This window comes from Bacillus sp. F19 (assembly GCA_023823795.1).
In the GTDB taxonomy this organism is placed as follows: domain Bacteria; phylum Bacillota; class Bacilli; order Bacillales; family Bacillaceae; genus Bacillus_P.
Map to the genome: position 1 here is coordinate 2,133,844 of CP085710.1, position 57,671 is coordinate 2,191,514.

The window sequence follows — 57,671 nt, forward strand, 5'->3', positions numbered from 1 at the left end:
TTACCCAAACATATCCAATGCCTGCAGATTGTGTAGGGAAAAATGATGTATTTGTCGGACGCATCCGCAAAGATCCTGATCGTGCAAATGGCTTCCATTTATGGATCGTGTCTGATAATCTTTTAAAAGGCGCAGCATGGAATTCCGTTCAAATTGCAGAAAGCCTTGTTAAATTGAAATTAGTATAAGCAGGATCGAAGAGAGCGAGGGTATATTTTACCTGCTCTCTTCTCTTACGTATAGAGTCGGGGTGTAAGGATGAAAATAATCGTTCAAAAGTTCGGCGGAACATCTGTTAAAGATGATCACGGCCGGAAGATGGCATTAAAACATATTAGAGATGCATTAAAAGAGCAGTATAAAGTGGTAGTAGTCGTCTCAGCAATGGGCAGAAACGGAGACCCGTACGCGACAGATTCCTTTTTAAATCTTCTATACGGCGGAACAGCTTCGATTTCAAAGCGGGAACAGGATTTGCTGTTATCCTGCGGAGAAACCATCTCTTCCGTAGTTTTCACAAGCATGCTGAAGTCAGAAGGAATTGAAGCATCTTCACTGAGCGGAGCGCAGGCAGGATTTTTAACAAATAACGATTATACAAATGCAAAAATCCTTGATATGAGGTGCGAACGTCTCAGAAGAGAGCTTGAACACAATGACGTAGTTGTAGTAGCAGGCTTCCAGGGAGCAACAAAGAGCGGAGATATAACAACCATCGGCAGGGGCGGAAGCGATACGTCGGCAGCAGCGCTTGGAGCGGCCCTTGAAGCACAGTTTATTGATATTTTCACAGATGTAGAAGGTGTCATGACCGCAGATCCAAGAATTGTTGAAAAAGCAAAGCCTCTTACAACTGTAACGTATACTGAGATTTGCAACTTGGCTTATCAGGGTGCAAAAGTTATTCACCCGAGAGCTGTTGAAATTGCCATGCAGGCAAAAGTTCCAATCAGAATCCGCTCAACCTATTCCGAAGGTCTTGGTACACTTGTTACATCCCATCATTCGGAAAATTTGGGCAGTGATATAAATGATAGGCTGATCACCGGCATCGCCAATGTGTCGAATGTCACACAGATCCATGTATCTGCCAAAGAAGGTCAATACGAGGTGCAGACTGAGGTATTTAAATCAATGGCTCGTGCAGGAATCAGCGTGGATTTCTTCAATATTACGCCAAGGTCAGTTATTTATACAGTTGCTGAAGAAGTAACGGACTATGCCATTGAAATTTTAAGAGGCATGGATTATGAACCATCCGTCAAAAGACATTGTGCAAAAGTTTCTACAGTTGGAGCGGGAATAGCCGGAGTGCCCGGTGTAACTGCAAAAATTGTAACGGCATTGTCTGAACAGGGAATTCAAATTCTTCAATCCGCAGATAGTCATACGACAATTTGGGTATTGGTAAAAGAAGAGGATATGATCAATGCAGTAAACGCTCTGCATGATGCGTTTGAACTCTCGAATTAGCAGAAAGTCTCAAGAGGATAAAAAAGGAGTGTCACAATGATTGACTTTGGTAAGATATCTACAGCCATGGTAACACCATTTGATAAAAATGGAAACATCGATTTTGCTAAAACATCACAGCTTGTAAATTTTTTAATTAAGAATGGGTCGGATTCATTAGTTGTGGCAGGAACAACTGGAGAATCTCCTACACTTACATCAGAAGAAAAGATTGCATTATTCAAGCATGTTGTCTCTGAAGTGAACGGCAGAGTACCTGTTATTGCCGGTACGGGAAGCAATAACACAAAAGCATCAATCGGCCTGACAAAAAAAGCAGAAGCTGCAGGAGTTGACGCAGTTATGCTTGTAGCACCTTACTACAATAAACCAAATCAAGAAGGGCTTTACCTGCATTTTAAAACCATTGCAGAGGCAACTGAGCTTCCGGTAATGATTTACAATGTCCCGGGACGCACTGCAATAAGCATTTCTCCTGATACCATCGCCCGCCTTGCTGAGCTTCCAAATGTGGTCGCTGTAAAAGAAGCGAGCGGTGATTTGGATGCAATGTCTGAAATTATCTCAAAAACTCCCGAGGATTTTGCTTTATATTCTGGAGATGACGGCTTAACACTTCCTGTTCTTTCAATCGGGGGTGCGGGGATTGTTTCTGTAGCATCACATGTAATCGGCAATGAAATGCAGGAAATGATCACAGCTTTTAACGCGGGTGAAAATATAAGAGCAGGCGCCATTCACCGTCAGCTGCTTCCCATTATGAAACAGCTTTTCAAAGCTCCTAATCCGGTACCGGTTAAAACGGCCCTTCAGTTTAAAGGGCTAGACGTCGGACCTGTAAGATTGCCGCTCGTCTCATTAACTGAAACGGAAAGAAATGAATTGACGAAAGTCATCACTTCCATCTAAAACCAGAGGACCAATCACAGGATTGGTCCTTTTTCACCTCAATATATGAAAATGTCCTCACTTTCTTTTCATTTCCTGCTTAGATTTCAGCCCCAAGAGATTATTTCCTTGTATTCCATTTCTTTCATCAGTTATAATAAGCATTAGTTGTATTGGACGGGTTCAGGGAGGATTACCAATTGAATAAACAGACAGAAAACATCAAGATTATTGCCCTAGGCGGAGTTGGAGAAATTGGCAAGAATTTGTATGTCATTGAAATCGATCATAACATCTTTATCGTTGATGCTGGATTAATGTATCCAGAAGCCGGGATGTTAGGGATTGATATGGTCATTCCTGACATTACATACTTGCGGGAGAATGCAGATCGGGTGAAGGGCATCTTTTTAACACATGGTCACGAAGAGAACATTGGCGGCGTTTTCTATGTGCTGAGACATCTGTCCATTCCGGTTTTTGGAACAAAACTGACTCTTGCTTTAGTGTCCCAAAAAGTAAAAGAACTAAATCCGAAACAAAAAGCAGATTATCAGGAAGTTGATTCTGCCACTGTTTTAGATTTTGATGGCGTGAATGTATCTTTCTTCAGAACGATTCACAGCATCCCTGATTCAGTCGGAGTATGCTTCCATACATCACTAGGAGCGATTGTGCACACAGGGGATTTTAAATTTGATACAACTCCTGTGCTCAATACGAGCTCTGATTTAGGCAAAATGGCCATGATCGGAGAGCGAGGTGTCCTTTGCCTTCTGTCTGACAGTACAAATGCCGAACGGCCAGGCTTTACAGCTTCTGAAACCGTTGTGGGGCATGAGATTTCAGATGCTATGTACAATGCAAATGGAAGAACGATTGTAGCGATTTATGCATCAAACATCAACCGCATCGTCCAGGTGATTGAAGCTGCATCTGATAATAAGAGAAAACTAGTCCTGCTTGGAAATTCAATAAAAAATGTTTATGAAATTGCAAAAAATTTAGGATACATCACTGAAAGTGAAAATTTAATCATACCCGTCCAAGATATCGATAAATATCCTAAAAATGAAGTAGCGATTCTGACAACAGGTCATCAGGGAGAACCACTCACTGTATTAACCCGTATGGCAAAAGGCGCACATAAACAAATCCGAATTGAAAAAGATGATACAGTTATTATCTCTGCGACACCTGTTCCAGGAAATGAGCTTCATTTTTCTAAGACAGTTGATTTACTCTACCGCGCTGGTGCCAATGTCATTTTCGGACAAAAGCAAATCCATGTATCAGGGCACGGCAGCCAGGAAGAATTAAAATTGATGCTGAATATGATGAAGCCAAAATACTTTATTCCGATTAACGGCGAGTACAAAATGCAAAAAGCTCATGCTAAACTTGCTAAATCCGCCGGAATAGAGACCGAGAATATTTTCGTTGTTGAAAAAGGCGACGTGATTGAGTTCTCTCAGAATAAAGTTAAATCGATATCTAAAGTGCCTTCAGGGAATGTTCTGATAGACGGTTTGGGCGTTGGCGATATTGGAAACATTGTGCTGAGAGACCGGAGACTTCTTTCTCAAGACGGCATTCTCATTGTCGTAGTTACACTGGATCGCTCTAAAAAAGTAATGATTTCCGGACCTGAGATCATATCTAGAGGATTTGTCTATGTCAGGGAATCGGAAGAACTTATTTTAAAAGCTTCTGAAATGGTAACTGATATTGTTGAAAAAAGCATGCAGGGTCATGGAATTGAATGGTCTGCATTAAAATTAAATATCCGCGAGGCGCTGAATCGTTTCTTATTTGAACAAACGAAACGCAGACCGATGATTTTACCGATCATCATGGAAATCTAAACAAAAGGAGCCTTTTTAATGGCTCCTTTTTTAACTTGAAAAGGACCTAATTTTTACCCCTTTCGAATGTTTTCAGGCAGACCTGCGAATAATAAAAACATTGATGAAAGGAAGGGTGAAGCAACATGAGCAAAGATTCCCGCTACCTGCAGGAAAATTCAGAACAGAATGGGGATAAACAAGAGGGGAAGGAACCTTCTCTAGTTGAAAAAATTCAGCAGCTTGGACAGACAAATGTTCCGCAATTATCCCAGGATGCAAGAATACATTGCCTGACAATCATCGGGCAAATAGAAGGACATATTCAGCTTCCTCCTCAAAATAAAACGACTAAATATGAGCATGTCATCCCGCAAATCGTTGCCATTGAGCAAAATCCAAAAATAGAAGGACTCCTTATTGTGCTGAATACTGTTGGCGGAGACGTTGAAGCAGGTCTTGCAATAGCTGAAATGCTTGCATCCTTATCAAAGCCTACTGTTTCAATTGTTTTAGGCGGAGGCCATTCAATTGGCGTGCCAATTGCGGTTTCTTGCGACTACTCTTTTATAGCAGAAACAGCAACTATGACGATACATCCAGTCAGATTAACTGGTTTAGTCATCGGAGTGCCGCAGACGTTTGAGTATTTGGACAAAATGCAGGATCGAGTTGTTAATTTTGTAACAAAACACTCAAATATTACGGAAGAAAAGTTTAAAGAACTCATGTTTTCAAAAGGCAATTTAACCCGGGATATTGGGACGAATGTTGTCGGCAATGACGCAGTAGATTACGGGCTGATTGACGGAGTCGGCGGTGTAGGGCAGGCGATCATGAAGTTAAATGAAATGATTGGCAAGAAAGACGAATCCGGTGAGGAGCAAATGCTGCAATGATTTTATACACATCCATGCCTGAAGAGCTCATATTCCCTGTACAAACAGCTGATTTTGAGAGTGTTTCAACCATCGAAATGAATGGACTGCAAATGGTTGTCCGACAGACCGAACAGAATCAATATGAAATTGTCCGGCTTTTAAGTACAGATCCGCAGGATTTTCTAAACGGGCAGTACTCTCCGGGACAAAAAATTTCTATGACATTCTCGTTTTCCTCATAATATGCTATACTAATTTTACACAAACATGTCCGCAGCCTGCATTTGGCTGCTTTCTTTGTTTATAAAGGCTTTTTTCGTGAAATTTTGCTGTTTTTAGTCTTATGTTAAAAACCGGCTTCTGGATTTTTTATAGTCATAATTATTTCTCTGCTATTTATGCAAAGAGCTCGACATTAACCGAAATGCTGGGACTGATTCACAGCAATTTATGCGAAATCAGCCATTAGCAAATTTAATACATAGGTGATAACTAATGGCAAAACAAAAACGGAGACAAAAGAAAAAAACGGATGATTGGCGGCATACTTTGAAGTTTGAATTAATAGGATTAGTTCTTCTGGCTATTTCCCTGATTGCGATTTCAAATTTAGGCTTTGTCGGAAAAACGTTCGTTTACTTGTTCAGATTTTTTATTGGTGAATGGTATATGGCAGCCTTAATTGGCATGCTTGTTCTTTCTGGTTATGTAATGTGGAACAGAAGATGGCCGTCTTTATTTTCAAGACAGATAGTCGGTTTGTATTGCATCCTTTCTGCAATCTTGCTTCTCAGTCATGTCACTCTGTTTCAGATGCTTACAAAAAAAGGGGCGCTGTCTTCACCGAGCGTCATAACCAACACGTGGGAACTATTTTTTATGGAGGTTAACGGGCAGATAAGAACGCCTGATCTTGGGGGCGGGATGATTGGAGCCATTCTTTTTGCAGCATCTTATTACTTATTTGCTGCAGCGGGATCACGAATCATTTCATTTATTCTGATCTTAATAGGAATTGTCCTTATTACTGGGAGATCTCTCGGTTCAACACTCGGCAAAATCATTGCGCCATTTCTGCGTTTTATGAAAACGCAGGCCATTGCCTTTTACGAAGATATGAAAAACCTCCCTCAATCGATAAAGAATGCAAAAAAAGCAGAAACCTCCAAACCTAAAAAAGCTAAAAAAGAGCGAAAGTATAAAGAGGAACCTGATGAAGAAGAAGCAGAAATCGTTCATATTGAGCCGATTATTTCAAGTTTTGCAGACCGGGATGACCTTGAAATTAAGGCATTTGATCAGGAACAGGATAAGCCTGAGCCCCCTGTCAGAACTCCAAAAAAGAAGGCTGAAACTGAAACTGCCGATGAGCCGGCAGTCCCGCCGATTACTTTCACTGAAGTAGAGAATAAATCGTATCTGCTGCCATCCCTTGATCTTTTATCACAGCCAAAGGTCAACAGTCAGCAAACGGATAAAAAGAACATTTATGAAAATGCACGCAAGCTTGAAAAAACGTTTCAGAGCTTTGGGGTAAAAGCGAAAGTGACACAGGTTCATCTAGGTCCCGCTGTAACGAAATATGAAGTTTATCCTGATGTGGGCGTAAAGGTAAGTAAAATTGTGAATCTTAGTGATGATTTAGCACTTGCACTTGCTGCCAAAGACATTCGGATAGAAGCGCCTATACCAGGAAAGTCAGCAATTGGAATTGAAGTTCCTAATTCTGAGATTGCTATGGTATCACTGCGCGAAGTGCTTGAATCGAAAGCAAATGACCGTCCGGAGGCTAAGCTTCTCATGGGACTCGGCAGAGATATATCGGGGGATGCAGTTCTTGCCGAAATGAACAAAATGCCTCATCTTCTTGTTGCCGGATCTACAGGAAGCGGGAAAAGTGTATGCATCAACGGCATCATTACGAGCATACTGATGAGAGCAAAGCCTCATGAAGTGAAAATGATGATGATTGATCCCAAGATGGTAGAACTGAATGTGTATAACGGAATCCCGCATTTATTAGCGCCAGTCGTTACAGATCCGAAAAAAGCATCTCAGGCATTAAAAAAGGTAGTAAATGAAATGGAGAGAAGATATGAACTTTTCTCTCATACAGGGACAAGAAATATTGAAGGCTACAATGAGTATATTAGAAGATCAAATTTAGAAGAAGGAACGAAAAATCCGGAGTTTCCCTATATCGTTGTGATTGTGGATGAGCTCGCAGACTTGATGATGGTAGCCTCTTCAGATGTGGAAGATTCCATCACGCGCCTGTCACAAATGGCGCGGGCAGCGGGCATTCATTTAATTATTGCCACGCAGCGTCCTTCTGTTGATGTTATCACGGGTGTGATTAAAGCAAATATTCCATCAAGAATTGCCTTCAGCGTTTCGTCCCAGACAGATTCCAGAACGATTCTTGACATGGGCGGGGCAGAGAAGCTGCTTGGACGCGGGGATATGCTGTTTCTTCCGGTAGGGGCATCAAAACCAGTAAGGGTACAGGGAGCATTTTTATCAGATGAAGAGGTCGAGCACGTTGTATCATATGTGATTTCTCAGCAAAGAGCTCAATATCAGGAGGAAATGATACCGAGCGAGACAGCTGAAGTAAAGGAAGAGGTCAATGATGATCTTTATGATGATGCTGTTCAGTTAGTTCTGGAGATGCAGACAGCTTCTGTATCGATGCTGCAAAGACGCTTCAGAGTAGGTTATACGAGAGCTGCAAGATTGATTGATGCAATGGAAGACCGGGGCGTAGTTGGTCCATACGAAGGAAGCAAGCCTAGAGAAGTTCTGCTTTCAAAAGATCATTATGATGAAGTAAGTTCGTAAAGAAAGGTGCTGCGTGCCTTTCTTTTTTTGTCCAATGAAGAATAAAAACTGAAAATAGTAAATATTGAATAGAATAAACCTGTTTTTTTTGTGAAGAATTCTCTATAAATAAATAAGCTCTAGTGAGAAAGGGCTATCAATTTTCGACAAATTTAATAAATTCCTATTTATTTATTTCAGAATACATGGTATATTATTTTCGATTAGAGAAAGGGTATAACATCAGATGTCTGATCTCTGGATTGAATCGATTAGACGGAGGAATAATATGACTATTAAAACAGATAACCGTCATTTATATTTGCAAGTCATTGATAGAATTAAAGAAGATATTGAAAACGGCACGTATGTTGAAAAAGAAAAACTTCCCTCAGAGTTTGAGCTTTCAAAGAAACTCGGAGTCAGCCGCGCGACGCTGAGAGAAGCACTTCGCATTCTTGAAGAAGAAAACGTTATCATTCGACGCCATGGCGTTGGCACGTTCATAAACTCAAAACCGCTGTTCACCTCTGGTATCGAACAATTAAATAGTGTGACAAAGATGATTGAACAGGCAAACATGGTTCCCGGAACGATCTTCCTATCTTCTCAAGTAAACAGTCCTACAGAAGAAGATGTTAAGCGCTTTAAATGCAGAACAAGTGATGATATCTTTCTCCTGGAACGCGTCAGAACGGCAAATGGAAAGCCTGTTGTGTATTGCCTTGACAAAATTCCAAGAAACATCCTTCCCCAGTCGTTCATTCACGAGCAGGAATCACTTTTTGAATTGCTTCATGAAGAGGCTGGGCGCTATATTTCTTATGCAATAACTCACATAGAACCAATTGGATACCACGAAAAGATTTCCCCAATTCTTGAATGTGATCCTGAAACCGCACTTTTATGTTTAAAACAAATGCATTTTGATGAAAACGATCAACCCGTTTTATTTTCACTGAATTACTTCCGCGCTGATCAATTTAGCTTCCATGTGGTAAGAAAGCGCTTATAATAATGCTTGCAGCTATAAGGAGGTGGTTCCAAGGACGAAGGTGTTTTGGACTTAGGCTCTTATTAAACAATTGTTTCAAACTAATATTTAGGGGGAAAATGAACGTGAAAAAACGATTAGGATTAACATTGTCACTTGTTCTTGCTGCGGGTACTTTGCTTAGCGCGTGCGGATCATCTGAAGATAAAGATAAAGCAGGTGGAGACAAAAAAGAAGGCTTCTCTGTTGCAATGGTTACAGATACAGGCGGAGTTGACGACAAATCATTTAACCAATCTGCATGGGAAGGCATTCAGTCTTTCGGTGAGGACAATGGCCTTGAAAAAGGGACAGGCGGATTTGATTACCTTCAATCTCAAAGTGACGCAGATTATGAAACAAACTTAAACAAATTAGTTCGTCAACAATTCGATTTAGTTTATGGAATCGGCTACTTAATGACAGATGCCGTTACAAAAATCGCTGATCAGCAAAAGGATGCTAACTTTGCAATCGTTGACAGCGTAGTAGACAAGCCTAACGTAGCAAGCATCACTTTTAAAGAGCATGAGGGCTCTTACCTTGTGGGTGTTGCTGCCGGACTTTCAACAAAATCAAACAAAGTAGGATTTGTTGGCGGAATGGAAGGCTCATTAATCAAAAAGTTTGAAGTTGGATTTGTAGAAGGCGTTAAAGCAGCTAATCCTGACGCAGAAGTAATCGTTCAGTATGCTGGTACGTTCAGTGATGCAGCTAAAGGGCAGCAAGTTGCTGAAATCATGTACGGACAAGGCGCAGACGTTATTTATCACGCAGCAGGCGGAGCTGGAAACGGCGTATTCACGGCAGCAGTTGATTTGAAAACGAAAAACCCTGACAAAGACGCGTGGGTTATTGGAGTTGACCGCGATCAGCATGAGCTTGGCCAAGGCGACGGCTTCAACGTAACTCTTACTTCCATGGTTAAAGGCGTTGACGTTGCTGTTAAAGACTTAGCTGAAAAATCTAAGAACGGCGACTTCCCTGGAGGAGAGATCATTGAATACGGTCTTAAAGAAAACGGTGTAGGAATTGCTCCGACACAGGATAACCTATCTGAAGAAGTTATTGCTAAAGTTGATGAATACAAGCAAAAAATCATTGACGGTGAAATTAAAGTTCCTTTTGAATAAGCATTAAACAATATTACTGATAAAAAGGCTAGGAACAAACTAGCCTTTTTATTAGCCTGAAAAGTCGCCTGACTAAAAGTCTATAATAAAAAAACAGTTCGATCTGCACAGCATTTATTGAGGGGATTATAGATTTTTAGTTGGTGATTTTAAAAGGGAGTCAATAAAACTATTAATACAAGGGTAAACATAAATTTCCTAACATCTATCATCTTAATCATCAATGAGCTTCAGGAAAAAGGAGTGATCATGTTGGAATATGTAATTGAAATGCTTGGAATTCGCAAAGAATTTCCGGGGATCGTCGCAAACGATAATATCAATTTACAGGTAAAAAAGGGCGAAATTCACGCGCTTTTGGGAGAAAACGGCGCAGGGAAATCTACTTTAATGAACGTTCTATTCGGTCTATATCAGCCTGAAAAAGGCGAGATAAGAGTAAAAGGCAAGACTGTCAATATTACCAACCCTAACATTGCAAATGATCTGGGAATAGGTATGGTACACCAACATTTCATGCTTGTCAATAATTTTTCAGTTACTGAAAATATTATTCTCGGAAATGAGCCTACTAAAACAGGAAAAATCAATTTGAAGGATGCAGAAAAGCAGGTAAAAGATATCTCAGAGAAATATGGACTTGCTGTTAATCCTTCTGCAAAAATAAGTGATATTTCTGTTGGAATGCAGCAGCGTGTGGAGATTTTAAAAACACTTTACCGCGGAGCTGAGATTTTAATTTTTGATGAGCCGACAGCAGTGCTTACTCCACAGGAAATCAAAGAATTGATCGGCATCATGAAAACACTCATCAAAGAAGGCAAATCAATCATATTGATTACTCATAAATTGAAAGAAATAATGGAAGTGTGTGACCGTGTTACCGTTATTCGAAAAGGTGAAGGAATCGGTACAGTGAATGTAGCCGAGACAAATCCGAACGAACTCGCAGCTCTGATGGTAGGAAGAGAGGTTCTCTTTACTACACAAAAAAAAGAAGCTGTTCCAGCAGAAGAAGTGCTGAAAATTGAAGACCTTGTCGTCAAAGACAGCCGGAATGTAACCGTTATCGATTCTTTGAATTTATCTGTAAAAGCCGGGGAAATTGTCGGAATCGCAGGAGTGGACGGCAACGGTCAATCAGAATTGATAGAAGCCATCACCGGATTAATGACGTCAGATTCTGGCTCCATCCTATTAAATGGAAAAGATATCCGAAATCAGCGTCCGCGTCAGGTAACTGAAGCAGGTGTTGGACATATCCCGCAGGATCGCCACAAGCATGGATTGGTGCTGGATTTTCCGGTCGGTGAAAATATGGTCCTGCAAACCTATTATCAGAAGCCTTATTCAAAAAAAGGCGTGCTGAATTTTAAAGCGATTTATGACAAAGCCGAAAAGCTGATCAAAGAGTTTGATGTCAGAACTCCAAGCAGTTCAACACTTGCACGTGCACTATCAGGAGGAAATCAGCAAAAAGCCATCATTGGCCGTGAAGTAGACAGAGATCCTGATTTGCTGATTGCAGCACAGCCAACAAGGGGACTTGATGTCGGTGCAATTGAATTCATTCATAGACGATTAATTGAGCAAAGAGATAAAGGAAAAGCTGTCCTTCTCATCTCCTTTGAACTTGAGGAAATCATGAATGTAAGCGACAGGATCGCTGTTATATATGAAGGGAAAATCGTTGCGATTGTAAATCCAAAGGAGACAACTGAGCAGGAGCTAGGTTTGCTCATGGCAGGAAGCAGCCGCAGGGAAGCAGGTGCATCATCATGAATATAGCACGCTATTTTAATATTCTTGTACCCGTTATTGCTGTTTTGCTTGGATTGATCTGCGGAGCGATTATCATGCTCGTTACCGGATATGACCCAGTAGCCGGCTACACAGCATTATGGAACGGAATCTTCGGAGATACCTACTATATCGGGGAAACCATTCGCCAGTTAACTCCATATATTTTTGCCGGACTTGCTGTAGCTTTTGCATTCCGCACAGGTTTATTCAATATCGGAGTTGAAGGACAGCTAATTGTAGGCTGGTTTGCAGCTGTATGGGTTGGGGTAGCATTTGAACTTCCAAAAATCATTCATTTGCCGCTTGCAATTATTGTTGCTGCCTTGGCTGGAGCGTTATGGGGATTCATACCCGGCCTATTGAAAGCGAAATTCAAAGTTCATGAAGTAATCGTGACGATCATGATGAACTATATTGCCTTATATTTAACAAACCATTTAATTCAGTATGTTTTATCTGATAAAGGGGATAAATCAGAAAATATTTTCCCTTCTGCTTCATTAAGCTCTGAATTCTTCCAGACAATGACAGACTATTCAAGAATGCACTATGGAATATTCCTTGCGTTAATTGGAGCTCTAGTCATGTGGTTCCTGCTTGAGAAGACAACTAAAGGATATGAACTCAGATCAGTAGGATTTAATCAGGATGCTGCACAATATGCAGGTATGAATGTAAGCCGCAACATTATCCTTTCAATGGTCATTTCAGGGGCATTTGCAGGAATTGCCGGTGCCATGGAAGGGCTTGGAACATTCCAGTATGTTTCAGTTAAAGGAGGATTTACAGGTGTCGGATTTGATGGAATCGCTGTAGCCCTTTTGGGAGGAAACACAGCCCTTGGCATCATCTTCGCAGCTGCTTTATTTGGCGGTTTAAAAGTAGGGGCACTTAACATGCCGTCTGAAGCCGGAGTACCTTATGAGCTTGTTGAAATTGTTATAGCCCTAATTATTCTTTTCGTTGCTTCAAGCTATTTCATACGTTGGATTTTACTGCGTTTCAAGAAGGAGGGGAAATAAGTGAGCATTCTGCAAATGCTAGAACTCATCATCCCTACAGCGTTATTCGTTGCCGCTCCGCTTATTTTCACTGCACTTGGAGGCATGTTCAGTGAGCGATCCGGAGTAGTTAATATAGGGCTTGAAGGATTAATGGTTATTGGAGCCTTCGTTGCCATCGTTTTTAACCTGACATACGCCGACGTATTCGGAGATGCAACCCCGTGGCTTTCCATATTAGTTGCGATGTGTGCAGGAGCGCTGCTCTCCATTCTTCATGCGGTAGCGTCGATTACATTCCGTGCCGACCAGGTTGTAAGCGGAGTAGCCATTAATTTTCTTGCCATTGGTTTATCGCTTTTCCTTGTAAAATTGTTTTACGGAAAAGGACAAACAGATCGCATTACAGAAAGTTTCAGCAAAATTGATATACCGCTGCTGAGCGATATACCTGTAATCGGACCGCTATTTTTCTCAAATGGATATATAACAACTTACATTGCGATTATTACAGCGTTTGCTGTTTGGTTTGTCATGTATAAAACACCATTTGGTCTTCGCTTGCGTTCAGTCGGAGAACATCCGATGGCAGCAGATACAATGGGTATTAATGTTGTAAAAATGCGTTATATCGGCGTTATTTTAAGCGGAGCTTTCGCTGGTGTCGGCGGTGCTGTTTATGCGACAATCATTGCTCGTGATTTCAGCCATGCAACAATCAGCGGACAGGGATTCATGGCTCTTGCTGCTCTTATCTTCGGTAAATGGCATCCTCTTGGTGCTATGGGAGCTGCCATTTTCTTTGGACTGGCCCAGGGTCTGAGCGTAATCGGCGGTCAGCTGCCATTGCTTGAAGGCATACCGACAATGTACTTGTTAATTACTCCTTACGTTTTAACAATCCTCGCATTAACTGGATTCATTGGACGTGCAGATGCACCAAAAGCGCTTGGAACTCCTTACGAAAAAGGAAAACGCTAAAAAGACAAAAGCGGCCTGGCCTCATTTATTGAGGCCAGGCCGCTTTATATTTTCTGAAATCCCTGAGGGCAGTTATTTCGGTGCCTTGAGTATAGTTTTTTCAATTAGAGGCAAAATCTAAACAATGCAATAAACTACGAAACAAAGGTGAAAAGAATGGGAGCGAAAAAGAAGCTTGATCTTATTGTCATCTGTTCCGCTTGTGATGACACTTGGCAATTCAATGTTAATTCCGGTTTTGCCCTTAATCGAGAAACAATTAGGCATCTCATCCTTCCAAGTGTCTCTCATAATAAAGGTCGATTTACAGTTCAATGAGGTTTACAGGAGTAGCAGCAGGACCTCCTATATATGCCTATATTATGTCTGTTGGAGATTTTGGGTTTATTACGTTTCTGCAAGTGTAAGCTTGTTTGCTGTTTTAATTGTCCTATTCTTTATCAAACCTTCAAAATAATCAAAACCTGCTTTAAAGCAGGTTTAGGACGCAAATTGGCTGCCTTGCGTCTTCTTTATTTATTGATTCATGGTTAACATTTCCTTAATTATCCTAAAGTTGATATAATTACTAGAATGAATCCATACGCTAATTTATAAAACAGGAAAAAATAAAATGGAATCTGTCACGCAAGGAGGGTTACAATGGATTTTTTAAAAGAACAAATTGAAACAATTAATGGGTTAACACTTCACACCGTTCAAACGAATAAATTTAAAACAAATTCACTTGTATTTAAAATGCTGGCACCGCTGAACGAAGAGGATGTCACATTCAGAGCGCTGCTGCCTTATGTGCTGCAGCGGGGCACGAAATCTTTTCCGACCAGCACGGAGCTCAGAAAGCATCTTGATGAGCTTTACGGGGCGACTTTATTTGTGGATTTATCAAAAAAAGGCGATCATCATATCATATCGATCCGGATTGAAGTTGCAAATGAACGCTTTTTATCAGATCAGACACCCCTGCTGGAAAAGGCGCTTCAGCTGCTGTCTGAAATCATCCTGTCTCCAGTTGTAAAGGAAGAGTCATTCCCAGATGAAATCATAAATCAGGAAAAACGGACCATGAAACAGCGCATTCAGGCTGTATATGATGACAAAATGAGATATTCCAATTTAAGACTTGTTCAAGAGATGTGCAAGGATGAACCTTATCGCCTGCATGTAAATGGGGAAATTGATCATCTTGAACAAATTACATCTGCAAGTCTGTATGAGTATTATAAAAAAGCCTTAAAAGAAGATAAAATGGATTTGTATGTTGTTGGCGATGTTTCAGCAGAAGAGGTCAGCGAATATACAAAAAGATTCTTTACATTCAGCGAAAATGCTCACCAATCTGTAGAAAAATCCATCACTGAAAAAGAGATTTCAGAGCCAAATGAAGTGATTGAAAATCAGGATGTTAAACAAGGAAAATTGAACATCGGCTATCGCACAAACTGCACATATGGAGATCAATCCTACTATGCTCTGCAAGTGTTCAATGGCATTTTTGGCGGATTTTCGCATTCAAAGCTTTTCATAAATGTCCGTGAAAAAGAAAGCCTTGCTTACTATGCCGCTTCAAGAGTTGAGAGTCACAAAGGACTCTTAATGGTTATGTCAGGAATAGAATTTGCCAATTATGAGCGTGCGGTAACAATTATTAAAGAACAGCTCGAAGCGATGAAAAATGGAGATTTTGAAGAAAAAGATATTGAACAGACTAAAGCAGTCATTAAAAATCAGCTCCTTGAAACGATTGATACTTCATACGGGTCTATTGAAGTTCTCTATCATAACGTGATTTCCAATATAAATGAACCTTTTGATAAATATCTGCAGGGAATTGAAAAGGCAACAAAAGAGGAAATCATCGCAGCAGCTAAAAAGATCCAGCTTGATACGATCTATTTCTTAAAAGGAATGGAGGGTGCACAATGACAAAATCCATAAAGTTTGATCAGCTTCAAGAAGAGCTCTTTTATGAAAAAATGAAAAATGGACTTGATGTATATGTCCTTCCTAAAAAAGGTTTTAATAAGACCTATGCAACATTTACAACAAAATACGGTTCAATCGATAATCAATTTGTGCCTCTTGACCAAAATGAAATGAAATTAGTTCCAGATGGGATCGCTCATTTTTTAGAGCATAAGCTGTTTGAAAAAGAAGACGGTGACGTTTTTCAAGATTTCAGCAAGCAGGGTGCGTCTTCTAATGCCTTTACATCGTTTACACGAACGGCTTACCTTTTTTCAAGCACGTCAAATGTCGAGAAGAATTTAGAAACACTCATCGATTTCGTTCAGGAGCCTTATTTTACTGAAAAATCGGTTGAGAAAGAAAAAGGCATCATCGGACAGGAGATTAATATGTACGATGACAATCCTGACTGGAGACTCTATTTTGGATTAATTCAGAATATGTTTCATAAACATCCAGTAGGAATTGATATTGCTGGAACCGTTGAATCTATTTCAAAAATTACGAAAGACCTGCTCTACGAATGCTACAATACGTTTTACCATCCAAGCAATATGCTGCTTTTTGTCGTTGGTCCGATCGATCCAGAGCAAATTCTTTCCCAAATCCGTGAAAATCAGGATAAGAAAGAATTTAAACCACAATCCGAAATCAAACGTGCTGAAGTTGATGAACCGGATACTGTAGCAAAACCATTAGAAAAACTAAAAATGAACGTTCAATCTTCTAAGTGTTTAGTTGGGTTGAAGGCAAAACAGGCTGATCGGTCCGGTGAGGAGCTTTTAAAACACGAACTGTCTATGAACCTGATTCTTGATATGGTTTTTGGAAAAAGCACTGACACCTATACCCAGCTCTATGAGAATGGTCTTATTGATGACACATTCAGTTTTGATTACACGGAAGAGAACGGTTTTGGCTTTGCGATGATAGGCGGAGATACAGATCAGCCCGATCAGCTTGCTGAAGAAATTAAGAATACGCTGCTTAAGGCAAAACAGGAAGGCATTCCTGCAGAACGTCTCGAGAATGCCAAGAAAAAGAAAATCGGTTCTTTTCTAAGAGCGATTAATTCACCGGAATATATTGCGAACCAATTTACCCGCTATTCCTTTAATGAAATGAATTTGTTTGATGTTGTCCCGACGCTTGAACAATTGACAAATGATGATATTCATCATACGCTGAATGAAGTGATTGATGAAAAATTGTTTTCAGTTTGTCAAGTAGTACCGAAGTAAAGCATCCTTTCAAAGGATGCTTTTTTATCTTGAACAGGTATAGCCTTAAGTCTAAAAGGAGAAATAAAATGAAAAAAACAGCTTTAATTACAGGTGCAAGCGGCGGAATCGGAAAAGCAATTGCCAAAAAGCTTGCAGGGGAAGGATATAAATTATATCTCCATTATCACAAAAATGAAGAAAGCATACTAACTCTTATAAAAGAACTGCAGGCTGACTGCACGATGGTAAAAACAGATCTTTCAATGGCGGATGGGCCAGGTCAGCTTGTGAAGCAGCTTGCGGAACCTATTGATTTGCTCGTATTAAATAGCGGCAAAAGTTTCTTTGGATTAATGACAGATATGAAGTATGAAGAAATTCAGCAAATGGTGCAGCTGCAAATAACAAGTCCCTATATGATTTCAAAGGAATTGATTCCTTCCATGGTAAGTAGAAAAAGCGGGAACATTGTTGTGATATCCTCCATTTGGGGAGAAATCGGCGCTTCTTGTGAAGTCCTTTACAGCATGGTTAAAGGCGGACAGAATACATTTGTAAAGGCACTGGCAAAAGAATTGGCCCCATCAGGCATCAGAGTCAATGCGATAGCGCCGGGAGCGGTTGCTACTGACATGCTTCGATCTTTTTCTGAGGATGATCTGGCTGGTCTTGAGGATGAAATTCCATTAGGGAGGATTGGCAAGCCTGAAGAGATTGCGGACGCTGTTTTGTTTTTATCCTCAAATCATGCAAGCTATATAACAGGTCAAGTGATTTCAGTAAACGGCGGCTGGCATACTTAAATTTTTCTGCAGCTATCCGTATAAATCAGGTCAGGCAAGACAAACTAACATTGTATTCCACTTAATTAGGAGGGGTTATAATGTCTGTTTTAGAAAACTGGGATTCATGGAAAAATTTCCTCGGCGACCGTCTGCATCATGCTGAAGGAGATGGAATGAAAACAGAAGCTGTAAATGACTTAGCTTACGAAATCGGTGATTACTTAGCAAAACAAGTTGATCCAAAAAATGATCAGGAAAGAGTTCTGGCTGATCTTTGGAGCGTGGCTTCTAAAGAAGAACAGCACGCCATTGCAAACATGATGGTTAAACTAGTGCAAAATAACGCTACAAGATAAAGAGGGGACGCAGGTCCTCTCTTTTTTATGAAAAAAAAACGGAAATCAGTGATTAAGGATCCCTCTGAAAGTTCAATTTTCTCAAGACTTGTTTTAATATAATGAATGAGTCTCGCAAAAGAATGAAAAAGGAACCGTGCATTCTAGGTCCACATACCCCCTTTTATATTGTCAAGGAATTATTCTTTCCTCTTTCATCAAAATGCTATATGATAAGGATATAGGTGTTATAGACCTGGTTTTGAAGGGGGTCCTTTTTTGGAGATGCAGGAATGGTATTTAGAGTATGAAATTCAAAAAAACCGTCCCGGACTTCTTGGCGATATTTCTTCGCTGCTCGGGATGCTTTCTATAAATATTGTCACTATTAACGGTGTGGATGACAGCCGCAGGGGGCTGCTGCTTAAGTGCTCAAATAATGAGCAAATCCAGCGTCTTGAATCGATTTTAAATACAATGGATCATATAAAAGTAACGAAATTGCGCAAGCCTAAATTAAGAGATACACTTGCTGTCCGGCACGGAAGATACATACAGCGTGATGCAGATGATAAAAAGACATTCCGGTTTGTAAGAGATGAGCTTGGACTGCTTGTGGACTTTTTGGCTGAATTATATAAGCAGGAAGGCCACAAGCTGATCGGCATAAGAGGCATGCCCCGCGTCGGCAAAACAGAATCAATTGTCGCTTCGAGTGTTTGTGCAAACAAAAGATGGCTTTTTGTGTCTTCAACTTTATTAAAACAGACAATCAGAAGCCAGCTGATTGCAGATGAGTACAGTATTGATAATGTATTTATTATTGATGGGATTGTTTCCACAAGAAGAGGTTCTGAAAAGCATTTGCAGCTTGTGAGAGAAATAATGAGGCTGCCTGCTACAAAAGTTGTCGAGCATCCGGACATGTTTGTGCAAAATACAGAGTATACACTCGATGATTTTGACTATATAATTGAACTTCGAAACGATCCGGATGAAAAGATTACATATGAGGAAGCATCTGGACCTCAAATGTTTGATGAATCGAGTTTTTCCGGATTTGATTTTTAGATATGGAAGGTGTTACGGTTGAGTGAACTAGGAAATCGACTAAAACAGGCGAGAGAAGAGCGGAAATTAAGTCTTGACGATCTCCAGGCAATGACAAAAATTCAAAAGCGGTATCTTATCGGAATTGAAGAAGGCAATTACGGCATTATGCCGGGGAATTTTTATGTGCGGGCTTTTATTAAACAGTATGCAGAAACAGTAGGGCTGGATCCAGATCGGATTTTCGAGGAGTATAAAAACGAAATACCGGTTGTTTATTCAGATGATACTCCTGAGCTTTCGAGGGTGAAAACACATAAAGAGCTTCCGAAGTCAGCATCAAAGGCCTTGGAAATATTGCCTAGGATCTTAATAATCGTATTGGTTTTACTAGTAGCGGTCGTTATCTGGATTTTTGTACAGAAGGACAAGCCGGACGGTGCAAAAAACACAGAAGACCAGACTAAGCAAATTTCAAGCGGCGAAAATGAATATGATTCCATTGAAAATGACGAAAATGCATCAGATTCTAAAGAGCCTGAAGAGAAAGATGCAGCTGATGAAAAAGTCAAAGAAGAAAAGCCGGAAGATGAAAAACCTGAAGAGCAGGCTTCAGAACTCACATTCAAAGAAAAAACAGACAGAAAAGCGGTATATGAGCTGAAAAAAGCAAAAGAATTTAAGCTTGAGGTCAGCTCTAAGGGACAGACTTGGATTGAGATCCGAAATGCATCAGGAAAAAAATTCTTCAGCGGCATGCTGAAAAAGGGTCAAACCGAGGCGCATGACTTTACAAATGAAACAGAAGCCTTTATTGTCATTGGAAATGCTTCAGCTGCTGAAGTGAAGGTAAATGGGCAGCCTGTAGAATATCAGATTGATCCTAAAAAAACAGTAAGACAAGATATGCAGATTGTATATACTAAGGAGTAAAGTCATCTTCAAGATGGCTTTTCTTTCTTTTATATTTTCTGATACATACTTTTTACACTCTGGAGGAAAAAACATGAATTTACCGAATCGCATTACCATCTCAAGAATTCTATTAATCCCAGTATTTATGGTGATTATGCTTGCTCCCTTTGACTGGGGCAACCTGTATATAGGGGACGCTCCCATTCCCGTCACGCATCTCGCCGGGGCAATATTATTCATTATAGCGTCTACTACTGACTGGATTGACGGCTATTATGCGCGAAAGCTGAATATGGTTACGAATTTAGGGAAATTTTTAGATCCGCTTGCAGATAAATTGCTTGTTTCTGCAGCCTTAATTATTTTAGTTGAGCTTGGACTTGCCCCATCTTGGATCGTGATTATCATTATCAGCCGTGAATTCGCTGTAACAGGTTTGCGTCTTGTGCTTGCCGGCGAAGGGGAAGTGGTTGCAGCAAACATGCTTGGAAAAATTAAAACATGGGCACAAATTATCGCCATTTCAGCCTTGCTTTTACATAACATTCCATTTGTTTTCATTTCATTCCCGTTTGCTGATATCGCATTATGGGTAGCATTATTCTTTACGGTTTATTCAGGATGGGACTATTTTGCGAAAAATAAAGCCGCATTACTGAATTCCAAGTAATTCTTTATTCAGAGGGGGAGTTCATATGACGTCAAAAACAGAAATTATTGCAGTAGGTTCCGAATTGCTACTTGGGCAAATAGTTAACTCTAATGCCCAGTTTTTATCTCAGCAGCTGGCTGAAAATGGTCTTAATGTCTATTATCACACGGTTGTAGGTGATAATCCTGCAAGACTTGAGCAGGCAGTAAAGATTGCCAAAGAGCGTTCGAACATTATCATTTTCACAGGCGGCCTTGGACCTACTAAAGATGATTTAACTAAAGAAACAATCGCAAATATTCTGGGCAAGAAGCTTGTGACTGATGAAGAAGCCCTTCGCAGCATTGAAGAATATTTTGTCAAAGTTAAAAGAAGCATGTCTGAAAACAATAAAAAACAAGCTCTTGTCATTGAGGATTCTCACGTCTTAAAAAATGAGCACGGAATGGCGCCTGGAATGGCAATAGATGCGGATGAGCGGATTTATATGCTGCTGCCCGGCCCTCCCAGCGAAATGAAACCGATGTTTTTGAAGTTCGGACTCCCATACTTTAGAGAGAAGCTTGGCCAGAATGACAAAATTATTTCGAGGGTTCTTCGATACTTTGGCATAGGCGAATCGCAGCTTGAGACGGATATTCAGGATTTGATTGATGCCCAAACCAATCCTACGATTGCACCGCTTGCGGGTGACGGGGAAGTTACGCTCAGATTGACGGCGCGCCATCAAAATGAATCTGAAGCTGTCCGCCTGATTAATGAAATGGAGAAAACAATAAACAGCAGAGTTGGAGCTTTTTTCTACGGTTACGACCAGACAACCCTCGCTGATGAATTGCTCAGACATCTCAGACAAAGAGACATGACGATTTCAGCTGCAGAGAGTTTAACCGGTGGCCTTTTTTCAGATCAGCTGACAGCAGTTAAAGGAACTTCTGATGTCTTTAAAGGTACAATTGTCTGCTACACAAATGAAGTAAAGCAATCCATCTTAAACGTATCTGAAGAAACACTTGATCAGCATGGGGCTGTCAGTGAACAATGTGCTAAAGAAATGGCTGAACAAATCAGAAAGCTTGCAAATAGTGATATCGGAATCAGCTTTACCGGCATCGCAGGGGAAGATCCTGTTGAAGGGAAAAAACCTGGAACCGTCTATATCGGGCTGGCATTTAAAGATCAGCCGGTAAGAACCGTTCTCCTTCATCTTGCAGGCAGCCGCAACAGTATTCGCAGGCGTACAGTGAAATACGGCTGTTACTTGATTATTAAAGCATTGATGGAAAATACAGCAGAATAAGCTGTATTTTTCTTTTTTAATAGATAATCCGCGTTTGAAACTCAGGCAAAAAATGCAATTTAGTATTTTAGCTGATTAAGAGGCATAAATTTCTTATTTTCATAAAGAGAAAAGAGAATTTTCAGTCTGTTATCACACTTAAAAAAACCGAATAAATGTTCGTTTTTTGCTTGTCAAACGTTCGAATAAAAGGTATATTATTAATAGGTTGATAACTAAAGGAGGAAACTCAGTGAGCGATCGTCAAGCTGCCTTAGATATGGCACTGAAACAAATAGAAAAGCAATTTGGTAAAGGTTCAATTATGAAACTCGGTGAACAGACTGACCGGAAGATCTCTACATCTCCAAGCGGTTCACTTGCACTTGATACAGCACTTGGGGTTGGCGGATATCCGCGTGGAAGAATTATAGAAATATATGGACCTGAGAGCTCAGGTAAAACGACAGTTGCCCTTCATGCGATAGCAGAAGTACAGCAAAAGGGAGGACAGGCTGCATTTATAGATGCAGAACATGCCCTTGACCCTGTATATGCTCAAAAGCTTGGTGTAAATATAGATGAACTTCTTCTCTCACAGCCGGATACAGGAGAGCAGGCGCTTGAAATTGCTGAAGCGCTGGTTCGAAGCGGAGCAGTGGATATTCTAGTCATTGACTCTGTAGCAGCTTTAGTTCCAAAAGCTGAAATCGAAGGGGAAATGGGAGATGCTCACGTAGGCTTGCAGGCTCGTCTTATGTCTCAGGCATTGCGTAAATTATCCGGAGCAATCAGCAAATCAAAAACAATTGCAATTTTCATTAACCAGATCCGTGAAAAAGTAGGAGTTATGTTCGGTAATCCTGAAACAACTCCAGGCGGACGCGCACTGAAGTTTTATTCTTCGGTACGTTTAGAGGTTCGCCGTGCTGAAACGCTGAAACAGGGCAATGAGATGGTCGGCAATAAAACCAAAATCAAAGTTGTCAAAAACAAAGTTGCACCTCCTTTCCGCGTTGCAGAGGTTGACATTATGTACGGGGAAGGCATCTCTAAAGAAGGCGAAATCATTGATCTTGGAACAGAAATTGATATTGTTCAAAAGAGCGGTTCATGGTATTCGTACAATGAGGAGCGTTTAGGACAGGGAAGAGAAAACGCAAAAATCTTCCTGAAGGAGAATCCTAGCATCCGCTTAGAGATTCAGGAAAAAATCCGCAGCCACTACGGCTTGGATGAAGCGGCGGTTGCTCCAGATGGACAAGAAGAATTAGATTTACTGGAAGATTAAAGAGGCGATTATCGCCTCTTTTTTGTATGTGAAAAGTGAAAATATACCAAATAAAGAAGAGACAACCCTGACTTTTCCTGTTCAAGAAATGAAAGGCAATGCCTGAAAATTCTTAATTGCTTTAGAAACGCCAGAATGACAGGCTTGACAAGAAAATTTCACACATTTACAATTAGGGTGTATTATTATTTTGTTAGAACTTTTAGCGAGGCACTATGAAAGCAAATGTTGATCTGTGCAGCAGGATTGCTGCAAGGTCTCCATGAAACCCTTAAGCTTTGTGCTGTATGTTGAAGAACGTTATGCAATATACATGCCGACACTTAAATCTAGCAAGAAACAAGTTCATAGCAAGAGGAGGTGAAATGATGGATCCCATTACAATGATCATCTCCATTTTGCTTGGCCTAATCGTCGGTGCAGTTGTTGGCTATTTTGTTCGTAAATCCATTGCAGAAGCGAAAATTGCCGGTGCGAAAGGAACTGCTGAGCAAATTCTTGAAGATGCGAAGCGTGATGCTGAAGCGACGAAGAAAGAAGCGTTGCTTGAGGCAAAGGATGACATTCACAAGCTTCGGACAGAAGCAGAGCAAGAAATTCGTGAACGACGAAATGAGCTGCAAAAACAAGAAAATCGCTTATTACAAAAAGAAGAGAATCTTGATCGTAAGGATGAATCTTTAGACAAGCGCGAGAACATGCTTGAGAAAAAAGAAGATTCTCTAAATGAGAGACAACAGCATATTGAAGAGATGGAAAGCAAAGTGGACGAGATGGTGCGTAAACAGCAATCAGAGCTTGAGCGTATTTCTAGCTTGACTCGTGAAGAGGCAAAGCAGATCATTCTCGAAAAGGTTGAAAATGAGCTTTCGCATGATATCGCTGTAACTGTTAAAGAAAGCGAAAACCGTGCGAAAGAAGAAGCGGATAAACGAGCGAAAGAAATACTTTCCCTTGCAATCCAGCGTTGTGCAGCAGATCATGTAGCTGAAACAACGGTATCTGTCGTTAACCTTCCAAATGATGAAATGAAAGGCCGCATCATTGGACGTGAAGGGCGCAACATTAGAACGCTTGAAACATTAACTGGTATTGACCTCATTATTGATGATACTCCAGAAGCAGTTATTTTATCTGGATTTGACCCAATTCGCAGGGAAACAGCCAGAATTGCCCTAGACAAGCTTGTTCAAGATGGACGCATCCATCCAGCACGTATTGAAGAAATGGTTGAAAAATCACGCCGTGAAGTTGATGAGTACATCCGCGAGGTTGGTGAGCAAACAACATTTGAAGTTGGTGTTCACGGACTGCATCCAGATTTAATCAAGATTATGGGCCGTTTAAAGTTCAGAACGAGCTATGGTCAAAATGTATTAAAGCATTCCATGGAGGTCGCTTATTTATCAGGACTCATGGCTGCAGAACTGGGTGAAGATGTTACTCTTGCCAAACGCGCAGGATTACTGCACGATATCGGTAAGGCGATTGATCATGAAGTAGAAGGAAGCCATGTTGAAATTGGAGTCGAACTTGCTACGAAGTACAAGGAACACCCGGTTGTTATCAACAGTATTGCTTCCCATCATGGCGATCAGGAGCCAACTTCGGTTATTGCCGTTCTGGTCGCGGCAGCAGATGCTTTATCTGCAGCACGTCCCGGCGCAAGAAGCGAAACACTCGAAAACTATATTCGCCGCTTAGAAAAGCTTGAAGAGATTTCCGAATCTTATGAAGGAGTTGAAAAATCCTTCGCTATTCAGGCAGGCCGTGAAGTGCGCATCATGGTAAAACCGGATACGATCGACGATCTTCAGGCACACCGTTTAGCACGGGATATCCGCAAGCGGATTGAAGAAGAATTAGACTACCCAGGTCATATTAAAGTAACAGTTATCCGTGAAACGAGAGCTGTGGAATATGCGAAATAAAGCGATGCCTTTTGCATCGCTTTATTTTTTTTGCAATCTGTGCAAAACTTAAGGGTAAACATACACCATTTGAGAGAAGGTATAAGCGAAGCATGAAACTATTATTTGTAGGAGATGTAGTCGGATCTCCAGGTAGAGATATGATAAAAGAATATTTGCCAAAGCTAAAACGTAAATACAGACCGTCCCTGACGATTGTAAACGGAGAGAATGCAGCACACGGAAAAGGGATTACTGAAAAGATTTATCATGAGCTGAATCAGGCTGGCGCACAGGTGGTGACGATGGGAAACCATACATGGGATAAGCGGGAAATCTTTGAATTCATTGATAATTATCCAAATCTAATCCGTCCTGCGAATTTTCCTGAAGGCACTCCGGGTAATGGCATTACATATATAACTTGCGACGGCAAAGAAATTGCTGTGATTAACTTACAGGGACGCACGTTCTTGGCGCCAATCGATTGTCCATTTAAAAAAGCGGATGAGCTGATTGAAGAAGCTAAAAAAAGAACGTCCATTATTTTTGTGGATTTTCATGCTGAAGCAACGAGTGAGAAGCAGGCAATGGGCTGGTATTTGGATGGAAAAGTGACGGCCGTTGTCGGAACACATACTCACGTTCAAACGGCAGATGAGAGGATTCTTGATCAGGGGACTGCTTTCATCACAGATGTGGGCATGACAGGTCCTTATGATGGCATCCTGGGAGTCGAGAGAGAGGCGGTCATAAAACGCTTCCTGACTAGCCTCCCTGTACGATTTGAGGTAACTGAAGGCAAGGCGCAGCTGAGCGCGGTGGTAATCGATGTTCAAGAAAAAACAGGAAAAGCCTTGAAAATTGACCGCATTTTAATTAATGACGATCATATGTTTTTTGAATAGAATATATATTTAGAAATTTTAGAAAAAATAGTAAAACAAGCAGGAATACTAGTTCTCTCTAGTGAATATAGTAACAATGGAATGGCTGTGAAAGAGGTTCAGAAGGCTTCATAAAGGGGATGGGCCCTCCGAACAGATCTAATAAGGCATGATCCAATGTACATTCACGATCTTTTGAAAAATAAGGGGGATACTAGAAATGGAAATATTAAAAGTTTCAGCAAAGTCCAATCCTAACTCTGTAGCGGGAGCACTAGCAGGTGTCCTGCGTGAAAGAGGCGCTGCCGAAATCCAGGCAATTGGAGCCGGAGCACTTAATCAGGCTGTAAAAGCAGTAGCTATTGCCAGAGGGTTTGTTGCCCCGAGCGGTGTTGATTTAATCTGTATTCCTGCCTTTACGGATATTCTCATTGATGGAGAAGAGCGTACGGCCATTAAATTAATTATTGAGCCTCGTTAAATAGACAAAATGATCAACCTGTTTGCGGGTCACGCAAACAGGTTTGTTTTTATTTCACTCTTTTCATATCCTTTTTTTCCATCATAGATCGCTAAAAAATTGGCTTTTGGATTTTTTTTAGCATAAAAGGGGATATTCCGTATCAGTTTTTCCGGGAAAGAGCACCATATAAAGATTAATACGTGAACGAATTTCATACAGAAAACATTCCTTTTTACGAACTTATTTATCTTTAGGAGAGATGATGACGTGCGTATTTTTGATGCTCATTGTGATTTGCTCTATCAATTATGGCGCAGGCCTGAAATTAGTGAATGGAATGACCTGAATCTGCATGTCACCATTGAAAAGCTATTTCAGTTTGGAGCAAAAGTCCAGTGCTTTGCCATCTTTATACCAGTGGATGCCACGAATAAATTAGAAGCCGCCTTTGCACAGGCTTCCATCTTTTATGATCGGATTATTAATGGATTTGAAAAGATCATACATATAAGGACAAAACAGGATCTTCTTGCGTTAAAGGATGATGAAATTGGAGCCATCTTGACACTGGAAGGCTGTGACCCGATTGGCCATGATTTAAGCCTTCTTTCCATTTTTCAGCAGCTTGGAGTTAGATCCGCGGGACTGACCTGGAACTTTGCTAATTTACTTGCTGATGGGGCGCTCGAAACAAGAAATGCAGGTCTATCTTTTTATGGTAGACATGTAGTCGGGAAATTAAATCATTATCACATGTGGACAGACGTATCTCACCTTTCCGAACGAAGCTTTTGGGATGTCATTCAGCTTGCAGACCATCCGATTGCCAGTCATTCAAATTCGTATGCACTGTGTCCACATCCAAGAAATTTAAAAGACGATCAAATTAAAGCCATCGTTGCAAAAAATGGTTTGATTGGCATAACGTTCGTGCCTCAATTTACTTCATCCCGCTCGAGGGCTTCAATGAAGCATCTTCTTAATCACTTAGATTACGTATGTGGTCTTGCAGGAGAAAATGCTGTAGGATTTGGATCTGATTTTGACGGGATAGATGAAACAATTGAAGGGCTTGAAGGCTATGAACAGTACCCTTACTTACTGAATACACTCTCGAAGCATTATTCAGAAAGCCAGGTTGAAAAATTTATGTATAATAATTTTGCTGATTCCATTCCTTTTTAGACAAAGGTTTCGGGTTGCATAATAACGTAACCGGAATGAATGAATATAAGATTTGAAAAAATCAAAAAAATAAACAGTAAAAGCATGTTTATTTCCCTGAAACGCTTGTTTTTTTCTTATGTTCGTTCTACAATTGTAAACGTTTAGTACATATTCTAACAATATTTAATTACGTGTGTAAGAGCTCTTAAATAGGGCGAAAAATATATGAGTGTTTCTTAAGAAGGGGTGTAGGGCACATGATCAGTCAACTTTCATGGAAAGTTGGAGGACAGCAAGGTGAAGGTATCGAAAGTACCGGAGAAGTGTTTTCAATCGCATTAAACAGACTGGGCTATTATTTATATGGCTACCGTCATTTCTCATCTCGAATTAAAGGCGGTCATACAAATAATAAAATCCGCGTCAGCACAACTCAAGTTCGTGCTATTTCGGATGATCTTGATATATTAGTAGCTTTTGATCAGGAAACAATCGATGTGAACGTATATGAGCTTCGCAAGGGCGGCCTTGTTCTTGCAGATTCAAAGTTTAATCCAGTGATTCCTGATGACTGCAACGCTGTTTTGTATTCTGTGCCATTTACAGAGATTGCCACAGAGTTAGGCACTTCATTAATGAAAAATATGGTTGCAATTGGTGCGACAAGTGCTGTGCTTGATCTTGGAACATCACAATTCCAAAATGTCGTGCAGGAAATTTACGGAAAAAAAGGGCAGCAGATTGTTGAAAAGAATCTTGAAGCCATTGAAAAAGGCTCAACTTATATGAAACAAGAACTGAACTTTGACCGTGTTGATATGTATCTTGAAAAAGCGGACGGGCAAAAACGCATGTTCATGATCGGCAACGATGCGATAGCATTAGGCGCAGTTTCCGGCGGAGCACGTTTCATGGCTGCCTACCCAATTACACCAGCTTCTGAAATCATGGAATATCTCATTAAGAAGCTGCCTGATTTCGGCGGAACAGTTATTCAAACAGAAGATGAAATTGCCGCTTGTACGATGGCCATCGGTGCAAACTATGCCGGAACCCGCACATTGACGGCTTCTGCAGGACCGGGATTGTCATTGATGATGGAAGCAATCGGGCTCTCAGGCATTACAGAGCAGCCGCTGGTGATCATTGATACTCAGCGCGGCGGACCAAGTACAGGACTTCCGACGAAACAGGAGCAATCCGATTTAATGGCGATGATTTACGGAACGCATGGAGAAATTCCGAAAATCGTCATGGCGCCAAGCACAGTACAAGAAGCATTTTATGATACAATTGAAGCTTTCAATTTAGCGGAGGAATATCAATGTCCTGTTATTTTGCTGACAGATCTTCAGCTGTCACTTGGTAAACAGTCTGTAGAACCGCTTCAATATGATAAAATCCAAATTCGAAGAGGCAAGCTAGTACAGGGCGAGGAGCTGCCTGAGATAGAAAATAAAGGATACTTTAAACGATTTGAAGTAACAGAAGATGGCGTATCGCCGCGTGTAGTGCCAGGAATGAAGAATGGCATTCACCATGTTACAGGTGTTGAACATGATGAGACCGGCAAACCTTCCGAGGTTGCAACAAACCGTAAAGCCCAAATGGACAAACGTATGCGTAAGCTGTCAGACATCAAGTTTGACACGCCTGTCCATCAAAATCTGACTCATCCTGAGCCGGATGTATTATTCGTTGGATTTAACTCTACAAGAGGCACAATTGAAGAAGCGATGATCCGCCTTGAAAATGACGGTGTAAAAGTGAATCATGCACACGTCCGTCTGCTTCATCCATTCCCGGCTGATGAGTTGCTTCCGCTTGTTAAAGCAGCTAAAAAGGTTGTAGTTGTAGAAAATAATGCAACTGGACAGCTTGCTAGTCTTATAAAAATGAATGTTGGTCATGCAGAGAAAATTTCCAGTATTCTTAAATATGATGGAAATCCGTTCTTGCCGCATGAAGTTCATTCAAAATGCAAGGAGTTGTTCTAAATGGCGACGTTTAAAGAATTTAGAAACAATGTAAAGCCTAACTGGTGCCCCGGCTGCGGAGACTTCTCTGTACAAGCGGCCATTCAGCGTGCTGCTGCAAATGCAGGCCTCGAACCTGATCAGCTTGCTGTAGTTTCTGGAATCGGATGTTCAGGACGTATTTCGGGCTATATCAACGCTTACGGTTTCCATGGCATTCACGGCCGTTCCCTTCCAATCGCGCAAGGTGTAAAAATGGCAAATAAAGATTTAACCGTAATTGCATCAGGCGGCGACGGTGACGGATTTGCCATCGGAATGGGCCATACGATTCATGCCATCAGAAGAAATATTGATGTCACCTATATTGTAATGGACAATCAAATTTATGGTTTGACAAAAGGCCAGACATCTCCGCGAAGTGATGTTGGCTTCAAAACAAAGAGCACGCCGAAAGGTTCAATTGAATCTTCCTTATCAGTCATGGAAATGGCACTTACGGCAGGAGCAACATTTGTAGCACAAAGCTTCTCAACTGATTTAAAAGATTTGACTTCAATCATTGAAGCAGGGATCAATCATAAAGGATTTTCTTTAATCAACGTCTTCAGTCCATGTGTCACTTACAATAAAATTAACACATATGACTGGTTTAAAGAAAATCTTACAAAGCTAAGTGATATTGAAGGATATGACCCATCAAACCGCATGACTGCCATGCAGACTCTGATGGAGAAAAACGGACTTGTAACGGGTTTGATTTATCAAAACAAGAAGCAGCCATCATATCAGGAGCTTGTCTACAACTACAGCGAAACTCCTTTGTCACAGGCTGATCTGCAAATCAGCGAAGAGAAATTCAACGAATTGCTCTCAGAATTTATGTAATGAGAAAAATGTCTATCCTGGGGATAGGCGTTTTTTTTTATTGATTTTAAGTTTTATAAAAAAAAAAGCGAGTTTTTTTCTCATGTGTTCAAATGTCTGCACAGGGTGGACAGCCTCCTTTACACCACTATTTATGGATGATAGAATTTCATATATACTCATAAAAATAGATGGTTTCTGGAGCGAGGAGTGTTCATAGTGAATGGAAAAATGAAAGCGATCGTTAAGCACCACAAAGGATTTGGTGCTGAACTGCAGATGGTAGACATCCCTCAGATTAAAGAAAATGAAGTGCTGATCAAAGTAAAAGCTACTTCGATCTGCGGAACAGATGTTCATATATATACATGGGATGCATGGTCGGAAAGCAGAGTGAATCCGCCGTATGTATTTGGCCATGAATTTTCTGGTGAAGTTGTTGAAATAGGAAGTAAAGTAACAAGTGTTGAAATCGGAGATTTTGTTTCCGCTGAAACACATTTAGTATGCTATGAATGTCCGCAATGTTTAACAGGTCAGTATCATATTTGTAAAAACACAAAAATTATTGGTGTCGATACAGACGGATGCTTTGCAGAGTATGTGGCTTTGCCGGCAGTGAACCTTTGGAAAAATCCAAAAGAAATGCCTTTTGATGTAGCATCTATTCAAGAACCGATGGGAAATGCGGTGCACACAGTTTTAGCAGGAGATGTTGCAGGAAAAAGTGTTGCTGTCATTGGATGCGGCCCTATTGGGATTATGGCTGTTGGAGTTGCAAAAGCAGCAGGAGCATCTCAGGTCATTGCCCTTGATTTGAACGACTACCGTTTAAATTTAGCAAAAGAAATGGGCGCAACAACGGTCGTCAATTCAAAAAATGAAGATCCTTTGGCGAAGATTAATGAATTAACAGGCGGCAACGGTGTAGATGTTGTCTGTGAAATGTCAGGGCATCCAATTGCGATGGATCAAGGTTTTAAAATGGTAACAAATGGCGGACGCGTTTCGATCCTGAGTCTTCCTGTCCGTCCAGTTGAAATAGATATCACCAATGATGTCGTTTTTAAAGGAATCACGGTACAGGGAATTACAGGCAGAAAAATGTATGAAACGTGGCAGCAGGTTTCAAGACTTCTAAAATCAGGGCAAGTAGATGTAACCCCGCTGATTACTCATCACTTTTCTTTAGAAGAATTTAAAAAAGGCTTCGATTTAATGATCGAAGGTAAATGTGGTAAAGTCGTATTACACCCATAAAGTGAAACTTCATTCAACGGGGGCTTCTCCCCCCTTGAATGTTAGTTAAGGCCCGCAGATTTGCAGGTACACAGACGTTGCCGCAGGGAGTGGAGCTATTAGAATGTGTTCAAAGCTCGGGCTATTACTGGCAGTAAATCCAGCCTTAATTTTCTAGAATACAACATACAATACATACCTTAAGGCGGAGGAATTACTGTCCATTAATGCGTGATAAAAGAATGAAAATGGAGGGGCTATGATGAAAGGTTTTGAATATTTGCAGGCAGAACTTGATGAAATGAAACAGCAAGGAACATTCCGGACGCTGATTCCGCTCGAATCAGACCAGGCATCAAAAGTTGTCATCGATGGAAAAGAATTAATTCAATTATCATCTAATAACTATTTAGGATTAACAACTCATCCAAGACTGGTAGAAGCAGCAATCAAGGCTGCAGAGAAATTTGGAGCAGGAACCGGATCTGTAAGGACGATTGCCGGTACTTTTACAATGCATGAAGAACTTGAAACAAAGCTTGCTGAATTTAAGCATACAGAAGCAGCACTAGTGTTTCAGTCAGGTTTTACAACAAACCAGGGCGTTCTTTCTTCTATTCTGACAAAAGAAGACGTTGTGATCTCAGATTCTCTGAATCATGCTTCAATCATCGACGGAATCCGGTTAACAAAGGCTGCGCGCAAAGTGTATAACCATGTTGATATGGCAGATTTAGAAAGAGCACTAAAAGAATCAGCAGACTATAGAGTCCGTCTAATTGTTACGGATGGAGTCTTCTCTATGGATGGAAATATTGCTCCGCTTCCGGAAATTGTTGAGCTTGCTGAAAAATACAATGCACTTGTCATGGTTGATGATGCACATGCTTCAGGTGTACTTGGACAAAATGGCCGCGGAACCGTTAATCACTTTGGACTTGATGGACGTGTACATATCCAAGTTGGAACATTAAGCAAAGCGGTTGGTGTATTAGGAGGATATGTAGCAAGCACACGTACTCTAATTGATTATCTTATTCAAAAAGGACGTCCATTTTTATTCAGTACGTCCCACCCTCCAGCTGTAACAGCAGCCTGTATAGAAGCGATCAACGTACTTATAGAAGAGCCTGAACTGATTGAAAAGCTTTGGGATAACGCAAAGTTCTTCAAAAAAGGCCTTGAAGATCTCGGTTTTGATACAGGTAAAAGCGAAACACCTGTAACACCTGTCATAGTTGGCGATGAAGCCTTGTCTCATCAATTCTCTGATAAACTTAGAGAATATGGCGTCTTTGCACAGGGAATTGCATTCCCGACAGTAGCAAAAGGACAGGCTCGCGTCCGTACAATCGTAACGGCAGAGCATTCAAAAGAAGAGCTTCAGAAAGCTTTGGATATCTTTGAAAAAGCTGCAAAAGAGTTAAATATTCTGAAGTAATGGAAAGGGGAGGCTGATGCCTCTCTTTTTTTGCAGCTTTGATAATAACCAATAAGGATTGAATAGCCGTTTCCTGCGATTAAAGCAGAACCGCGCTAGTGAATCTAAAAGTGAAGAATCGGTCCGCTATAAACTTTGAAAGATTGGCTATAAAAAATATAAAATTTGCTGAATGAAGGAAGGAAACAGCTAGTAAAATTACTGCATTTGCTAAAATCATTTTACAGAATGAACAGTAATGTTTTGGGGAGATCTACATCTGTCTGACGGAGCTAAACGGGAGGCATCGCTTTTCTTTTTTCACCGTTTCATTTACTATAGATATATGTCCTTTCTTGATTTCTATATTGTTTTGTCCATTAAGAACATATATACTATAAAATTGGTATACCCTCACTCGGGAGTAGGGTTAGAAGGGATTGAAAGGAGACTGTTTTACATGAATGAAAAGCAGCGTTTGGAAAATACACAGGTAAATCCTGCGGACAAAAAATCCGAAAAGGATTACAGTAAGTATTTCCAAGCCGTTTATATGCCTCCTTCCTTAAAGGATGCAAAAAAGCGCGGCAAAGAGGAAGTGAAATACCAAAATGATTTCAGCATTTCAGAAGAGTTCAGAGGTCTTGGGAATGGGAAGAAATTTCTGATTCGCACATACGGATGCCAAATGAACGAACATGATACTGAAGTCATGGCTGGAATTTTCATGGCACTCGGCTATGAAGCTACGAACACAACAGAAGATGCAGATGTAATTCTCCTGAATACATGTGCCATCCGTGAAAATGCAGAAAACAAAGTATTCGGTGAAATCGGCCATCTGAAGTCCCTTAAAAGAGAAAAACCTGGTTTATTGATCGGTGTTTGCGGATGTATGTCGCAGGAAGAATCCGTTGTCACAAGAATCATGAAAAAACATCAGCATGTTGACATGATCTTTGGAACGCATAACATTCACCGCTTGCCTAATATTCTTAAAGACGCCTACATGTCGAAAGAAATGGTCATCGAAGTTTGGTCTAAAGAAGGCGATGTCATAGAAAACCTTCCAAGAGAGCGTAAAGGAAATGTCAAAGCATGGGTTAATATCATGTTTGGCTGCGATAAATTCTGTACGTACTGCATCGTTCCTTATACCCGCGGAAAAGAAAGAAGCAGACGCCCTGAGGAAATCATTCAGGAAGTGCGTCAGCTTGCTGCAAGCGGATATAAGGAAATTACTTTGCTTGGCCAGAATGTAAACGCATATGGGAAAGATTTTGAAGACATTTCATACGGCCTCGGCGATTTAATGGATGAAATCCGTAAAATTGATGTTGCCCGTGTCCGCTTTACAACGAGTCACCCTCGTGATTTTGATGATCATCTGATTGAGGTGCTTGCTAAAGGCGGGAACCTGCTTGATCATATTCATCTGCCTGTTCAATCAGGAAGCTCTGAGATCTTAAAGCTGATGGCACGCAAATACGACCGGGAAAAATATATGACATTAGTGAAAAAAATTAAGGAAGCGATTCCAACGGCTTCTTTGACGACTGATATTATTGTAGGTTTCCCAAATGAAACAGATGAGCAATTTGAAGAAACGCTGTCTATGTACCGTGAAGTTGAATTCGACAGTGCTTATACGTTCATTTACTCTCCTCGTGAAGGGACGCCTGCAGCAAAAATGCAGGATAACGTTCCAATGGAAGTAAAGAAAGCTCGTCTGCAAAAACTGAATGATCTTGTTAAAGAAATTTCAGCTAAAAAAATGATGGAATACGAAGGTCAGGTTGTAGAAGTGCTTGTTGAAGGGGAAAGCAAAAATAACCCTGAAGTACTTGCAGGTTATACAACGAAAAGCAAGCTTGTAAACTTTAAAGGTCCAAAGTCTGCTGTCGGCCAAATTGTAAAAGTGAAAATAAACAAAGCAAAAACTTGGTCTTTAGATGGGGAAATGGTAGAAGAAGCGATAGAGGTGAAATAGGGGATGTCATTATATACTAAAGAAGAAATTGTAGCAAAAGCACGTGAATTAGCACAAATGGTTGCTGATACCAAAGAAGTTGAGTTTTTCAAAAAAGCGGAAGCTCAAATCAATGAGAATCAAAAAATCCGTGAAAAAGTAGCAAGTATTAAAAGTCTTCAAAAACAGGCTGTTAACTTCCAGCATTACAGCAAGCAGGAAGCATTAAAGCAGGTAGAAGATAAAATTGATAAAATTCAGGAAGAATTGGATGAACTTCCAATCATTCAGGAATTTAAAGAATCTCAAATTGAAGTGAACGATTTGCTTCAATTGATTGCAGTCACGATCTCAAACCATGTGACAGACGAAATTATCCGCACAACCGGCGGAGATCTGTTAAGCGGTGAAACGGGTTCAAAACTAAATAATTCTCCAGGGTCAGCATGTCACTAATAGAGAAGCGCACTGTTCAGAGCAGTGCGCTTTTTTATTTTCTTAATACAGCAGAGCCTTTCAACAAAAGATGTTCCTGATAAACTTCGCATAGAGCCCGATAAAAAAGTAATAGTGTCTGATAAAAGTGCATGTTGCGGATAACTATTGGAAAAAGCCCGGTAAATTTCTAAGAGAGCATGATAAAAAAGTAATAGTCCCTGATAATAGAGCCCGATAAAATTTACTGCTACTCCACCCTAGATCCAACAACATTAAAAATTACTGCAGAAAACCCCGCCGCTTCATCAAATAAATATCTAATTAAACTATGTTCTAAATAATCATAGTTACTTATACTGCCGGCAGGAAAGGCAAAAAGCGCCTTTCCTGCCAAAACCTTTGTGTTCAACTGACCCCACTTTGCAATTCCGCTTTTCTTTTCAAAATTTTAGGCACATATCTGGGCGTCCACGCATACAATGAACTATACCGATTCATGTATTGGTGGAACATATTATTTATTCCTTTATTTTAGTAGCACAAACTATACTAGCCCAGCATAGGATTAAATGATGATTGATTGAGGAGGGTATGTACGAATGGCTGAATACAGAGAAATAATCACCAAAGCGGTAGTTGCGAAAGGCAAGAAGTTTACTCAATCCACGCACAGCATTGCTCCTTCGCAAAAACCAACAAGCATTCTAGGCGGCTGGTTGATCAACCATAAATATGATGCAAAAAAGGTTGGGAAAACAGTCGAGGTTGAAGGTACTTACGACATCAACGTATGGTATTCGTATGCTGATAATACGAAAACAGAAGTTGTCACTGAAAAAGTTTCATATGTGGACGTCATTAAGTTGAAATATAAAGATAACAACTTTTTGGACGATGAGCATGAAGTCATTGCAAAGGTGATGCAGCAGCCAAACTGCATGGAGGTCAATATTTCTCCAAATGGAAGCAAGGTTGTTGTTTCAGCTGAGCGTGAGTTTTTGGCGGAAGTTGTCGGGGAGACAAAGGTGGTTGTCTCAATTAACACAGAAGCCTTTGCTGAAGCGGATGAAGACTGGGAAGAAGATCTTGATGATGAGTTTGAAGATCTGAATCCGGAATTTTTAGTCGGCGGAGATGAAGAATAAGAGGAAACTAGGGAGAATTATCTTCCTGGTTTTTCTTTTTTTATGGAACTCAAAAATTTTGCACCTTTCGTATCTTTAATAGACTATTCCTGGGACAACCTTCCGGGATTCGCTGAAGCAAAAAATCCCCCATGTATGTTATAATAAAGTTTGTTTTGAAACGTACGCAAAAGCAATGGGGGATTACAATGGCTACATATACGCCGATGATACAGCAATATTTAAAAATAAAGGCAGAGTATCAGGATGCCTTTTTATTTTTTCGTTTAGGCGACTTTTATGAAATGTTTTTTGAAGATGCAAAAAGAGCATCTGCTGAACTTGAAATTACATTAACAAGCAGAGATGGAGGAGGCGCCGAACGAATTCCAATGTGCGGTGTACCGTATCATTCTGCTCCTGGATATATAGAATCTTTAATAGAAAAAGGCTACAAGGTAGCCATATGTGAACAAACTGAAGATCCAAAACAGGCAAAAGGTGTTGTCCGCCGCGAAGTTGTGCAGCTGATCACACCAGGTACGGTTATGAATGGAAAAGGTCTGCAGGAGCGGGAAAATAACTATTTAGCGTCTGTAACTGCCTTTCCTTCTAAGTTTGGTTTTGCAGTTACAGATCTATCGACTGGTGAAAATCAAGTGACCTTATTAAATCATATTGATGAAATCATAAATGAAATGTATTCTCTTGGTGCAAAGGAATTAGTTGTACATCCTGACTTTCCTGGATCATATATTAAAAAAATTGCTGAAAAATCAAGAGTGACTGTTTCGTTTGAAATGGATGCGGGCACAGAGAAATTTGAAGCGATTATCGACCATCTTGAAGATGTGAGATTAAAAGAAACCTTCGGCAGACTGCATAACTATTTGCAGAAAACGCAAAAGAGAAGCCTTGATCATCTTCAAAAAGTAAAAGTCTATCAGCTGCAGGATTTTATGAAAATTGATTTATACTCCAAGCGGAATTTGGAGCTGACGGAAACGATCCGTTCTAAAGGCAAAAAAGGCTCGCTCCTTTGGCTGCTTGACGAGACAAAGACAGCAATGGGCGCGAGAATGCTCAAGCAGTGGATCGATCGGCCATTGCTGTCTAAAAATGAAATCAGAAGCCGCCTTCAAATGGTCCAATCCTTGCTTGATCACTATTTTGAACGTGAAGATCTCAGAGAACGGTTAAAGGAAGTCTATGATCTTGAAAGACTTGCGGGGAGAGTGGCATTCGGAAATGTCAATGCAAGAGACTTAATCCAGCTGAAGAAATCATTGCAGCAGGTGCCTGCGATCAAAGAAGTATTAACATCTGTAAAGGATAATCAAATAAATGAAATGGCAGAACAAATTGACCCTTGTACAGAACTGACAGACTTACTTGATTCTGCTTTAGTAGCGAATCCGCCGCTGTCTATTAAAGACGGCAATATCATGAAAGACGGCTATCATGAACAGCTCGATCAATTCAGAGATGCAAGCAGAAACGGCAAATCATGGATAGCAGAGCTTGAACAGCAGGAGAGGGTGCGTACAGGCATCAGATCACTGAAAATAGGGTTTAACAGGGTATTCGGCTACTATATTGAAGTGACAAGAGCAAATGTACACTTGCTTGAAGAAGGCAGGTACACACGGAAGCAAACACTGACAAACGCTGAAAGATATATAACACCGGAGCTTAAAGAAAAAGAAACACTCATTCTTGAAGCAGAAGAAAAAATGGTAGACATCGAATATGAATTGTTTGTCGAGCTACGTGAACAAGTGAAGAAGTTTATTCCAAGACTTCAATCCTTATCTAAATGCATCAGTGAATTAGATGTGCTTCAGTGTTTTGCTGTCATCAGTGAAAAAAGACATTATTCTAAACCCTCTTTTTCAGATCAGGAGCTGTTCATTAAGGACGGCAGACATCCAGTTGTTGAAAAAGTAATGAATTCTCAAGAATATGTTCCAAACGATTGTTATTTCTCAAATGAACGCGGAATGCTGCTGATTACAGGACCTAACATGTCCGGAAAAAGCACGTATATGAGACAAGTTGCTTTAACAGCCATCCTCGCTCAAATCGGCTGTTTTGTTCCTGCTTCAGAAGCTGTTCTTCCGATCTTTGATCAAATTTTCACCCGAATAGGAGCAGCGGATGACCTAATATCAGGGCAAAGTACCTTTATGGTTGAAATGCTGGAAGCGAGGAATGCAATTGTCAATGCTACGGAAAGAAGTTTAATTCTATTTGATGAAATCGGGCGGGGGACTTCAACGTATGATGGAATGGCACTCGCTCAGGCCATTATTGAACATATTCACCATCATATCGGAGCTAAAACTTTGTTCTCCACTCATTATCATGAGCTGACTAGTCTTGCTGACGGATTGCCGCAGCTTCAGAATGTCCATGTATCAGCTGTAGAAGAAAACGGCAAGGTTGTGTTCCTTCACAAAATCGAGGAAGGTCCGGCAGATAAAAGTTATGGAATCCATGTCGCCGAGCTTGCCGAGCTGCCAAATGAGCTGATCTGCAGAGCAAAAGAAATTTTAGAAAGTCTTGAAGCCGAACAGACGGTAAAAGTCCCTGCATCTATCATGGAAAAGACGGAAACATTTAAAAGCGATGAGGCTCAGCTCTCCTTTTTTAATGAACAGCCTGCAAAGAAGGAAAGCAGACAGGTTCCGAAAAAAGACATACTGGTCCTAGAACAGATACGGGCAATTAATCTGCTTGAAATGACGCCGCTTGATGCAATGAATGAACTCTATCAAATTCAGAAAAAATTAAAATAATGAAGAGGTGAACAGCATGGGGAAAATTATTCGCCTTGACGATTCACTATCAAATAAGATAGCTGCAGGAGAAGTTGTCGAACGTCCGGCTTCTGTTGTAAAAGAGTTAACGGAAAATAGTATAGACGCCGGCAGCACTGTCATAGAAATTCATATAGAAGAAGCGGGTTTAAGCAAAATCCGCATCATTGACAATGGAGACGGCATTCTGCCTGAAGATTGTCTGAACGCTTTTCACAGGCATGCGACAAGCAAAATCAAAGATGAAAACGATCTTTTCCGGATCCGGACTCTTGGCTTCAGGGGAGAGGCCCTGCCGAGTATCGCATCAGTTTCACATGTTGAATTAAAAACAAGCACAGGGTCTGGTGCAGGCACGAGAATGGTACTTTCAGGTGGAAAGGTAGATATCCATGAAGCTGCTTCAAGCAGAAAAGGCAGCGACCTTACTGTTACGAATTTATTTTTCAACACACCAGCCCGTTTAAAATACGTCAAAACAGTTCATACCGAGCTTGGCAACATTACAGATGTTGTCAATCGCCTGGCATTGTCCAATCCATCTATTTCTTTCAAGCTGACTCATAACGGAAAGCAAATGCTGCATACGAGCGGGAACGGCGATGTGCGTCAAGTCATAGCGGGCATTTATGGACTTGGCATTGCAAAGAAAATGATCCCTATTAACTTACAGTCTCTTGATTTTGAAGTGAAAGGCTATATGTCTCTTCCTGAAATCACTAGAGCGTCCAGAAACTATATTTCAACAATTGTAAATGGCAGATTTATTAAAAACTATCCGCTTGTAAAAGCCATTCAGCAAGGCTATCATACCCTGCTTCCAATCGGCCGGTTTCCAATTGTCTTCCTGGAAATTAATATGGATTCTATTTTAGTCGACGTAAACGTTCACCCAGCCAAAATGGAAGTCCGGCTAAGCAAAGAGGCTGAATTGAATGAACTGATTACTTCAGGCATTAAAGACGCATTTTCGCATCAAAAGCTGATTCCCGAAGCCATTTTGCCGAAGCGGAAAGAAAAAAGCTATGATGAACAGCAGACATTTACGTTCAGTCATGCTGAGAAAAAACCACTATCAGCAACATCTCTTCCGCAAGTAATGGAAAAGCCAGAGATTGAAGCGGCTGAAGCTCCAGAACCAGAAGAAAAAATCATCGAACAAAGTTCTCCAGTTATTGAGGAGGAACTTGAAATTTATGATGAACAGCCAGCTGATGATCATGAAGTACTGTTAGCGACAGAATCTGAACCGAGAGTGCCTGTTCTTTATCCAATAGGCCAAATGCACGGAACGTATATTCTCGCTCAAAATGAGACTGGATTATACATTATCGATCAGCACGCTGCTCAGGAGAGAATCAATTATGAATACTTTAAAGAAAAAGTAGGACAAGTTGCTACGGAAGTTCAAGAGCTCCTAGTCCCGATTACCATCCACTATTCAGCAGATGAAGCCCTGATCATCAATGAGAAAATGCATGCATTGACTGAAGTCGGAATTTTCCTTGAGCCATTTGGCGGAAATAGTTTTATCGTGCGGTCTCACCCTCAATGGTTTCCGCGCGGGGACGAACGGGAGTTAATTGAAGAAATTATCCAGGAAGTGCTCGATCATAAACAGGCAGATATTAAAAAGCTCCGTGAAGAAGCTGCGATTATGATGAGCTGCAAGGCTGCTATAAAAGCAAATCATCATCTGCGCAATGATGAAATGTTTGCTTTGCTTGAAACGCTGAGGAAAACAACAGATCCTTTTACATGTCCTCACGGAAGACCGATAATTATTCATTATTCGACGTATGAAATGGAAAAGATGTTTAAGCGCGTTATGTAGGGGGTTTTAACGAGGGAAGTAAGGATTTGCCCACTTTTTGCCTACCTAGTTTGTTAAATACTTTTCAAACTTTTTAACGTTTTCTTCTATTTCTTTGTGATTTGAGCATAAACATCGGCTGTCATATTTACTGTGCTATGACCTAATCTGTCACTGACAAATTTTATATCTGCACCACTTTCCAAAAGCATTATGGCATGTGTCTTAATCCATGAGGGATATGTGGTGCAGATTTGTTTTTTCTAAAATGTTATCGATAACTTTATTAATGCCAAATGGACCTAGCTCTTTTCCATTAGGTGAAGTAATTAAAAACTCAGAATTTAGAGTTTGATCCGTATCTAATCTTATTTTTCTTTTGCCATACATTTAATGTTACAAATGCGGATTTAATAATCCACGTGCTTCTTTGTCTATCGTTAGTTAGAGAAAATTAATTTTTTTACTTAGAAACTATGCAAAATTTCAAATATGAAGAAACAAAAAAAACAAAGGACTGATTTTAGTCCTTTTTTTTATGGAGTTCTTCCGGATATTATTAAATGACTTTGGGACCGAAGGGGGAAGATTGAAAGAACACACGGGTCGCGCATGTGCCCCCTTGTTTGAGGAGGGCTTTTTATGTTTTACAAAACAAATCTTCGTTATTGATTTCGAATAATACGCCTCTATAAATTGTCAAAAAAATCAAGTAAAATATTACAATTTCGAGAAAATCTGAGCGTTTGTCCAAACAATCTTAACTTTTCCACATAATGTATTAATAGCTTATTTAGGGAGGAGGAATTTTAAATGAGTGATTATCAAGGTGGTTCTTTTAGAGACAACAATTTTGCGTTAGTCGTTGTGTTGTTTGTATTATTGATTATTGTAGGCGCTTCTTTCATGAGAGGCTTCTACTAAAAACTATTTAGCCGACATAATACAGTTTTTGTTTAAAGACAAATACACTTCTTTCTATCCATCAGTGTTGTGGCGTTTGTACTGGGGATATACCACCAGATATCTCATTTTTTTAGGCTGCTGATAAAGTATCGGCAGCTTTTTTCTAAATCTTATGCCTTATAGGACTTTCATCTATTTATGTCCTTTATAATCACTTTTAAGGTGACAATTACTAATATCCGCCATATCCATACTCTTGATAATAAGGATAGTAATATGGGAAAGGTATGAAAAATGGCAGTGAAAATAAAAATATGGGTACCGTCGCCATGGTATCGACGACTTCTTCGACGTCCATCCTTCATTTACATCGTTAAGATATTCATCGGGTTTGGAATTGATTAAGGATTTTTGAATATATCACTGTAACATAATGACTTTTTGCAGCATAAAAGCCCTTCTAACAAAGAATATCGTAATGTTAGAAAATCTCAGACATTCTCCATGTTACAGAATGGTACTACTATAAGGCTATTCAAACATTAGAAGAAGTCATGGAAGACAAGGAGCCTCTTAAAGCAGTAGAGTATCGGCATCTAAAACTGTTTTGGAAATGGCATTTAAAGCTTATGAACTTGAAGAATTAGCTTCATAAATGGATGAATTTGACCTTGTAATTCGAAATTATATGACCTACTATAACAATTTCAGATATCAATGGAATTTAAAGAAGATGACCCCTGTTGAATACAGAAATCATCATCTCCATGTGGCATAACCTTTTTTGAAATGTCCTTTACAACGGGTACACTTTAAATTTTGGTACCCCCCTTTTAATACAAAGGCTGGTTAATTTTGCTTTTTTACTTGTTGTCTGTTTGATAGGGGACTTCACAAATGAGACGTTGTTTTTTGTTGTTATTATAAGATCTTTAAGTTAAATAGTATAAAACGTTAGTAAAGTTAAAAGAAAAGATGTAATGATAATGGCAATAAGCGGACGCATTGCTTTAGTTCGTAATTCTTTTAAGCTAATATTTAATCCTAAGCCGGTCATAGACATCGTTAAAATAAATGATGTGAAACCTTCGATATCAGACATAATTGTTTTTGAAACTAAAACATCATGACTCATGATATAGGTCCCCACAAAACTCATAACAATAAAACCGATTAAAAACCATGGAAACTCGAATTTTGCTTCTCCCTCTATTTTTCCTTTCTTTTTCATCCAAAGCATAAGGATAAAGCAAAGCGGAATTAATAGAAATACTCGTGCAAGTTTGGCGAGTAATGCGTGAGCAAGAACATCCTGGCCTGCAGGAGCCGCCGCTAAAGCAACATGACCTATTTCATGAAGGCTAATTCCAACCCAAGTTCCGTAGTCAATAGAACTAATAGGCAATAAAGGAAATATTAACGTATAGATAATTGAAAAAACCGTGCCTACTAATGCTATGATGCCGACCCCCATAGCTGTATCTTCATCCTTTGCTTTAATAATTGGCGATACGGCTGCGATGGCAGCAGCACCACAAACTCCGGTGCCAACACTTAGTAATAAAGAAAGATTAAAATCTGCTTTAAGCAATTTTGCAATGAACATAAGAACAACAATCGAAAAAATAATTGTTACGGCTCCTCTTAGCAAAAGTGGAAAGCCCTGATGGAATATTACGATCATGTTAAGCTTTAATCCATAAAGTATGATGGCAAATCTTAAAAGATTTTTTGATGAAAATTGAATACCGGTTCGTATTCTTTCTGGATATCCAAAAACCTGTCTATAAATCACAGCAAGTAAAATGGCACAAGCAAGTGGTCCTATTTGCTTTAGTCCTGGCAATGCTGCCAATAAAAAACCAAACGTGGCTATGATCAATGTGAATCCTATTCCAAATATTAAAGAAACATTTAGGTTTTTTTTAGCTTTTTTTTGACTATTCGGACTGGACAATATTAACGCTTTTTGTTCCAATTTTTTTCATCCCTTCAATTGCATTATTTATAATTTATCGTAACGAATGATTTACAATAAGGAAAATAAATGATTATTATAGTTATAATAAGTAAATACGATATAAAGAAGGTGAACATATGGATCAACTATTATCTGTATTTATATCTGTAGCTGATAGAAGAAACTTTTCCAGAGCGGCGGAAGATCTTCATATGACTCAGCCAGCAGTTAGCCAGCAAATACAACAATTAGAAAAATATATAGGTGCAAAACTGCTTCTACGGACAAACAAAAGTGTGAAGCTCACTAAAGCAGGTGAGATTGTCTATTTACATGCTAAAGAAATAACAGGTTTATATAAACGAATGTCTATGTTAGTGAACGAATTAAATAACGAGCCAACCGGACTATTAAAAATTGGTGCCAGCTATACTTTTGGTGAATATGTATTACCGCATATACTTGCAAAAATGAAGAATCTTTTTCCTAAAATCATTCCTTCAGTTCAGATTGGAAACACAAGAGATATTGCCAATGCAATCATAAGTCATGAGATTGATGTAGGGATTGTTGAAGGGGAAATAGCTCATTGCAATATATACATTAAAACAGTTTCCACAGACCCAATGTATATCGTGGCAGGTGGTAAATATCCAATTTATTATAACAAGGAAGTTACACGAAAACAGGTGGAACAAGAGAATTGGATTGTCCGTGAAGAAGGCTCTGGAACAAGAGATGCAACAGAAAAATTATTTCAATCTTTGCAAATACGTCCTACTAGGTTAATGGAGTTCGGCAGCACGCAACTAATTAAAGAAGCAGTTGAAGCGGGGCTTGGTATTAGTTACTTATCTGAACTTACTGTTAAAAAAGAAAGGCTGCTTGGCACAATTCAAGTATTAAATGTAAAAGGGACTCCGATAAAGAGAAACTTTTCAGTTATAACAGAATCTCGTGAGTTACATACGAAATCTATTAACTTATTTATTGAGTTAATCGAAAATTATCTGAAGAATCGATATTAAATAATTAATCAATAAAGTAAAAAGACAAAGCTTTCTTTAACTGGGCTTTGTCTTTTTTATTTAGAAGTGGTTCTCGGGGATTAAGGAAGTAGACACTCTTTTATGCTGAACTGCTTTTTATTAAAAATACTTATATATAAATTAAAATATTTAATTTTATATAAGTATTTTTTATGATTATACTTAATTTATAAATATTTTAAAAATTCACAATATTAAGCATCCAAAATGCTTCTAGGTGAGTAGAAGGGTGGTGAACATGATTTGAGTAATAATTTAGACGAAAATCTGAAAAGAAGTGCAAGTAATTTCCCAGAAAGTATCGCTTATATCTATAGAGATAAAAGTGTTACTTACAAAGAACTAAATATGCAGGTAGATAGCTTGGCTGCTGGTTTGTCTGCACAAAGCATTGGGAAAGGTGATGGAGTGGCTTTAATATTAGGAAACAGCCCTGAATTTCTCATTGCGTACTACGGCATTTTACGACTAGGTGCATTTGTAGTTCCGATCAATCCTTTGTTTACCAAAGATGAAATCAACTACATATTAGGCAATAGTCAAGCCAAAGCTGTCATTGCTCACGTTTCTGCAGAACCGAAGTTATCAGAAGTGAAGAAACAATTGGAAAATCTAAAGCTGGTCGTTTATACCGAAGCAGAGAATCAAGAATGGACATGGGAGCATCTCTTGGGAACAAGCATAAATGTTTGTGAAAACCCTTACATCGATAAGGAAGACCTAGCAGTCATTCTATACACATCAGGAACAACAGGTAAACCAAAGGGTGCGATGTTATCACATCGGAACTTAGTTTCAAATTCAGATTCCATTTCAAAATTACTTGAACTCCATGATAATGATCGTGTAGTTGCTGTCCTGCCAATGTTTCATGTTTTCTGTATGACAGTTTGTATGAATGCACCAATTGCATGCGGGGCAACTGTCCTAATCCAGCGTAAATTCAGTCCTTCTGACGTGGTCAGTACCATTCGAGAAAAAAAGGCAACCGTGTTTGCTGGCGTTCCTACGATGTACAGTTTTATCTATCAATTGCCTGAAGCGACTGCGGAAGATTTCCAATCTATTCGCATGTGTATCTCTGGAGGTGCCTCGATTCCTGTCGAGATGCTGCATAAATTTGAAAACAAGTATAACGTTAGTATCTTAGAAGGCTATGGACTTTCTGAAACTGCTCCTCTCGTCGCTATTAATCCTTTAAAAGGAACTCGCAAGCCAGGCTCTATCGGTCTGAACATCCCTGCTGTCAAAAGCAAAGTGGTAGATGAGAACAGAAAAGAATTGCCGAGAGGAGAAGTGGGAGAATTAGTAGTTCAAGGGCCAAATGTAATGAAGGGATACCTCGGTATGCCTGAAGCTACAACAGCTGCATTAATCGATGGATGGATTTACACTGGTGATCTGGCAACAATGGATGAAGAAGGGTACATCTACATTGTTGACCGAAAGAAAGACATGATTATTGTTGGCGGATACAATGTTTATCCACGTGAAGTGGAAGAAGTCCTGTATCAACATCCAGCCGTGGTAGAGGCCGCAGTGATCGGAATTCCTGATGGAGAATACGGAGAAAGCGTAAAAGCTTTTGTAGTCGTCAGGGATGAGCAAATCACTATGAATGATATTATCCGATTCTGTCAGGAAAAGCTGGTGAAGTACAAGCTTCCTAAACAAGTAGAATTTTTTAAAGAGCTGCCAAAGAACTCAACAGGGAAGATTTTGCGCAGAGAGTTAAGAGAATTGACTGAAGTAAAGTAAGAAAATAACCAAATTATTAAAGGGGGATTACTTATGTCAACCATTTTAAAGGAAAAAGTTAAAGGGCCAGTAGCTTGGAAAGGCACTGACCTGGCTAATGATGAATCATGGGTTTATTATTTGTCCGAGAAAACGATTGCGTCTCTTGAGAACGCTTTATTACATGTCAAACAAAAGGGTTTAAAAGCACCGGATTTTAACAAGGAGGACTTCCCGATTTCTGATCTCTCTGACGAAATAGCTTACTTTGTTGAAGAATTGGAGAATGGAAGAGGGTTCCTATTAATTCGCGGATTACCAATGGAAAGATATAGCGACGAGGAAGTGAGCATCATTTACTGGGGTCTCGGACTTCACATGGGCATTCCGGTATCGCAAAACGCAAATGGTGACCTTTTAGGGCACGTAAAGGATCAAGGTCTTAGCTTAGAAAATTCAAATGTACGTGGTTACCAAACAAAACTGCATCTTCCTTTTCACGCTGATGGATCTGATGTAGTCGGATTGTTAAGCCTTCGAAAAGGGAAATCCGGCGGGCACAGCAGTATCATAAGTTCGATGACTGTTTATAATGAAATTCTGGAGAAATACCCAGAATATATAGGAATTCTCTGCCGCCCATTCAACTTTGATCGTCGTGGAGAAGAAGCTCCTGGAGAATCTCCAGTATTTACATCACCAATCTTTAATTTTTATGATGGCAAATTGAGCTGCAGATATGTCCGTTTATTTATCGAATCAGCACAAGCAAAAACAGGTACCCAGCTGTCGACAGTTGAAATTGAAGCATTAGACGTACTGGATTCCCTCCTTCATGATGAAAAGTTACATTATAATATGATGCTGGAGCCAGGTGATATTCAATTTGTCAATAATTATACGATTCTTCACTCACGTACTCAATATGAAGACTATGAAGAACAGGAACGAAAACGTCATTTATTAAGATTGTGGCTCACAATGCCAAATAGCCGGGAAATTTCACCAGAATTCGCGATGTTTATTGATGAGAATACGGGTAAACCGGGTCGCGGCGGTGTACCCGTGCGTAGTAAAACATCTGGCGGTGTTGTAGAAACCTTGAAATAGTTTTGTTTGAACCGTTTCATAAGTACTAAGGGAACACCTTTTCAGATTTCAAGAGAGGGTGTTCCTTATATAGTAAATAGTGGGGAGATTTATATGTCAAGGACACCAAAATATTCTTGGATTATCTTATTATTTCTAATTCTGACCGGTATGATCAACCAAGTAGATAAAATTATCATTGGGTTGGCTTCCGTTCCTTTAATGAAAGAGTTAAGTTTAAGTCCTTCCCAATGGGGAGTTGTAGGAAGTTCGTTCTTTTGGTTCTTTACCTTCTCCTCTATCTTTCTTGGCGGCATGGCCGATTCCAAAAACACGAAAAAAATGTTAACGTGGATGTCGCTTGTATGGTTGATGGTACAATTTGCCACGCCATTCGTTTCCAGTTTGTCTCTGCTAGTGTTAACAAGAATGATTTTGGGAGCAGGTGAAGGTCCAGCCCCAGCTTTATCTACGGCAATCATAGGAAAGTGGTTTCCGAAACATAGACACGGAATAGGCTTTGGTGCTGTTCTGTTAGGAACCACAGGGGGATCAGCGATTGCGTCGCCATTACTAATCTCTTTAATCGATCATTATGGATGGAGATCTGCATTTATAGCCATGGGCATTCTTGGACTGATTGTGCTGGTTTTATGGATGATTTTAGGTAAAGAAAATCCACAAGAAATCGGGTTGCCTTCCATCCATCGAGAGGTGCATCCGTCTTCAACGCTCTCTAAGGTTTCTTGGCGTCAGTTTCTTCCGCACCTTTTATCTAAAAATTTTATTTTGACCGTTTTATGCGGAGGGTGTGCCTATTGGTTATTGTCCGTTCAAGCCGTATGGTTTCCAGCCTACTTCACCAAAATTCAACAGTTTAATGGTCAAACATTAAAACTGGCTGTTTCTTTACCTTTTCTTTTCGCAGCCATATGTCAAGTTGGATTTGCCTTGCTATCAGATCGGATTTATCGTAAATCAGGAGATATTCGTAAAGCGCGAATCAATCTTGCCGGTTTCATGATGATGCTATCAGCTCTATGCATCTATCTGGCAAATGCAGCGAGTTCAACGGCGATTTCCATATTGTTCTTCACTCTTGCTCCCGGTTTTGCGTATGTCATTCTATCACTCGCACCGGCTATATTGATGGAGTTTTATTCTCCCCAAAATATTGGAAAGGCACAAGGGACGTTCATTGCTCTTGCAAGTATTGCAAGTATTATTGCTCCACTCGCATTTGGGAATCTTATTCAAAATGCAGCGACTGAAGCTATTGGTTATGGATTTGCTTTTCAAGCCTCTTCTTTTGGGATGCTCATAATCGGATTATTGTTTTGGATTGGTGTTCGCCCCGTAAAGCAAAGTAATTCAATGATAGAAGCAGAAGAGCCAATGAGTGTTTAAAGAGTATACAATTATAGTCCATCAGAATACCAGTGTACGAAAATAATAAGGGAGGGTTAATTATGTCAATTATTTTAAAGGAAAAAATTCAAGGACGATCAGCGTGGAAAGGGATTGAACTAGCTAAGAATAATTCCTGGATTTACTATTTGTCCGAGAACACGATTGCTGCTCTTGAGAAGGCTGTATTACATGTTCAGCAAAAGGGATTAACTGCACCTGATTTTAAAAAGGAGGATTTCCCGATTCCTGAACTCGCTGACGAAATCACTTACTTTGTTGACGAGCTGGAGAATGGAAGAGGGTTTCTATTAATTCGTGGATTGCCATTGGATCAGTTTACTGATGAAGAAGCGAGCATCATTTACTGGGGTCTCGGACTTCACTTGGGGCTGCCGATAATCCAAAGCAAAAACGGGGAGCTCCTAGGGCATATAAAAAACGTAGGTAAAGACTTTAATGATAATACAAAAGTACGTGGTTACCAAACGAATGTACATCTTGACTATCACACTGATCTCGCTGATGTAGTCGGATTACTATGTCTTCGCAAAGCGAAATCTGGCGGTTTAAGTAGTATCGCAAGTGCGATGACTATCTATAATGAAATTTTGGATAAGCATCCAGAGTACCTTGAAATTCTCTATCGTCCCTTCGCCCATGACCTTCGAGGGGAAGAATCAGAAGGTCAATCTCCAGTAGTTCAATCACCGGTCTTTAGCTATTACGATGGTAAATTAAGCTGCAGATATATTCGTCAATATGTCCAATCAGCGCAAACGAAAACAGGTATCTTTTTGTCGAAAGAGGAAATCGAAGCATTTGATTATATAGATTCCCTTACACATGATAAAAACATGCATATTGATATGATGATGGAACCGGGTGATATGCAATTCGTTAATAATTATGCGGTTTTTCATTCACGGACTCATTTTGAAGATTACGAAGAAGATGACAAGAAACGCCATTTATTAAGATTATGGCTCATGATCCCAAATGGCAGGAAAATTGCCCCAGATTTTGAGTTTTATATCGGAGGAGCACCAGTAATTAGATAAAAAACTGATGGTAATTAAACTTACCATTTTTCTTATATCAAGTGATATGGTGATTTTATTCATCAAATAACGTGAATAAGATCACCATTTTATTTTTAAATGTCGGATGAAGCTGAATTAATTTTGAAATAAAATGAAGAGAGGATGATGCATCTTGGTAAATTTAGATCCGCAAGCAGAAAAATATTTACAAGCATTTAATCAAATGCCGCCTATTCATAAAATGGATCCTAAGACAGTAAGAGAGAGGCTTTCGAAGGCACCACGCCCTGCTGTTAATTTGGATCCGCTTTCAAAGGTAGAGGATTTTATGATTCCGTTAGGCCAAGATGAAGAAATTAAATGCAGGGTTTACATACCGGAAGGACAAGGTCCTTTCCCTCTATTTATTTACTACCATGGTGGAGGCTGGGTACTGGGAGACATCGAATCAACGGATGCAAGCTGCCGAATGATAGCTAATAGAACGGATAGTATTGTTGTATCCGTAAACTATCGTCTAGCACCAGAGTATAAGTTCCCGACTGCAGTCGAAGACGCATATGCAGCATTGGAATGGGTTTATGAAAAAGGGAATTCCTTTAACGGAAATGTTTCTCGAATGGTAATCGGAGGGGATAGCGTTGGTGGAAATCTAGCGACAGTAGTTACTATGATGGCGAGAGACAGAAAAGGTCCTGCCATCACTGCACAGGTCTTGATCTACCCTGCGACAAATCTTGAGTTCAATTCGGAATCCCATCAAACCTTTGCAAAAGGATTTGGTCTGGATCGCGAACAGTTGATTTGGTTCCGTGATCATTATTTAAGGAATGAAGAGGACAGGTTTAATGAGTACGCTTCCCCCTTGGTTGCTGAAGAATTAAGTGGACTCCCTCCAGCAATCGTGATTACAGCGGAAAATGACGTACTCCGTGATGAAGGAAGGGCTTATGCTGAACGTCTGAAAAAATTTGGTGTGCAGGTTGAATATGCATGTGAACCCGGAATGGTCCACGGTTATTTTGGACACATGGCTATTTTTTCTAAGAACATTGAATCGACTGTTTCCAGAATCGATAAGTTCTTGAGACCCGCTAATTATACAATAGGGATAGATTAGAATTAATACATTCTAAATTAAACGAGCCTCACTATAGTGAGGCTCGTTTTTAAATTAATCTTATTTTTACTCTATTATTGGTAATCTGCGATACAGTTATAATATCAACCTAGCCTTTTAGTAATAAACGGTATTACCAATGCCTCCAGTTACTGAAATAACATCGCCAGTAATCGATGCCGCCAAAGGCGAAGCCAGGAAGGTAACGACATAAGCAATTTCCTCTGCAGTTATCAAGCGGCCGAGGGAATTCAGTGATTCTGCCTGGCGTATAGCTTCCTCATTGGTGACCCGGCCTCTAAACATTTCCGTATCGACAATCCCTGGATAAACAGCATTAACGTTAATTCCGTGCTTTCCTAATTCCAATGAGGCGGATTTTGTCATATGGACAACAGATGCATTACGCGGACCGGAACTAAAATAATTGCCGCCAATTCTGGCAGCCAGACCACTTATATTTATTATACGGCCCCATTTATTTTCTATCATATAAGGTGCAACAGCTCGGATACAGCGAAAATAGCCCATGTACTTTTCTTCAAAATCTTTCAAAATAAGTTCATCTTTAATACTATTAAAATCCTCTGGCTCATGGCCGCCAACACGCGCTCCGCTGTTGATTAAAATATCAATGCTCCCCATCGCTGCTGCTGATTTTTCAACTAAATTTAGGATGGAGTCAGGATCATTTGTATCTGCCACGATCGGATAGATATTTCTATTTGTTTCATCGGCTAGTTCCTCTGCTGCAATCTTTAGAGAGGATTCGTTTCTTGAACAAATCGTACAATCTGCACCTTCAAGAGCCAACTGGCGGGCAATAGCTTTACCAATCCCCCGGCTTCCTCCAACTATAAGTGCTTTTTTTCCGGATAACTTTAAGTCCATAATACATCCTCCTAATTCTATTTAACCACTCGAAAGAAGATTTTTTTGAATTTTAACTCATTTCTATATTTGATTCTACCTATAAATTAGATTTATATAAAGTTAAAAATTTTAATTTGTAATTAAGTTGTACTAATATCATTTTGAGTTGGAAATTTTCCAAAATACAAGGGTGTATTGCTTCATGTATATTAATATTACCTATGTGTAAATTAAAATCTTTAATTTTATTTAACTGAAAATTATGAATATAATTAATATTAACAATTTAAACAGTCAGAAATTTATTTAAAGCGCTTCCCAAAGGGGGGGGGATATCATCCAATGGTATTAATTGTATAAAGAAGACCAGCAGCGTGGAAAGGTATTGATCTAGCTAAAGATGATACATGGATTTATTATTTGTCAGAGAAAACGATCGCAACTCTTGAAACCGCTTTATTTCATGTGAAACAAAAAGGTTTGCAAGCACCGAATTTTAACAAGGAAGACTTCCTAATTCCTGAACTCTCTGATGAAACCGCTTACTTTATTGACGAACTGGAATATGGGAGAGGATTTCTGTTAATTCGTGGATTACCAATGGAAAGGTATACGGATGAAGAAGCAAGCATTATTTACTGGGGTCTTGGAGCTGATTTCGCTATGTTTATTGATGAGAAAACAGCTAAAGCGGATCGCGGCGGTATTACCGTGAAAAAACAGCTGGCGATATTGAAGAACACATGTGGTTAACCTTTTTATAAAAATTCCAACTGCTTCATGTTCTGGAAATACCTTGCAGATTTTACGGAAAAATTTCATTAAATGGTAGATAAGAAGGAGAGATTATAACATTGAACACACCAAAACATTCTTGGATTATATTATTAATTCTAGTTGCGGCTGGTATGGTCAACCAAGTTGATAAAGTTATCATAGGTTTGGTTTCCGTTCCCTTAATGAAAGAGTTACAGTTAAGTCCTTCACAATGGGGAGTTGTTGGAAGCTCATTCTTTTGGTTCTTTACCTTATCCTCTTTCATTCTTGGCGGTATGGCCGATTCCAAAAACACGAAAAAAATGTTTACTTGGGTCATGTTTGTATGGTTGGCTGTTCAATTTACCACACCTTTTGTTTCCAGTCTGACTCTATTAATGTTTTCAAGAATGATCTTGGGAGCAGGAGAAGGTCCAGCCGTTGCTATATCAACTTCCATAATAGGAAAATGGTTGCCTAAACACAGACATGGTATAGGCGCTGGCGCTATTTTCTTTGGAGCAACAATCGGTCCTGCGATTGCTTCTCCATTATTAATCTCCTTGATCAATCAATATGGATGGAGATCAGCTTTTATAGCAATGGGGATTGTTGGACTTATTGTTTTAGTATTATGGATGATTTTCGGAAAAGAAAGCCCTAAAGAAATCGGGTTGCCCACATTTGAACAAGAGGATAAGAACGGATTAATCTCTTCTAAGGTTTCTTGGCGTCAATTTCTTCCATACCTTTTTTCTAAAAATTTTATTTTTACCGTTTTGTGTGCAGGTTGTGCCTATTGGTTATTGTCTGTTCAAGCGGTTTGGTTTCCAGCATACTTTACCAAAATTCAACATTTTGATGGAAAAACATTAAAAATGGCAGTGTCTTTGCCTTTTCTCTTCGCTGCCATTTGCCAAATTGGATTTGCATTGATATCAGATCGGCTTTATCGCAAAACAGGAGATATTCGTAAAGCACGAGTAAATCTTGCAGGTATTTCAATGGTACTATCCGCTATTTGTATATATCTTGGAAGTGTCGTGAATTCAAGTGTTATCTCCATCCTGTTCTTCATCCTTGCTCCAGGTTTTGGGATTGTTATTCTTACACTCGCACCCGCTATGTTGATGGAATTCTTTTCTCCCAAAAACATTGGAAAAGCACAAGGGACATATGTTGCTCTTTCAAGTTCAACAAGTATTATTGCTCCAGTTGTATTCGGGAACTTTATCGAAAATTCAGGAACTGAGGCTATTGGATATGGTTATGGGTTCCTAGTAACTTCATTGGTTATGCTTGTTTTAGGATTATTGTTTTGGACCAATGTACGTCCTGCGAAGCAACCTAACACAACGATAAAAGCAGAGGAACAAGTGATTATTTAAAAATTATGATTGAATCAAGGAGGGAAAGAAATATGTGTAACAATAATAAGGCCGTTGATGGAATTGATTGTTGTGTAGATGGTCATGAAGAATTAGCCATTATAAAGCAAAATCGCAGTAAATGCTATAATTGTCAGTATAAGACATCTGAGACTTATGCTGATGATCATATGGATGTGGAAGTTGAGGTAAAAGGTTGTAAAACAGAACAGAAAATGAATTTATGATATTTAGCAGCAAATTCTATATTATGTACCGACTAATTACATATTGTTGGTGTGTGTAGAAAAGGAATAATAAAAAGGATTATGCCTTGGCGAATGGCTGCACGATTAAAAGGGCCCCCAATAATGATATTATCCCCTCATTGTAGACAATAAAAAGAAAGGTTGTACTGTCTACTTTGGAAGGGATTTTTTTATGGGGAAAATTAGAAGAACTTATTCAAAAGAGTTCAAACTTAAAGCGATAGATATGTATGTGAAAAATCATATGGGTTCTACTCAATTGCCAAAGAATTAGGAATCTCAAAGTCAATTGTGCAACGTTGGATATTTCACTATAATCGAGAAGGGTTTCAAGGGTTAGATGAAAAGAGAGGAAAATCAGATAATCCACTGCAGGGAAGACCAAAAAATTAAATGAAAGCGAGGCAGAAAAAATCAGCCGATTAGAAGCTGAGAACGCATATTTAAAAAAGCTCTTAGCTGCGAAAAGAAGGATGATCCAGGAAAAGAAAAATCAGTAGAATACAGTATAATTCATGAACTTAAGAATCAATTTACGATTGTTATTTTATATAAGATAGCAGGTGTTTCAAAAAAATGAAGTAATTGAGAAGACGGAGGCTTCCTTTACAATAAGTCCCAATCTTGCTTGTGATAAGAGTGATTTCCAAAAAATCCAATAATAACCTGACACGAGATAATAAAAAGAGAAACTTCTGCGTCACTTGGACGAAGTGGCTTCTCTTTTTTCTACTTAACTTTTAATCATTTCGGATTTTAGATATTGAATATATTTGTTGGCAAAAGCCGATAAATGCTTATTCTCTGATCGAACTAACCCTAAAGAAATATTTACAGTTGGATGATTTACGAGATCAATTGGAATTATATCACCATTAATCACAGGGGGATAATTTTTCATTACGAAATCAGGAGCAAACGTAATGGCCAAATTTTCTTTGACGGCCTGGAGAACACCATCCATATTATTTGATATAAATAGTATTTTCAAGGGCTTATATTTGTTAAAGAAATCTTGTACAAAATACTGCATAAATTCCCCTTTATAAGTGACGAGAGTTTGATCCAGTATATCATGCGGAGATATGGTACCTAAGAATGCTAAAGGTGAATGCTTTGAAACATATACTTTCTGCTTCCCTTCAATCAGTGCTTCAAAAGCTATTCCTTCCATGTTTACGTTCAAATAAGTTGAATATGTAATCATACCGAAATCAGTTTTATGTTGTCGGACATCTTCAATTACAGTAGAGCCACTTTTTTCTGCAACCTCCAAATTCACGTGTGGATAATCATGTTTAAACGCAGCGATAGCTTTTACCAGGAACGTCATCAATCCAGGTAAGGAAGATATTTTTAGTTCCCCAAGTTCAGTCGAATTAAATAAATTGGCTGTCTCTTTTATTTCATCAAGTTTTTTCTGTACTTCATAGGCAAGTTTTAGGATAATTCTACCTTCTTCGGTTGGTACAGCACCGTGTCCCCGCGAACGTTTAAGAACTTTAATCCCTAACTCGTTTTCAAAGTTGGTAATAGACTGGCTGATAGTGGATTGAGTTACATGTAGATTCTGTGCCGCAATAGACAGAGAACTGTATTTAGCGACTTCAACGATATATAGTAATTGTTCAATGTTCATAGCTGTACCCCTTTTCAATATTAGTAATACTTACTTACATATTAAAATCTTTAATTTTATTTCATTTTAATTTATTAGTATAATCAAAATCAATAAGATTTTGAAATCTTAGAATATTCTTAATTTATGGGGGATTAAAATGTCATTAAAACAATTGTTTGATTTAACCGGACAGACAGCAATCGTTACCGGAGGCGGCAGCGGTCTAGGGCGTGTAATGGCACTTGCTTTGGCAGAGGCAGGTGCAAACGTTGTAGTATGTTCTCGTCGTTTAGTGGTTTGTGAAGAAGTTGTGAAAGAAATAGAGGCATTAGGAAGTCAAGCACTTGCTCTAGCTGTTGATGTAACAAATCCTGAATCTGTCGTACAAGGTTTGGAGAAAGCTGTTTCTCATTTTGGAAAAATCGAAATTTTAGTCAACAGCAGCGGAACGGTTTTTGAATCGCCTGCTGCGGAAATGCCTTTAAAACAATGGCAAGCTATGCTTGATACAAATGTGACAGGAACATTCTTGATGTGTCAGGCAGTTGGAAAACATATGATCAATAACGAATACGGTAAAATCATTAACATTTCTTCTAGTATAGGCTTTAAAGGTGTTGACCCTGAAGCTGTAGATTCTGTGGGGTATACAACAAGTAAGGGTGCAGTTATGACTTTAACGAAGGATCTTGCAGTTAAGTGGGGGCGTCATGGAGTGTATGTGAATTCCATCGCTCCTGGAGTTTTCACTACTGGTATGAATAACCCAGAAATACCTGGAACACTTGTACACAAAGCAGGCTCTTTCATTGCTTCCCAAGTACCAGTTAGAAGGTTAGGCAGTGATAATGATTTAGTAGGTGCACTCCTTTACTTTGCTTCAGCAGCTTCTGATTATTGTACTGGACAAATATTGGTTCTTGATGGGGGACTTGGGGCTAAGTAATTTCATCAAATAACTTGATTTCGTAAATTAATAATACTTATTTGTAACTTAAAAATGTTAATTTTACTTAACTGATGATTA

51 protein-coding genes and 2 pseudogenes (1 of these 53 running past the window's edge) are annotated in these 57,671 nt (G+C 39.6%); 48 read left to right on the forward strand and 5 right to left on the reverse strand.

The window, feature by feature from the left end; genetic code table 11:
- From asd to LIT25_10985, 32 genes and pseudogenes are all read left to right on the forward strand, one after another.
- On the forward strand, positions 1-188 hold the end of the coding sequence (gene asd / locus LIT25_10830) for an aspartate-semialdehyde dehydrogenase (protein ID USK35744.1). It extends 856 nt beyond the left edge of the window; only the last 188 of its 1,044 coding nucleotides appear in the window; the start codon falls outside the window, past its left edge; the stop codon is at positions 186-188.
- Positions 189-258: 70 nt separating this feature from the next.
- Positions 259-1,473, forward strand: a complete 1,215-nt coding sequence (dapG, locus tag LIT25_10835; GenBank protein USK35745.1) for an aspartate kinase — start codon at positions 259-261, stop codon at positions 1,471-1,473.
- Positions 1,474-1,509: 36 nt separating this feature from the next.
- Positions 1,510-2,382 (forward strand): 4-hydroxy-tetrahydrodipicolinate synthase, encoded by an 873-nt coding sequence (gene dapA / locus LIT25_10840; protein USK35746.1) that lies wholly within the window; start codon positions 1,510-1,512, stop codon positions 2,380-2,382.
- A 179-nt stretch (positions 2,383-2,561) separates the two neighbouring features.
- Positions 2,562-4,226 carry a ribonuclease J gene (locus LIT25_10845; GenBank protein USK35747.1) on the forward strand — a complete coding sequence of 555 codons (1,665 nt, stop codon included), beginning with the start codon at positions 2,562-2,564 and terminating at the stop codon, positions 4,224-4,226.
- A gap of 125 nt (positions 4,227-4,351) precedes the next feature.
- Entirely contained in the window at positions 4,352-5,104 is a 753-nt protein-coding gene (locus LIT25_10850; GenBank protein USK35748.1) for a ClpP family protease, read from the forward strand.
- On the forward strand, positions 5,101-5,328 hold the full coding sequence (locus tag LIT25_10855; GenBank protein USK35749.1) for a YlzJ-like family protein: 228 nt from the start codon (positions 5,101-5,103) through the stop codon (positions 5,326-5,328). Before LIT25_10850 ends, LIT25_10855 begins: the two co-directional genes overlap by 4 nt.
- A gap of 253 nt (positions 5,329-5,581) precedes the next feature.
- On the forward strand, positions 5,582-7,927 hold the full coding sequence (locus LIT25_10860; GenBank protein ID USK35750.1) for a DNA translocase FtsK: 2,346 nt from the start codon (positions 5,582-5,584) through the stop codon (positions 7,925-7,927).
- Between the two features lie 268 nt (positions 7,928-8,195).
- Positions 8,196-8,921 (forward strand): GntR family transcriptional regulator, encoded by a 726-nt coding sequence (locus tag LIT25_10865; GenBank protein ID USK35751.1) that lies wholly within the window; start codon positions 8,196-8,198, stop codon positions 8,919-8,921.
- A gap of 98 nt (positions 8,922-9,019) precedes the next feature.
- Positions 9,020-10,072, forward strand: a complete 1,053-nt coding sequence (locus tag LIT25_10870) for a BMP family protein (protein USK35752.1) — start codon at positions 9,020-9,022, stop codon at positions 10,070-10,072.
- A gap of 252 nt (positions 10,073-10,324) precedes the next feature.
- Positions 10,325-11,854, forward strand: coding sequence for an ABC transporter ATP-binding protein (locus tag LIT25_10875; GenBank protein USK36236.1), 1,530 nt, complete (start codon positions 10,325-10,327; stop codon positions 11,852-11,854).
- The gene (locus LIT25_10880) at positions 11,851-12,897 is read left to right on the forward strand and encodes an ABC transporter permease (GenBank protein USK35753.1); all 1,047 of its coding nucleotides are present in this window, start codon (positions 11,851-11,853) and stop codon (positions 12,895-12,897) included. The genes LIT25_10875 and LIT25_10880 overlap by 4 nt, the downstream gene beginning before the upstream one ends.
- On the forward strand, positions 12,898-13,857 hold the full coding sequence (locus tag LIT25_10885) for an ABC transporter permease (protein USK35754.1): 960 nt from the start codon (positions 12,898-12,900) through the stop codon (positions 13,855-13,857).
- 175 nt (positions 13,858-14,032) lie between these two features.
- Positions 14,033-14,158, forward strand: a pseudogene (locus tag LIT25_10890) (MFS transporter).
- Positions 14,159-14,499: 341 nt separating this feature from the next.
- Entirely contained in the window at positions 14,500-15,783 is a 1,284-nt protein-coding gene (locus LIT25_10895; GenBank protein USK35755.1) for an insulinase family protein, read from the forward strand.
- Positions 15,780-17,066, forward strand: a complete 1,287-nt coding sequence (locus LIT25_10900; GenBank protein ID USK35756.1) for an insulinase family protein — start codon at positions 15,780-15,782, stop codon at positions 17,064-17,066. Before LIT25_10895 ends, LIT25_10900 begins: the two co-directional genes overlap by 4 nt.
- Before the next feature lie 68 nt (positions 17,067-17,134).
- Positions 17,135-17,851: an SDR family oxidoreductase gene (locus LIT25_10905; protein USK35757.1), complete on the forward strand. Its 717-nt coding sequence runs from the start codon at positions 17,135-17,137 to the stop codon at positions 17,849-17,851.
- A gap of 80 nt (positions 17,852-17,931) precedes the next feature.
- The gene (locus LIT25_10910; protein ID USK35758.1) at positions 17,932-18,189 is read left to right on the forward strand and encodes a DUF3243 domain-containing protein; all 258 of its coding nucleotides are present in this window, start codon (positions 17,932-17,934) and stop codon (positions 18,187-18,189) included.
- Positions 18,190-18,447: 258 nt separating this feature from the next.
- Entirely contained in the window at positions 18,448-19,239 is a 792-nt protein-coding gene (locus tag LIT25_10915; protein ID USK35759.1) for a DUF3388 domain-containing protein, read from the forward strand.
- Positions 19,240-19,257: 18 nt separating this feature from the next.
- Positions 19,258-20,151: a DUF4115 domain-containing protein gene (locus LIT25_10920; GenBank protein ID USK35760.1), complete on the forward strand. Its 894-nt coding sequence runs from the start codon at positions 19,258-19,260 to the stop codon at positions 20,149-20,151.
- Between the two features lie 73 nt (positions 20,152-20,224).
- A complete protein-coding gene (gene pgsA, locus LIT25_10925; GenBank protein ID USK35761.1) occupies positions 20,225-20,803 on the forward strand; it encodes a CDP-diacylglycerol--glycerol-3-phosphate 3-phosphatidyltransferase in 579 nt (192 codons plus the stop codon).
- 25 nt (positions 20,804-20,828) lie between these two features.
- A complete protein-coding gene (locus LIT25_10930; GenBank protein USK35762.1) occupies positions 20,829-22,085 on the forward strand; it encodes a competence/damage-inducible protein A in 1,257 nt (418 codons plus the stop codon).
- A gap of 232 nt (positions 22,086-22,317) precedes the next feature.
- A complete protein-coding gene (recA, locus tag LIT25_10935) occupies positions 22,318-23,355 on the forward strand; it encodes a recombinase RecA (protein ID USK35763.1) in 1,038 nt (345 codons plus the stop codon).
- A 368-nt stretch (positions 23,356-23,723) separates the two neighbouring features.
- Positions 23,724-25,286, forward strand: a complete 1,563-nt coding sequence (gene rny / locus LIT25_10940; GenBank protein USK35764.1) for a ribonuclease Y — start codon at positions 23,724-23,726, stop codon at positions 25,284-25,286.
- A gap of 92 nt (positions 25,287-25,378) precedes the next feature.
- Positions 25,379-26,173, forward strand: a complete 795-nt coding sequence (locus LIT25_10945) for a TIGR00282 family metallophosphoesterase (GenBank protein USK35765.1) — start codon at positions 25,379-25,381, stop codon at positions 26,171-26,173.
- Positions 26,174-26,372: 199 nt separating this feature from the next.
- The gene (gene spoVS / locus LIT25_10950; GenBank protein USK35766.1) at positions 26,373-26,633 is read left to right on the forward strand and encodes a stage V sporulation protein SpoVS; all 261 of its coding nucleotides are present in this window, start codon (positions 26,373-26,375) and stop codon (positions 26,631-26,633) included.
- 249 nt (positions 26,634-26,882) lie between these two features.
- Positions 26,883-27,800 carry a dipeptidase gene (locus tag LIT25_10955; protein USK35767.1) on the forward strand — a complete coding sequence of 306 codons (918 nt, stop codon included), beginning with the start codon at positions 26,883-26,885 and terminating at the stop codon, positions 27,798-27,800.
- A 239-nt stretch (positions 27,801-28,039) separates the two neighbouring features.
- Positions 28,040-29,793, forward strand: a pseudogene (locus LIT25_10960) (2-oxoacid:acceptor oxidoreductase subunit alpha).
- Positions 29,780-30,646, forward strand: coding sequence for a 2-oxoacid:ferredoxin oxidoreductase subunit beta (locus LIT25_10965; protein ID USK35768.1), 867 nt, complete (start codon positions 29,780-29,782; stop codon positions 30,644-30,646). The pseudogene LIT25_10960 and the gene LIT25_10965 overlap by 14 nt, the downstream one beginning before the upstream one ends.
- 198 nt (positions 30,647-30,844) lie before the next feature.
- On the forward strand, positions 30,845-31,885 hold the full coding sequence (gene tdh / locus LIT25_10970; GenBank protein USK35769.1) for an L-threonine 3-dehydrogenase: 1,041 nt from the start codon (positions 30,845-30,847) through the stop codon (positions 31,883-31,885).
- A 241-nt stretch (positions 31,886-32,126) separates the two neighbouring features.
- Positions 32,127-33,305, forward strand: a complete 1,179-nt coding sequence (locus LIT25_10975; protein USK35770.1) for a glycine C-acetyltransferase — start codon at positions 32,127-32,129, stop codon at positions 33,303-33,305.
- 439 nt (positions 33,306-33,744) lie between these two features.
- Positions 33,745-35,274 carry a tRNA (N6-isopentenyl adenosine(37)-C2)-methylthiotransferase MiaB gene (gene miaB, locus LIT25_10980; protein ID USK35771.1) on the forward strand — a complete coding sequence of 510 codons (1,530 nt, stop codon included), beginning with the start codon at positions 33,745-33,747 and terminating at the stop codon, positions 35,272-35,274.
- A 3-nt stretch (positions 35,275-35,277) separates the two neighbouring features.
- The gene (locus LIT25_10985) at positions 35,278-35,709 is read left to right on the forward strand and encodes a RicAFT regulatory complex protein RicA family protein (protein ID USK35772.1); all 432 of its coding nucleotides are present in this window, start codon (positions 35,278-35,280) and stop codon (positions 35,707-35,709) included.
- A 229-nt stretch (positions 35,710-35,938) separates the two neighbouring features.
- Here the strand turns inward: LIT25_10985 and LIT25_10990 are convergent, their stop codons facing one another.
- Positions 35,939-36,100, reverse strand: coding sequence for a hypothetical protein (locus LIT25_10990; protein USK35773.1), 162 nt, complete (start codon positions 36,098-36,100; stop codon positions 35,939-35,941).
- Positions 36,101-36,290: 190 nt separating this feature from the next.
- Here LIT25_10990 and LIT25_10995 point away from each other — a divergent pair, with 190 nt between their 5' ends.
- The 3 genes from LIT25_10995 to mutL all read left to right on the forward strand — a co-directional run bounded on the left by LIT25_10995 (position 36,291) and on the right by mutL (position 41,468).
- Positions 36,291-36,836: an outer spore coat protein CotE gene (locus tag LIT25_10995; GenBank protein USK35774.1), complete on the forward strand. Its 546-nt coding sequence runs from the start codon at positions 36,291-36,293 to the stop codon at positions 36,834-36,836.
- Between the two features lie 188 nt (positions 36,837-37,024).
- Positions 37,025-39,613, forward strand: coding sequence for a DNA mismatch repair protein MutS (gene mutS, locus LIT25_11000; GenBank protein ID USK35775.1), 2,589 nt, complete (start codon positions 37,025-37,027; stop codon positions 39,611-39,613).
- Between the two features lie 16 nt (positions 39,614-39,629).
- On the forward strand, positions 39,630-41,468 hold the full coding sequence (mutL, locus tag LIT25_11005) for a DNA mismatch repair endonuclease MutL (protein USK35776.1): 1,839 nt from the start codon (positions 39,630-39,632) through the stop codon (positions 41,466-41,468).
- An 86-nt stretch (positions 41,469-41,554) separates the two neighbouring features.
- On the opposite strand, the gene LIT25_11010 is transcribed toward mutL, so the two are convergent.
- Entirely contained in the window at positions 41,555-41,659 is a 105-nt protein-coding gene (locus LIT25_11010) for a hypothetical protein (protein USK35777.1), read from the reverse strand.
- A gap of 601 nt (positions 41,660-42,260) precedes the next feature.
- Here LIT25_11010 and LIT25_11015 point away from each other — a divergent pair.
- The gene (locus LIT25_11015; protein USK35778.1) at positions 42,261-42,371 is read left to right on the forward strand and encodes a YjcZ family sporulation protein; all 111 of its coding nucleotides are present in this window, start codon (positions 42,261-42,263) and stop codon (positions 42,369-42,371) included.
- A gap of 637 nt (positions 42,372-43,008) precedes the next feature.
- Positions 43,009-43,131: an IS3 family transposase gene (locus tag LIT25_11020; GenBank protein USK35779.1), complete on the forward strand. Its 123-nt coding sequence runs from the start codon at positions 43,009-43,011 to the stop codon at positions 43,129-43,131.
- 159 nt (positions 43,132-43,290) lie between these two features.
- On the opposite strand, the gene LIT25_11025 is transcribed toward LIT25_11020, so the two are convergent.
- On the reverse strand, positions 43,291-44,310 hold the full coding sequence (locus LIT25_11025; protein ID USK36237.1) for a putative sulfate exporter family transporter: 1,020 nt from the start codon (positions 44,308-44,310) through the stop codon (positions 43,291-43,293).
- Between the two features lie 140 nt (positions 44,311-44,450).
- Between LIT25_11025 and LIT25_11030 the strand changes: the two genes are divergently transcribed.
- The 6 genes from LIT25_11030 to LIT25_11055 all read left to right on the forward strand — a co-directional run bounded on the left by LIT25_11030 (position 44,451) and on the right by LIT25_11055 (position 51,758).
- On the forward strand, positions 44,451-45,341 hold the full coding sequence (locus tag LIT25_11030; GenBank protein USK35780.1) for a LysR family transcriptional regulator: 891 nt from the start codon (positions 44,451-44,453) through the stop codon (positions 45,339-45,341).
- 264 nt (positions 45,342-45,605) lie between these two features.
- Entirely contained in the window at positions 45,606-47,120 is a 1,515-nt protein-coding gene (locus LIT25_11035; protein USK35781.1) for a long-chain-fatty-acid--CoA ligase, read from the forward strand.
- A gap of 33 nt (positions 47,121-47,153) precedes the next feature.
- Positions 47,154-48,209, forward strand: a complete 1,056-nt coding sequence (locus LIT25_11040; GenBank protein USK35782.1) for a TauD/TfdA family dioxygenase — start codon at positions 47,154-47,156, stop codon at positions 48,207-48,209.
- A gap of 93 nt (positions 48,210-48,302) precedes the next feature.
- The gene (locus LIT25_11045) at positions 48,303-49,595 is read left to right on the forward strand and encodes an MFS transporter (protein USK35783.1); all 1,293 of its coding nucleotides are present in this window, start codon (positions 48,303-48,305) and stop codon (positions 49,593-49,595) included.
- Positions 49,596-49,657: 62 nt separating this feature from the next.
- Positions 49,658-50,656 carry a TauD/TfdA family dioxygenase gene (locus tag LIT25_11050; protein ID USK35784.1) on the forward strand — a complete coding sequence of 333 codons (999 nt, stop codon included), beginning with the start codon at positions 49,658-49,660 and terminating at the stop codon, positions 50,654-50,656.
- Between the two features lie 154 nt (positions 50,657-50,810).
- A complete protein-coding gene (locus LIT25_11055; protein ID USK35785.1) occupies positions 50,811-51,758 on the forward strand; it encodes an alpha/beta hydrolase in 948 nt (315 codons plus the stop codon).
- Positions 51,759-51,875: 117 nt separating this feature from the next.
- Here LIT25_11055 and LIT25_11060 read toward each other — a convergent pair whose 3' ends face one another.
- Positions 51,876-52,649 carry an SDR family oxidoreductase gene (locus LIT25_11060; GenBank protein USK35786.1) on the reverse strand — a complete coding sequence of 258 codons (774 nt, stop codon included), beginning with the start codon at positions 52,647-52,649 and terminating at the stop codon, positions 51,876-51,878.
- A 402-nt stretch (positions 52,650-53,051) separates the two neighbouring features.
- Between LIT25_11060 and LIT25_11065 the strand changes: the two genes are divergently transcribed.
- The 4 genes from LIT25_11065 to LIT25_11080 all read left to right on the forward strand — a co-directional run bounded on the left by LIT25_11065 (position 53,052) and on the right by LIT25_11080 (position 55,416).
- Entirely contained in the window at positions 53,052-53,384 is a 333-nt protein-coding gene (locus LIT25_11065; GenBank protein ID USK35787.1) for a TauD/TfdA family dioxygenase, read from the forward strand.
- A 101-nt stretch (positions 53,385-53,485) separates the two neighbouring features.
- A complete protein-coding gene (locus LIT25_11070; GenBank protein ID USK35788.1) occupies positions 53,486-54,775 on the forward strand; it encodes an MFS transporter in 1,290 nt (429 codons plus the stop codon).
- 32 nt (positions 54,776-54,807) lie between these two features.
- Positions 54,808-55,002, forward strand: a complete 195-nt coding sequence (locus tag LIT25_11075; protein ID USK35789.1) for a hypothetical protein — start codon at positions 54,808-54,810, stop codon at positions 55,000-55,002.
- 279 nt (positions 55,003-55,281) lie between these two features.
- Positions 55,282-55,416: a helix-turn-helix domain-containing protein gene (locus LIT25_11080; protein USK36238.1), complete on the forward strand. Its 135-nt coding sequence runs from the start codon at positions 55,282-55,284 to the stop codon at positions 55,414-55,416.
- Positions 55,417-55,756: 340 nt separating this feature from the next.
- Here the strand turns inward: LIT25_11080 and LIT25_11085 are convergent, their stop codons facing one another.
- Positions 55,757-56,662: a LysR family transcriptional regulator gene (locus tag LIT25_11085; GenBank protein USK35790.1), complete on the reverse strand. Its 906-nt coding sequence runs from the start codon at positions 56,660-56,662 to the stop codon at positions 55,757-55,759.
- Positions 56,663-56,801: 139 nt separating this feature from the next.
- On the opposite strand from LIT25_11085, the gene LIT25_11090 reads away from it, so the two are divergent.
- Positions 56,802-57,590, forward strand: a complete 789-nt coding sequence (locus LIT25_11090) for an SDR family NAD(P)-dependent oxidoreductase (GenBank protein USK35791.1) — start codon at positions 56,802-56,804, stop codon at positions 57,588-57,590.
- Positions 57,591-57,671: the final 81 nt, after the last annotated feature.

Coding starts and splice junctions, on each gene's coding strand:
- pgsA (USK35761.1), top strand. CDS start 20,225: ATGAATTTACCGAATCGCATTACCATCTCAAGAATTCTATTAATCCCA.
- LIT25_11010 (USK35777.1), bottom strand. CDS start 41,659: ATGCTTTTGGAAAGTGGTGCAGATATAAAATTTGTCAGTGACAGATTA.
- LIT25_11050 (USK35784.1), top strand. CDS start 49,658: ATGTCAATTATTTTAAAGGAAAAAATTCAAGGACGATCAGCGTGGAAA.
- LIT25_10900 (USK35756.1), top strand. CDS start 15,780: ATGACAAAATCCATAAAGTTTGATCAGCTTCAAGAAGAGCTCTTTTAT.
- LIT25_10865 (USK35751.1), top strand. CDS start 8,196: ATGACTATTAAAACAGATAACCGTCATTTATATTTGCAAGTCATTGAT.
- LIT25_10850 (USK35748.1), top strand. CDS start 4,352: ATGAGCAAAGATTCCCGCTACCTGCAGGAAAATTCAGAACAGAATGGG.
- LIT25_10965 (USK35768.1), top strand. CDS start 29,780: ATGGCGACGTTTAAAGAATTTAGAAACAATGTAAAGCCTAACTGGTGC.
- LIT25_11020 (USK35779.1), top strand. CDS start 43,009: ATGGATGAATTTGACCTTGTAATTCGAAATTATATGACCTACTATAAC.
- LIT25_11015 (USK35778.1), top strand. CDS start 42,261: ATGAGTGATTATCAAGGTGGTTCTTTTAGAGACAACAATTTTGCGTTA.
- LIT25_10855 (USK35749.1), top strand. CDS start 5,101: ATGATTTTATACACATCCATGCCTGAAGAGCTCATATTCCCTGTACAA.
- LIT25_11040 (USK35782.1), top strand. CDS start 47,154: ATGTCAACCATTTTAAAGGAAAAAGTTAAAGGGCCAGTAGCTTGGAAA.
- mutS (USK35775.1), top strand. CDS start 37,025: ATGGCTACATATACGCCGATGATACAGCAATATTTAAAAATAAAGGCA.
- LIT25_11090 (USK35791.1), top strand. CDS start 56,802: ATGTCATTAAAACAATTGTTTGATTTAACCGGACAGACAGCAATCGTT.
- LIT25_10930 (USK35762.1), top strand. CDS start 20,829: ATGACGTCAAAAACAGAAATTATTGCAGTAGGTTCCGAATTGCTACTT.
- miaB (USK35771.1), top strand. CDS start 33,745: ATGAATGAAAAGCAGCGTTTGGAAAATACACAGGTAAATCCTGCGGAC.
- mutL (USK35776.1), top strand. CDS start 39,630: ATGGGGAAAATTATTCGCCTTGACGATTCACTATCAAATAAGATAGCT.
- LIT25_10985 (USK35772.1), top strand. CDS start 35,278: ATGTCATTATATACTAAAGAAGAAATTGTAGCAAAAGCACGTGAATTA.
- LIT25_11085 (USK35790.1), bottom strand. CDS start 56,662: ATGAACATTGAACAATTACTATATATCGTTGAAGTCGCTAAATACAGT.
- LIT25_10975 (USK35770.1), top strand. CDS start 32,127: ATGAAAGGTTTTGAATATTTGCAGGCAGAACTTGATGAAATGAAACAG.
- LIT25_10860 (USK35750.1), top strand. CDS start 5,582: ATGGCAAAACAAAAACGGAGACAAAAGAAAAAAACGGATGATTGGCGG.
- LIT25_10910 (USK35758.1), top strand. CDS start 17,932: ATGTCTGTTTTAGAAAACTGGGATTCATGGAAAAATTTCCTCGGCGAC.
- spoVS (USK35766.1), top strand. CDS start 26,373: ATGGAAATATTAAAAGTTTCAGCAAAGTCCAATCCTAACTCTGTAGCG.
- LIT25_10870 (USK35752.1), top strand. CDS start 9,020: ATGAACGTGAAAAAACGATTAGGATTAACATTGTCACTTGTTCTTGCT.
- LIT25_11030 (USK35780.1), top strand. CDS start 44,451: ATGGATCAACTATTATCTGTATTTATATCTGTAGCTGATAGAAGAAAC.
- rny (USK35764.1), top strand. CDS start 23,724: ATGGATCCCATTACAATGATCATCTCCATTTTGCTTGGCCTAATCGTC.
- LIT25_10905 (USK35757.1), top strand. CDS start 17,135: ATGAAAAAAACAGCTTTAATTACAGGTGCAAGCGGCGGAATCGGAAAA.
- LIT25_11060 (USK35786.1), bottom strand. CDS start 52,649: ATGGACTTAAAGTTATCCGGAAAAAAAGCACTTATAGTTGGAGGAAGC.
- dapA (USK35746.1), top strand. CDS start 1,510: ATGATTGACTTTGGTAAGATATCTACAGCCATGGTAACACCATTTGAT.
- LIT25_10945 (USK35765.1), top strand. CDS start 25,379: ATGAAACTATTATTTGTAGGAGATGTAGTCGGATCTCCAGGTAGAGAT.
- LIT25_10880 (USK35753.1), top strand. CDS start 11,851: ATGAATATAGCACGCTATTTTAATATTCTTGTACCCGTTATTGCTGTT.
- dapG (USK35745.1), top strand. CDS start 259: ATGAAAATAATCGTTCAAAAGTTCGGCGGAACATCTGTTAAAGATGAT.
- LIT25_10995 (USK35774.1), top strand. CDS start 36,291: ATGGCTGAATACAGAGAAATAATCACCAAAGCGGTAGTTGCGAAAGGC.
- LIT25_11045 (USK35783.1), top strand. CDS start 48,303: ATGTCAAGGACACCAAAATATTCTTGGATTATCTTATTATTTCTAATT.
- LIT25_11075 (USK35789.1), top strand. CDS start 54,808: ATGTGTAACAATAATAAGGCCGTTGATGGAATTGATTGTTGTGTAGAT.
- LIT25_10895 (USK35755.1), top strand. CDS start 14,500: ATGGATTTTTTAAAAGAACAAATTGAAACAATTAATGGGTTAACACTT.